The organism is Streptomyces indicus, assembly GCF_900100315.1.
In the GTDB taxonomy this organism is placed as follows: Bacteria; Actinomycetota; Actinomycetes; order Streptomycetales; family Streptomycetaceae; genus Streptomyces; species Streptomyces indicus.
Genome location: NZ_FNFF01000009.1, coordinates 57,672 through 113,825 on the forward strand (window position 1 = coordinate 57,672; position 56,154 = coordinate 113,825).

The 56,154-nt window shown below is 73.1% G+C and carries 52 protein-coding genes (2 of these 52 running past the window's edge); 30 read left to right on the forward strand and 22 right to left on the reverse strand.

The annotated features are described in order from the left end of the window. On the reverse strand, positions 1–1,205 hold the 5' portion of the coding sequence (locus BLT97_RS22060) for an RNA polymerase sigma factor (RefSeq protein ID WP_093613233.1). Its footprint begins 91 nt before the window's first position; only the first 1,205 of its 1,296 coding nucleotides appear in the window; its start codon is at positions 1,203–1,205; its stop codon lies beyond the left edge, outside the window. A gap of 136 nt (positions 1,206–1,341) precedes the next feature. Between BLT97_RS22060 and BLT97_RS22065 the strand changes: the two genes are divergently transcribed. Together BLT97_RS22065 and BLT97_RS22070 are read left to right on the forward strand one after the other, a co-directional pair. Continuing rightward, a complete protein-coding gene (locus tag BLT97_RS22065) occupies positions 1,342–2,025 on the forward strand; it encodes a hypothetical protein (protein WP_245769468.1) in 684 nt (227 codons plus the stop codon). Between the two features lie 53 nt (positions 2,026–2,078). Next, the gene (locus BLT97_RS22070; protein ID WP_093612850.1) at positions 2,079–3,080 is read left to right on the forward strand and encodes a nucleotidyl transferase AbiEii/AbiGii toxin family protein; all 1,002 of its coding nucleotides are present in this window, start codon (positions 2,079–2,081) and stop codon (positions 3,078–3,080) included. Between the two features lie 40 nt (positions 3,081–3,120). Here BLT97_RS22070 and dnaG read toward each other — a convergent pair whose 3' ends face one another. From dnaG to BLT97_RS22090, 4 genes are all read right to left on the reverse strand, one after another. Then, entirely contained in the window at positions 3,121–5,019 is a 1,899-nt protein-coding gene (gene dnaG, locus BLT97_RS22075) for a DNA primase (protein WP_093612852.1), read from the reverse strand. A 34-nt stretch (positions 5,020–5,053) separates the two neighbouring features. Then, positions 5,054–6,319 (reverse strand): NAD(P)/FAD-dependent oxidoreductase, encoded by a 1,266-nt coding sequence (locus tag BLT97_RS22080; protein WP_093612854.1) that lies wholly within the window; start codon positions 6,317–6,319, stop codon positions 5,054–5,056. A 355-nt stretch (positions 6,320–6,674) separates the two neighbouring features. Beyond that, positions 6,675–7,994, reverse strand: a complete 1,320-nt coding sequence (locus BLT97_RS22085) for a deoxyguanosinetriphosphate triphosphohydrolase (RefSeq protein ID WP_093612856.1) — start codon at positions 7,992–7,994, stop codon at positions 6,675–6,677. A gap of 301 nt (positions 7,995–8,295) precedes the next feature. Continuing rightward, the gene (locus BLT97_RS22090; protein ID WP_093613237.1) at positions 8,296–9,126 is read right to left on the reverse strand and encodes a sirohydrochlorin chelatase; all 831 of its coding nucleotides are present in this window, start codon (positions 9,124–9,126) and stop codon (positions 8,296–8,298) included. Positions 9,127–9,457: 331 nt separating this feature from the next. Between BLT97_RS22090 and BLT97_RS22095 the strand changes: the two genes are divergently transcribed. The 4 genes from BLT97_RS22095 (at position 9,458) to BLT97_RS22110 (ending at position 15,213) form a co-directional block, all read left to right on the forward strand. After that, positions 9,458–10,567, forward strand: a complete 1,110-nt coding sequence (locus BLT97_RS22095; RefSeq protein ID WP_093612858.1) for a hypothetical protein — start codon at positions 9,458–9,460, stop codon at positions 10,565–10,567. Positions 10,568–11,154: 587 nt separating this feature from the next. Beyond that, positions 11,155–11,766 carry a SanA/YdcF family protein gene (locus BLT97_RS22100; protein ID WP_245769498.1) on the forward strand — a complete coding sequence of 204 codons (612 nt, stop codon included), beginning with the start codon at positions 11,155–11,157 and terminating at the stop codon, positions 11,764–11,766. A gap of 195 nt (positions 11,767–11,961) precedes the next feature. Then, complete coding sequence (locus BLT97_RS22105; RefSeq protein ID WP_093612860.1) at positions 11,962–12,729, forward strand: glucose 1-dehydrogenase; 768 nt, start codon at positions 11,962–11,964, stop codon at positions 12,727–12,729. A gap of 189 nt (positions 12,730–12,918) precedes the next feature. Continuing rightward, positions 12,919–15,213, forward strand: coding sequence for a molybdopterin oxidoreductase family protein (locus BLT97_RS22110; RefSeq protein WP_093612862.1), 2,295 nt, complete (start codon positions 12,919–12,921; stop codon positions 15,211–15,213). Here BLT97_RS22110 and BLT97_RS22115 read toward each other — a convergent pair. Together BLT97_RS22115 and cutA are read right to left on the reverse strand one after the other, a co-directional pair. Next, positions 15,113–15,628 carry a gamma-glutamylcyclotransferase family protein gene (locus BLT97_RS22115; protein ID WP_093612864.1) on the reverse strand — a complete coding sequence of 172 codons (516 nt, stop codon included), beginning with the start codon at positions 15,626–15,628 and terminating at the stop codon, positions 15,113–15,115. The genes BLT97_RS22110 and BLT97_RS22115 overlap by 101 nt on opposite strands. Continuing rightward, complete coding sequence (cutA, locus tag BLT97_RS22120; RefSeq protein ID WP_093613241.1) at positions 15,625–15,936, reverse strand: divalent-cation tolerance protein CutA; 312 nt, start codon at positions 15,934–15,936, stop codon at positions 15,625–15,627. Before cutA ends, BLT97_RS22115 begins: the two co-directional genes overlap by 4 nt. Positions 15,937–16,250: 314 nt before the next feature. Between cutA and BLT97_RS22125 the strand changes: the two genes are divergently transcribed. Together BLT97_RS22125 and BLT97_RS22130 are read left to right on the forward strand one after the other, a co-directional pair. Beyond that, positions 16,251–16,967, forward strand: coding sequence for a hypothetical protein (locus tag BLT97_RS22125; RefSeq protein WP_093612866.1), 717 nt, complete (start codon positions 16,251–16,253; stop codon positions 16,965–16,967). Continuing rightward, positions 16,964–18,325 (forward strand): sensor histidine kinase, encoded by a 1,362-nt coding sequence (locus BLT97_RS22130; RefSeq protein ID WP_245769469.1) that lies wholly within the window; start codon positions 16,964–16,966, stop codon positions 18,323–18,325. The genes BLT97_RS22125 and BLT97_RS22130 overlap by 4 nt, the downstream gene beginning before the upstream one ends. Positions 18,326–18,374: 49 nt before the next feature. Here the strand turns inward: BLT97_RS22130 and BLT97_RS22135 are convergent, their stop codons facing one another. Further along, positions 18,375–18,980: an NADPH-dependent FMN reductase gene (locus BLT97_RS22135; protein WP_093613245.1), complete on the reverse strand. Its 606-nt coding sequence runs from the start codon at positions 18,978–18,980 to the stop codon at positions 18,375–18,377. A 53-nt stretch (positions 18,981–19,033) separates the two neighbouring features. Here BLT97_RS22135 and soxR point away from each other — a divergent pair, with 53 nt between their 5' ends. The 4 genes from soxR to BLT97_RS22155 all read left to right on the forward strand — a co-directional run bounded on the left by soxR (position 19,034) and on the right by BLT97_RS22155 (position 22,082). Next, complete coding sequence (gene soxR, locus BLT97_RS22140) at positions 19,034–19,543, forward strand: redox-sensitive transcriptional activator SoxR (RefSeq protein WP_093612868.1); 510 nt, start codon at positions 19,034–19,036, stop codon at positions 19,541–19,543. Between the two features lie 24 nt (positions 19,544–19,567). Then, positions 19,568–20,350 (forward strand): aminotransferase class IV, encoded by a 783-nt coding sequence (locus BLT97_RS22145; protein ID WP_093612870.1) that lies wholly within the window; start codon positions 19,568–19,570, stop codon positions 20,348–20,350. A 259-nt stretch (positions 20,351–20,609) separates the two neighbouring features. After that, positions 20,610–21,134, forward strand: coding sequence for a hypothetical protein (locus BLT97_RS22150; protein WP_093612872.1), 525 nt, complete (start codon positions 20,610–20,612; stop codon positions 21,132–21,134). A gap of 321 nt (positions 21,135–21,455) precedes the next feature. After that, a complete protein-coding gene (locus BLT97_RS22155; protein WP_093613247.1) occupies positions 21,456–22,082 on the forward strand; it encodes a class F sortase in 627 nt (208 codons plus the stop codon). A gap of 27 nt (positions 22,083–22,109) precedes the next feature. On the opposite strand, the gene BLT97_RS22160 is transcribed toward BLT97_RS22155, so the two are convergent. After that, a complete protein-coding gene (locus tag BLT97_RS22160) occupies positions 22,110–22,892 on the reverse strand; it encodes a sulfite exporter TauE/SafE family protein (protein ID WP_093612874.1) in 783 nt (260 codons plus the stop codon). 275 nt (positions 22,893–23,167) lie between these two features. On the opposite strand from BLT97_RS22160, the gene BLT97_RS22165 reads away from it, so the two are divergent. The 4 genes from BLT97_RS22165 (at position 23,168) to BLT97_RS22180 (ending at position 27,300) form a co-directional block, all read left to right on the forward strand. Continuing rightward, positions 23,168–24,163 (forward strand): D-alanyl-D-alanine carboxypeptidase family protein, encoded by a 996-nt coding sequence (locus BLT97_RS22165; RefSeq protein WP_245769470.1) that lies wholly within the window; start codon positions 23,168–23,170, stop codon positions 24,161–24,163. Then, positions 24,160–25,140 (forward strand): endonuclease/exonuclease/phosphatase family protein, encoded by a 981-nt coding sequence (locus BLT97_RS22170; RefSeq protein WP_093612876.1) that lies wholly within the window; start codon positions 24,160–24,162, stop codon positions 25,138–25,140. Before BLT97_RS22165 ends, BLT97_RS22170 begins: the two co-directional genes overlap by 4 nt. A 122-nt stretch (positions 25,141–25,262) precedes the next feature. Next, complete coding sequence (gene cseB, locus BLT97_RS22175) at positions 25,263–26,009, forward strand: two-component system response regulator CseB (RefSeq protein ID WP_245769472.1); 747 nt, start codon at positions 25,263–25,265, stop codon at positions 26,007–26,009. Between the two features lie 10 nt (positions 26,010–26,019). Beyond that, entirely contained in the window at positions 26,020–27,300 is a 1,281-nt protein-coding gene (locus BLT97_RS22180) for a sensor histidine kinase (protein ID WP_093612878.1), read from the forward strand. Between the two features lie 9 nt (positions 27,301–27,309). Here BLT97_RS22180 and BLT97_RS22185 read toward each other — a convergent pair whose 3' ends face one another. The 3 genes from BLT97_RS22185 to BLT97_RS22195 all read right to left on the reverse strand — a co-directional run bounded on the left by BLT97_RS22185 (position 27,310) and on the right by BLT97_RS22195 (position 29,546). Continuing rightward, complete coding sequence (locus BLT97_RS22185) at positions 27,310–27,504, reverse strand: hypothetical protein (protein WP_143041367.1); 195 nt, start codon at positions 27,502–27,504, stop codon at positions 27,310–27,312. Between the two features lie 76 nt (positions 27,505–27,580). Continuing rightward, positions 27,581–29,170: a ferredoxin reductase family protein gene (locus BLT97_RS22190; protein ID WP_245769499.1), complete on the reverse strand. Its 1,590-nt coding sequence runs from the start codon at positions 29,168–29,170 to the stop codon at positions 27,581–27,583. Continuing rightward, positions 29,148–29,546: a DUF4190 domain-containing protein gene (locus BLT97_RS22195; protein WP_093612884.1), complete on the reverse strand. Its 399-nt coding sequence runs from the start codon at positions 29,544–29,546 to the stop codon at positions 29,148–29,150. Before BLT97_RS22195 ends, BLT97_RS22190 begins: the two co-directional genes overlap by 23 nt. 113 nt (positions 29,547–29,659) lie before the next feature. Here BLT97_RS22195 and BLT97_RS22200 point away from each other — a divergent pair, with 113 nt between their 5' ends. From BLT97_RS22200 to BLT97_RS22235, 8 genes are all read left to right on the forward strand, one after another. Further along, the gene (locus tag BLT97_RS22200; protein ID WP_093612886.1) at positions 29,660–29,989 is read left to right on the forward strand and encodes an antibiotic biosynthesis monooxygenase; all 330 of its coding nucleotides are present in this window, start codon (positions 29,660–29,662) and stop codon (positions 29,987–29,989) included. A gap of 188 nt (positions 29,990–30,177) precedes the next feature. Next, positions 30,178–31,377, forward strand: coding sequence for an NAD(P)/FAD-dependent oxidoreductase (locus tag BLT97_RS22205; protein WP_093612888.1), 1,200 nt, complete (start codon positions 30,178–30,180; stop codon positions 31,375–31,377). Positions 31,378–31,525: 148 nt separating this feature from the next. Further along, positions 31,526–34,015, forward strand: a complete 2,490-nt coding sequence (nirB, locus tag BLT97_RS22210) for a nitrite reductase large subunit NirB (protein WP_245769500.1) — start codon at positions 31,526–31,528, stop codon at positions 34,013–34,015. After that, entirely contained in the window at positions 34,012–34,365 is a 354-nt protein-coding gene (nirD, locus tag BLT97_RS22215) for a nitrite reductase small subunit NirD (RefSeq protein ID WP_093612890.1), read from the forward strand. Before nirB ends, nirD begins: the two co-directional genes overlap by 4 nt. A gap of 102 nt (positions 34,366–34,467) precedes the next feature. After that, positions 34,468–35,055, forward strand: a complete 588-nt coding sequence (locus tag BLT97_RS22220; RefSeq protein WP_093612892.1) for a TetR/AcrR family transcriptional regulator — start codon at positions 34,468–34,470, stop codon at positions 35,053–35,055. 89 nt (positions 35,056–35,144) lie between these two features. After that, complete coding sequence (locus BLT97_RS22225; RefSeq protein ID WP_093612894.1) at positions 35,145–36,542, forward strand: MFS transporter; 1,398 nt, start codon at positions 35,145–35,147, stop codon at positions 36,540–36,542. Positions 36,543–36,651: 109 nt separating this feature from the next. Next, positions 36,652–37,431 carry an SDR family NAD(P)-dependent oxidoreductase gene (locus tag BLT97_RS22230; RefSeq protein ID WP_093612896.1) on the forward strand — a complete coding sequence of 260 codons (780 nt, stop codon included), beginning with the start codon at positions 36,652–36,654 and terminating at the stop codon, positions 37,429–37,431. 125 nt (positions 37,432–37,556) lie between these two features. Next, positions 37,557–38,477, forward strand: a complete 921-nt coding sequence (locus BLT97_RS22235) for an oxidoreductase (protein ID WP_093612898.1) — start codon at positions 37,557–37,559, stop codon at positions 38,475–38,477. Positions 38,478–38,512: 35 nt separating this feature from the next. Here BLT97_RS22235 and BLT97_RS22240 read toward each other — a convergent pair whose 3' ends face one another. Continuing rightward, positions 38,513–38,986, reverse strand: coding sequence for a group III truncated hemoglobin (locus BLT97_RS22240; protein WP_093612900.1), 474 nt, complete (start codon positions 38,984–38,986; stop codon positions 38,513–38,515). Between the two features lie 137 nt (positions 38,987–39,123). Next, positions 39,124–39,765, reverse strand: coding sequence for a hypothetical protein (locus tag BLT97_RS22245; protein WP_218137319.1), 642 nt, complete (start codon positions 39,763–39,765; stop codon positions 39,124–39,126). Between the two features lie 183 nt (positions 39,766–39,948). Between BLT97_RS22245 and BLT97_RS22250 the strand changes: the two genes are divergently transcribed. Continuing rightward, entirely contained in the window at positions 39,949–41,103 is a 1,155-nt protein-coding gene (locus BLT97_RS22250) for an alkaline phosphatase PhoX (protein ID WP_093612902.1), read from the forward strand. 35 nt (positions 41,104–41,138) lie between these two features. Here BLT97_RS22250 and BLT97_RS22255 read toward each other — a convergent pair whose 3' ends face one another. The 3 genes from BLT97_RS22255 to dusB all read right to left on the reverse strand — a co-directional run bounded on the left by BLT97_RS22255 (position 41,139) and on the right by dusB (position 46,716). Continuing rightward, complete coding sequence (locus tag BLT97_RS22255) at positions 41,139–42,122, reverse strand: ArsR/SmtB family transcription factor (RefSeq protein WP_093612904.1); 984 nt, start codon at positions 42,120–42,122, stop codon at positions 41,139–41,141. A 305-nt stretch (positions 42,123–42,427) separates the two neighbouring features. After that, positions 42,428–45,139, reverse strand: coding sequence for a pyruvate, phosphate dikinase (ppdK, locus tag BLT97_RS22260; RefSeq protein WP_093612906.1), 2,712 nt, complete (start codon positions 45,137–45,139; stop codon positions 42,428–42,430). Between the two features lie 416 nt (positions 45,140–45,555). Further along, positions 45,556–46,716 (reverse strand): tRNA dihydrouridine synthase DusB, encoded by a 1,161-nt coding sequence (gene dusB, locus BLT97_RS22265; RefSeq protein ID WP_093612908.1) that lies wholly within the window; start codon positions 46,714–46,716, stop codon positions 45,556–45,558. 65 nt (positions 46,717–46,781) lie between these two features. Here dusB and BLT97_RS22270 point away from each other — a divergent pair, with 65 nt between their 5' ends. Further along, entirely contained in the window at positions 46,782–48,287 is a 1,506-nt protein-coding gene (locus BLT97_RS22270; RefSeq protein ID WP_425442746.1) for an MFS transporter, read from the forward strand. A 58-nt stretch (positions 48,288–48,345) separates the two neighbouring features. Here BLT97_RS22270 and BLT97_RS22275 read toward each other — a convergent pair whose 3' ends face one another. Beyond that, on the reverse strand, positions 48,346–49,368 hold the full coding sequence (locus BLT97_RS22275; RefSeq protein ID WP_245769473.1) for a helix-turn-helix transcriptional regulator: 1,023 nt from the start codon (positions 49,366–49,368) through the stop codon (positions 48,346–48,348). Positions 49,369–49,391: 23 nt separating this feature from the next. Here BLT97_RS22275 and BLT97_RS22280 point away from each other — a divergent pair, with 23 nt between their 5' ends. Next, entirely contained in the window at positions 49,392–50,906 is a 1,515-nt protein-coding gene (locus BLT97_RS22280; RefSeq protein ID WP_093612912.1) for an MFS transporter, read from the forward strand. 91 nt (positions 50,907–50,997) lie between these two features. Here the strand turns inward: BLT97_RS22280 and BLT97_RS22285 are convergent, their stop codons facing one another. Then, the gene (locus tag BLT97_RS22285; protein ID WP_093612914.1) at positions 50,998–51,207 is read right to left on the reverse strand and encodes a DUF6243 family protein; all 210 of its coding nucleotides are present in this window, start codon (positions 51,205–51,207) and stop codon (positions 50,998–51,000) included. A gap of 273 nt (positions 51,208–51,480) precedes the next feature. On the opposite strand from BLT97_RS22285, the gene BLT97_RS22290 reads away from it, so the two are divergent. Together BLT97_RS22290 and BLT97_RS22295 are read left to right on the forward strand one after the other, a co-directional pair. Continuing rightward, complete coding sequence (locus BLT97_RS22290; RefSeq protein ID WP_093612916.1) at positions 51,481–52,485, forward strand: aldo/keto reductase; 1,005 nt, start codon at positions 51,481–51,483, stop codon at positions 52,483–52,485. A 24-nt stretch (positions 52,486–52,509) separates the two neighbouring features. Next, positions 52,510–53,106, forward strand: a complete 597-nt coding sequence (locus BLT97_RS22295) for a TetR/AcrR family transcriptional regulator (protein WP_093612918.1) — start codon at positions 52,510–52,512, stop codon at positions 53,104–53,106. A 12-nt stretch (positions 53,107–53,118) separates the two neighbouring features. Here BLT97_RS22295 and BLT97_RS22300 read toward each other — a convergent pair whose 3' ends face one another. After that, positions 53,119–53,820 (reverse strand): haloacid dehalogenase type II, encoded by a 702-nt coding sequence (locus BLT97_RS22300; RefSeq protein WP_093612920.1) that lies wholly within the window; start codon positions 53,818–53,820, stop codon positions 53,119–53,121. Positions 53,821–54,338: 518 nt separating this feature from the next. Continuing rightward, entirely contained in the window at positions 54,339–55,271 is a 933-nt protein-coding gene (locus BLT97_RS22305) for a zinc-binding dehydrogenase (protein WP_093612922.1), read from the reverse strand. Positions 55,272–55,416: 145 nt separating this feature from the next. Between BLT97_RS22305 and BLT97_RS22310 the strand changes: the two genes are divergently transcribed. Next, complete coding sequence (locus BLT97_RS22310; protein ID WP_093612924.1) at positions 55,417–56,010, forward strand: TetR family transcriptional regulator; 594 nt, start codon at positions 55,417–55,419, stop codon at positions 56,008–56,010. Positions 56,011–56,048: 38 nt separating this feature from the next. On the opposite strand, the gene BLT97_RS22315 is transcribed toward BLT97_RS22310, so the two are convergent. After that, a protein-coding gene (locus BLT97_RS22315; RefSeq protein WP_093612926.1) for a hypothetical protein crosses the window boundary here: on the reverse strand, positions 56,049–56,154 show its 3' portion. 101 nt of this gene lie beyond the right edge of the window; the window shows 106 of its 207 coding nt (coding positions 102–207); its start codon lies beyond the right edge, outside the window — the gene reads right to left on this strand; the stop codon is at positions 56,049–56,051.

The window sequence follows — 56,154 nt, forward strand, 5'->3', positions numbered from 1 at the left end:
GTCACGCCGAAGATCCGGCCGATCTCCTCCAGGGTGCGCGGCCGGCCGTCCGCGAGCCCGTAGCGCAGCTGCACCACCTTGCGCTCGCGCTCGCCGAGCGTGGAGAGCACGGCCTCCAAGTGCTCGCGCAGCAGCAGGAATGCGGCCGATTCCACGGGCGAGGTCGCGTCCCCGTCCTCGATCAGGTCGCCGAGCGCCACATCGTCCTCTTCGCCCACGGGCGCGTGCAGCGACACGGGCTCCTGCGCGAGCCGCAGCACCTCGCTGACCCGCTCCTCGGGCAGGTCGAGATGCACGGCGACCTCTTCGGGCGTGGGCTCGTACCCGCGCTCCTGGAGCATCCGGCGCTGCACCCGTACGACGCGGTTGATGAGTTCGACGACATGCACGGGGACGCGGATGGTGCGCGCCTGGTCGGCGAGGGCGCGGGACATGGCCTGGCGGATCCACCAGGTCGCGTACGTGGAGAACTTGTAGCCGCGCGCGTAATCGAACTTCTCGACTGCCCTGATCAGGCCCAGGTTCCCCTCCTGGACGAGGTCGAGCATGGTCAGGCCGCGGCCCACGTAGCGCTTGGCGACCGAGACGACCAGGCGCAGGTTGGCCTCGATGAGGCGGCGCTTGGCCATCCGGCCCATGACGACCAGTTTGTCGAGGTCGAGGGCGAGTTGGGAATCGAGGTCGGGGGTGTTGGCGAGCTTCTCCTCGGCGAAGAGACCGGCTTCCACGCGCCGGGCGAGCTCCACCTCCTCGGCCGCCGTGAGCAGCGGGATCCTGCCGATCTCGCGTAAGTACTGCCGGAACAGGTCGGAGGAGGGGCCGCCGGTCTCCGCGCGCGCCGGACGCGGTTCGGGCGGCTCGGGCAGCTCGGCCGGTTCGGCCTCTTCGACGGACTCGGGATGCCGGGCGGGCAGGCTCTGCGCGGGCACGGCCGCGATGAGCTCGGCGGTGGGGTCCGCGCCCGCCTGTGCGCCGCTCTGTGCGGGGGACGTGGCGGACGGGGCTGCTTTGCTCAACGTCCGGGTCTGGGTCTGCACCGGGGCGACCTCCAGGGTGATCGCCGCCGCACGGGGGATTCGCGGCAGCGGTACGGCGGGGACTGGACCGGCGGCCGTGCCGCCGTGCGTCCCGTGATCTGTGAGCGGATCCGCGGGGGTTTCGGGCCCACGCCCGGTGGTCCTGCCGCGCTCCGAGGACTCAGGCACCGCACCCAGTGTGGAGTACGACACATCTCCGCCACGAGGGGCGTGCGGGGACTTTTTGAGTCCGGTCCGTGACCGACCGGTTACCCGCAGAACAAACTCGCATGCCGGTTCGGTCCGGCTCTGTCAGGATCGAACGATGTACGAGCACTCCCCCGCGGCCGCCGTGCCGGGACCCGTGTCCGGGCTCGCTCGCGGGTCCTCAACTGCCTTCTACGAGGCGCATGTCACCGCGCGGTGTGCCGGCGCGGAGGATGTCGCGCGCTTCGAGGCGTGGGCCGCGCGGGAGGGCTTGAAGGCCACCCACATCGTGCTCGCGCGCGGCCGTACGCCCTCGCAGCCGATGCTGACGCTGCGTGAATCCGGCAGCTTCGCCGGGCAGTTGGCCGCGGCGCGGGAGGTGGCGGGTCGGCTGCGGGAGGCCGGGTTCGATCCCGTACGCATCAAGGTGGAGTGCACGCCGTGGGCGCCCGAGGTGCCCCAACAGCCTTCCGCGCGCCAGCACTTCGAGCACCACGTGAAGCTGCTGCTCGACGGGGACTTCGACCGGGCGGGACTGACGGGGGTGGCCGAGGCGCACGGGGCGCATCTGTCGTGGAACGCGCGGCGGGTGCGCGAGGGCGGACGGCACGAGCGGTTCGTCACGCAGCGCTGCTTCGGAGTGCCGGCCGCGGAGGCGGGCCGCGCGCTCGAACAGCTGCTCGCGGATCTGACGGGTTATGACGTCCTGGCTGTGGAGCGCGAGTTCGTGCTGTACGACAGTGACCTGTCGGTGGACGACGGGTGGATCGGGGCGGGGCCTGAGGGCCGGCGCGGGACTTGAGGATCGGGGCGGGGCATGAGCATCGGGGCGGGGTATGAGCATCGGGGCCGGACATGAGTGAGGCATGGCGGAGGTTCAGCTGGGGCGATGTCCATCACGTGCCCAGCGAGGAGCTCACCGAGCAGCAGCGCATGGAGCTCGATCTGCCGCGCTCGCTGCGGCCCTCGGACAGCCGGGTGATCCAACAGGCCGTGTTCGAGCCCGCGTTCAAACATCTCGACCGCGCCTTCCGCGCCCTGGACCCCTCGTTCGTGGACGAGGAGGAGGCCATCGCGTGGCGGGCGGCACGGCAGCAGGCGCTGCACCTCGTGCTCGCCGCGGTCGCCGGGTCGCCGTGGGCCGGTTCGCTGGTGCTGCGCGGCAGCGTGCTGCTGCCCGTATGGCTGGGCGAGCAGGCGCGGGAGCCGGGTGACCTGGACTTCGTGGTGGTGCCCGAGGACTGGCGCCTCGAGCAGGGCCGTACCGAGGTGATGCTGGAGGGCATCGCGGAGGCCGCGCAGCGCCTGGCCGAGGAGCGGGGCGGCCCGCTCGACATCTCGGCGCGCGGCGCGATCACCGAGCAGATCTGGACCTACGACCGGGTGCCGGGCCTGCGGATGGTGCTGCCCTGGTCCGTGCCCGGGCGGCCCGGCGGCCAGGTCCAGCTGGACTTCGTCTTCAACGAGAAGCTGGCCCAGGCACCGGAGCCGGTGCAGCTTCCGGGCGGGGTGGTCGTGCAGGCGGCGACGCCCGCGCTGTCCCTCGCCTGGAAGGTGATGTGGCTGGTCAGCGACTCGTATCCGCAGGGCAAGGACCTGTACGACGCGGTGCTGCTCGCCGAGCGGTGTCCGCTGCCGTGGGCGCTGCTCGACGCGGCGTTCCGGCTCGCGGAGGCGGAGCCGTACCCGGTGCGGCAGGTGCAGATGGCGGACCTGGAGCAGATCAGGGCGTACGTGGAGTGGGAGGACTTCCAGCGGGAGTACCCGCAGCTGGGGACGGACCGCGACGCGTACGTGGACCGGCTGCTCGTCGCGCTGGCACCCACGTTCATGGAGGCGCCGGAGGCGCAGAGTTGAGGGCTGCGAGCCTGCCGCAGAGCCGAGCACTCTGCGGGGGTCAGAGCGCCGCCGCCCCGCGGTCCTGGAGCGCCCGGTTGTAGCGCTGGAGGATCATCAACTCCTCCTGTACGGCGGCCAGTTGACCGGGATCCGCGTGCTGTCCGAGGCGGGCGAGCGAGCCCTGGACGTCGCGGATACGGCGGTCCACGGCGCGGCGGCGGACCCAGACCAGCTGCTCCCCCGCGTAGTTCGCGTCGACGGTGCGGCGCAGGATCGCCTCGACGGCGAGCTCGGTGACCATGGCGCGGACCGAGTCGTCGGGTGCGGCTTCGCGCACCCGTACGAGATAGGCCTGCGGGTCCTGCATGCCGTACTCGGCGCCGCCCGCGTCCAGGATGGCCTGGCGCACGGCGGCATACGGCGGGGCGGTGAACTCGTCGACCCCGTAGGCGTCGAAGGCCGGGGAGACCAACTCGGGGCGCTGGAGGGCGAGTTTGAGCAGTTCACGCTCGGTCGCGTACGCCGGGTTGCGCAGGTTCAGCGGGGCGCCGGAGAGGGGGCGGGGCTGCGCCTCCTCGTACAGGGGCTGCGGGCGCCGCTCGTTCTGCTGCCGGCCGCCCTTGTCGCGGGCCCAGCGGGCGAGCTGCGCCACGCGCTTGACCACGAACTGGGTGTCGAGGATGCCGAGCATGCCCGCGAGCTGGACCGCGACCTCGTGCTGCGCGCCGGTGTTCTTGATCCGGGCGACGACGGGCCCGGCCTCGTCGAGTGCGGCGGCGCGGCCGGCCGGGGTCTCCAGGTCGTAGCGCGAGACGATCTGGCGCAGGGCGAACTCGAAGAGCGGGGTGCGCGGCTGGACCAGGTCCACCACCGCGTCGTCGCCCTTGGCCAGGCGCAGCTCGCAGGGGTCCATGCCGTCGGGGGCGATGGCGATGAAGGTCTCGGCGGCGAACTTCTGGTCGTCCTCGAAGGCGCGCAGGGCCGCCTTCTGGCCGGCCGCGTCGCCGTCGAAGGTGAAGATCACGCGGGCGCTTCCGTTGTCCATCAGAAGCCTGCGCAGGATCTTGATGTGGTCGCCGCCGAAGGCCGTGCCGCAGGTCGCGATGGCGGTGGTGACGCCCGCGAGGTGGCAGGCCATGACGTCCGTGTAGCCCTCGACCACGACGGCCCGGCTCGACTTCGCGATCTCCTTCTTGGCCAGGTCGATGCCGTAGAGGACCTGGGACTTCTTGTAGATCGCGGTCTCGGGGGTGTTCAGGTACTTCGGCCCGTTGTCGTCCTCGCGCAGCCGGCGCGCGCCGAAGCCGACGACCTCGCCGCCGATGTCGCGGATCGGCCACATGAGGCGGCCGCGGAAGCGGTCGATGGGGCCGCGCCGGCCGTCCTGCGAGAGGCCGGAGGTGATCAGCTCCTTGTCGGAGAAGCCTTTGCCGCGCAGATAGCGCGTGAGGTGGTCCCAGCCCGCCGGGCTGTAGCCCACCGAGAAGTGCTCGGCGGCGGCCTGGTCGAAGCCGCGCTCGGCGAGGAAGACCCGGCCGATCTCGGCCTCGGGGCTGGTGGCCAGCTGCTCCTGGTAGAACTGCGCGGCGATCTTGTGGGCCTCGATCAGGCGGATGCGCTCGCCGCGCTGATGGGACGGGTTGTACCCGCCCTCCTCGTACCGCAGCGTGATGCCCGCCTGGGCGGCCAGGCGCTCGACCGCCTCCGAGAAGGTGAGGTGGTCGATCTTCATCACGAACGTGATGGTGTCGCCGCCCTCCTGGCAGCCGAAGCAGTGGAAGAACCCCTTGCTCGGGCTGACCTGGAAGGACGGCGACTTCTCGTCGTGGAAGGGGCAGAGGCCCTTCAGGTTCCCGCCGCCCGCATTGCGCAGTTGCAGGTACTCGGACACCACGGCGTCGATCGGGACCGCGTCCCGTACCGCCTTCACGTCCTCGTCATTGATCCTGCCTGCCACGCATGAAGTCTACGGGTCAGCAGTGACAGTCCGGTCAGCCCTCCAGGAGTGATTCGAGCGGGGTCGTCGGGTCGGCCAGACGCTCCTGGTCCGGCCGGACACCGGTGCGGATGAGCTGCTGAATGTGTTCCGTGACGTCCCATACGTTCACATTCATCCCGGCCAGCACGCGGCCCTCCGACATCCAGAAGGCGATGAACTCCCGCTTCATCGCATCCCCGCGGATGAGGACCTGGTCGTACGAGCCCGGGGGCGCCCAGCCCGAGTACTCCAGGCCCATGTCGTACTGGTCGGAGAAGAAATAGGGGACGCGGTCGTACGACACCGGGCGGCCGAGCATCGCGCGGGCGGCGGCCGGGCCGCCGTTGAGGGCATTGGCCCAGTGCTCGACGCGCAGGCGGGTGTCCAGGAGCGGGTGCTGGGCTGCGGCCACATCGCCGGCCGCGAAGATGTCGGGGTCGGAGGTCCTGAGCGAGGCGTCGACCGCGATGCCGCCGCCGTGCTCGCGGTCCGCGAGGGCCAGGCCCGCCGCCTCGGCGAGCGAGGTGCGCGGGGCGGCACCGATCGCGGCGAGCACGGCGTGCGCCGGGTGCTCGTCGCCGTCGTCGGTGCGGGCGGCGAGGACCAGGCCGTCCTGGCCGACGATCTCGGTGAGCGTGGCGCCGAAGTGGAAGCGCACCCCGTGCTCGCTGTGCAGCTGCGCGAAGACGCCGCCGAGCTCCGGTCCGAGCACGCCATGCAGCGGGGTCGGCGCGGGCTCCACGATCGTGACCTCGGCGCCGATCCCGCGCGCGGCGGCGGCCACTTCGAGGCCGATCCAGCCGGCGCCCGCGATCACCAGATGCCCGTTGTCCCGGCCGAGCCGACCGAGGACGCCCTTGAGGCGCTCGGAGTGGGCGAGGCGGCGCAGGTGGTGGACGCCGGTGAGGTCGGTGCCGGGGATCTCCAGGCGGCGCGGCTCGGCGCCGGTGGCGAGCAGCAGCTTGTCGTAGCCGACCACGGTGCCGTCGCCCAGGCGCACCTCGTGCCGCTCGCGGTCGATGGCCACGACGGGCTGCCCGAGGTGGAGCTCGACATCGGCCTGCGCGTACCAGGCGGGCTCGTGCACGAAGACGCTGTCCCGCTCCTCCTTGCCGAGCAGGAACCCCTTGGACAGGGGCGGGCGCTCGTACGGCCGGTCGCGTTCGTCGCAGAGCAGTATCACGCGCCCGGTGAACCCTTCGGCGCGGAGGGTCTCGGCCGCCTTCGCTCCGGCGAGACCGCCTCCGACGATGACGAACGTCTGATCCGCGTCGACCACTTGGTGCCTCCTCGCTGTGCCGTGTTCACCACGGTCCTGTCTTCGGTCTCCCTCCCCGATCCCGGCGCGCTTACCCCCGCCGCCGGTGATCGGCTGCGCGGGGTGCGGCCGCGGGGCACGGGAGTGCCCGCGGGTGGCGCGTGGTGGGCGGGAGTCGGGGACAGGGCCTAGGGGAGCGTCCCGCACGGAGCGTGAGGGGGGAAGGGGGCAACGGGGGATGCAGCCCGATCAGGCCAGTATTCGGTGCGGACGCGTGACGCGATCGGCACCGCGGGTCGCGCTCGCGGGTGTCTTGCCCGGTGTGGCGGGCGGCCGGTGGTCAGGCGCGTGGTGCGGTGCGGCGGGCCGCCGGTGGTCAGGCGCGTGGCGCGGTGAGGCGGCGGTGCAGGGAGCGGGCCGAGGCGTCGGTGAGGCAGGCGATCTGGTCGACCACCACCCGCGCGCGGGCCCGGTCGTCGGCGGCCTCGTCGAACAGGGCGCGGAACTGCGGGTCCAGGCCTTCAGGGGCGCGGGCGGTGAGCGCGGCGGCCAGTTCGGCGATGACCACGCGCTGGTCCGCGCGCAGCCGCTCCTGCTCGTCGCGCTGCATGACGTAGCGGTCGGCGACGGCCTTCAGGACCGCGCACTCGTACCGGGTCTCCTCCGGTACGACGAGTTCGGCGCCGTAGAGCGTGAGCGGGCCCGGTCCGTAGCGGGCCCGTGTGGCGCCCTCGGCGGCCAGGCAGAAGCGGCCGATCAGCTGGCTGGTGGCGTCCTTGAGGCGGGCCTGGGCGACGGCGGATCCGTCGTAGCCGTGCGGCCACCACTCCTGGTCGAGCAGGCGGTCGAGTGCCGCCGCGAGCTCCTCGGGGTCGGTGCCCTCGGGGACGTAGCGGCCGAGGGCGACCTCGAAGACGGCCTGCCGTTCGGGCTCGGCGTGCAGGCAGTTGGGGTCGATGTGGCCGGCGTGCAACCCGTCCTCGACGTCGTGCACGGAGTACGCCACGTCGTCGGACCAGTCCATGACCTGCGCCTCGAAGCAAGTGCGGTGGCCGGGCGACTCCTTGCGGACCCACTCGAAGACGGGCCGGTCGTCGTCGTACACACCGAACTTCGGGGACTGCGGGTCGGTCGGGTGGGCGCCGCGCAGCCACGGGTACTTGGTGGCGGCGTCGAGTGCGGCGCGGGTGAGGTTGAGGCCGACGCTGACGAGTTCGCCTTCGGTGCCCGGGCTCTGGGAGCGGACGAAGCGTTTGGGTTCGAGCCGGGTCAGGAGCCTGAGCGACTGGGCGTTGCCCTCGAACCCGCCCCATTCCGCGGCGAATTCGTTGAGCGCCTGCTCGCCGTTGTGCCCGAAGGGCGGGTGGCCCATGTCATGCGACAGGCAGGCGGCCTCGACGAGATCGGGGTCGCAGCCGAGCGCGGCACCCAGCTCGCGGCCGACCTGGGCGCATTCGAGGGAGTGCGTCAGGCGGGTGCGCGGGCTGGCGTCCCAGGCCTGGCTGCGCGTGCCGGGCGTGACGACCTGCGTCTTGCCGGCCAGCCGCCGCAGCGCCGCCGAGTGCAGCACGCGGGCGCGGTCGCGCTGGAAGGCGGTGCGGCCGGGCCGCTTGTCGGGCTCGGGGGCCCAGCGCTCCAGCGCGGCGTCCTCGTAGCCGGGGGGCGTGGTGCGGGATTCGTGCTGCGTGCCTTCCATGGAGTGACAGTAGCTCGCGTGCGGGGCGGAGCGCGGGTCGGCGGAGGGTGGGGTGGGGGCTGTGGGGACGGGGCCGTGGCTCCGGTTACATGGGCATCAGGTGCGGCCGGCCGGAATGCGCGGGGCTTCGCCGTGGCGGCGCGGGGGGTGCGGGCTGCCGCCGGGTGGGGGCGGGTGGGGGCGGTTCCGCGTGTGGTCCGGGTCAGGTCCGGGTGCGATACGCGTGCGCCCCGGGAGCGATCCGCGTGCGGTTCTCCGTGTGGGTGCAGGTGGTGGGCTCGCGCGGGAGTCGTCTGGGCGCTCAGGCGGGGACCAGGCGCAGGTGGGCGGTGGTGGAGGTCGGCGTGCGCAGGGCCTCGTCGTAGCGGTGCAGGAGGAGGCGGGCCACCGCCGGGTGGGTGCCGAGCGGGGCCGAGGCGATCCAGGGGGCGGCCTTGGCGGCGGAGGCGGCGAACCGGCCGGGGGCCGTGAAGCAGGACGCGATCGCCACGCGGTGCCGGCCGCGGGCCGCCAGGGCACGGACGGCGGCGGGCACGGCGGGGGCCGCGGCACAGGCGTAGGCGGCGACGACGGGGACGCCGAGGCGCTCGGAGAGCAGGCCGGCGATCCTGCGGGTGCCGGCGGCCGACTCCGGGTCGCGTGATCCGGCGGCGGCCAGGACCACGGCGCCGGAGCGCCGCAGGTGCGCGGTCATCCGCCCCTCGCCCGGCCAGCCCGCCTCGATGAGCCGCTCGTACAGCGCCTCGATCAGGAGCGGGTGCTCGCCGAGCGGCTCGGCGATCCGGGTGCGCAGGGAGGTGGCGCGGGCCGCAGCCGGCAGATCGTGCTTGACGTGGAAACCGCGGGACAGCAGGAGCGGTACGAGGACGGCCTCGCCGACTCCCTCACGCGCCAGGCGGGCCAGCGTGTCGGGCAGCAGCGGGGCGTCGATCTCGATGTGGCCCAGGCGCACGGTCAGTTCGGGCCGCAGTTCGCGCATGCGCTCGCGCAGCGCCTTCACGGTGGCGAGCGTCTGCGGGTGGCGGCTGCCGTGCCCGACGAGGACGAGCGCGGGCGGCCGGTCGTCGTGCCGGCGGCCGTCGAGCCCCACATGGCTGAGCTGGCTGCCGAGTTGGGCGGTGATCCGGCCCATCAGCTGGGCGGCGTTGGCGAAGACGCTCTCGTCGGCGGCCGGCGCGCCCGGGACGCGTGCGCCGGGGGTGTGCGCGCCCGGGGCGTCCTCGGCCGCAGCGGGCAACGGCTGGTCGGGCCGGGGTGCGGAGGGTGCGCTCGATGCCGTCATGCGGCAAGCCTCCCGGGTGCAGATTGCCGTTCCGTTGCGCGGCGGTGACAGCTGATTTCGGCTCGTTCACCGCCCGGCCGCGGCGGGTGTCAGTGGCGTGCGTCATGCTGAGGGACGCGAGGGTGCACTGCGGCCTGTGGGGGGGCCGGATCCTGTGGTGTGGCGAAGACGGGGGTGGGGCGTGGGCGCATACATGCCTGCGGTGTTCGTGGCGCTGACCTGGGGTGTCCGGGTGTGCGCGGTGGGCACCTGGGTCGCGGTGCTGGTGGCCGGGCTGTGGACGATGGGCGTCCTCGCCGGTCCGCCGCCGTACGACGGTCCGTTGCTGTGGGGGTGGATCGCGGCCGGGTGCGCGCTGGGGCGGCCCGTTCTGCTGTGGATACGGCTCGGTGTGGAGTCGGAGTCGTGGCGGTGGGGCCCGGACGAGGACGAGACGGAGCCGCTGCCGGTGGGCGGCCGTGTGTCGCTGTCCAAGGGGGCCGGGCGCGGGGCCGGTTCGCCGGTCGAACGGGCGGGGCGGTCCGGCCGGAAGCGGCCGCGGCGGCCGTTCTCGTACGACGAGGAGCCGGCCGACTTCGCCGCGCCCGCCTGGGTCAAGCTCCGCCGCTGCCTGGCGTTGCTCCCGGTCGCGGTGGCCTCGGCGGCCGTGTTCGGGCTGCTCGGCGCTGACCTGGACGGGAGCAGTCTCGTCACGCGGTTGCAGCGGGCGGGCGCGCAGGCGGCGGTCGGCACCGTCGTGGAGCAGCCGCGCAAGGTGACGGAGAGCCGCGACGACGAGGGAACCCTCCAGGGCCACACCTCCGAGCTCAGGCTCCAAGTGCCGGGCGCCGAGCGGCCGTTGACGGCGCGCGGCGCCGCCACGGAGGGGAGGCCGGAGCGCGGCGACCGGTTCGAGCTGCTGTGGTCGCCCGCCGACCCGGGCCTCGGGGCCTATGTCTCCGAGGGCGACGACATGGCCGCGCGGGCCGACCCCGGCTGGGAGCTCTTCCCCGCCCGAGGGCCCGGCGAGTACGGCCTGTTCGTCCTGATCATCATGCTCATCACCGCGTGCGCCTTCGGACTCCCGCTCGCCCTGGCCCCGGACGCGGACGAGCTGCACGAGCAGGCCTGGGCCCCCTGGGCACAGACGGGGTACGGGGTAGTCGTGGCGGGCACCTTCCTGCTCCAGCGACCGCTGCTCCTCGGCACGGGCATGCCGGACAACGTGGCGCTGGCCGTCGCGACCGCACTCGGCTTCCTGATACCGCTGTTCCTCCAGATCACTTATGGGATACGCACGTTGCTGCGGTGAGGGGGCATGCCCAGAAGTGGGGTGAGTGGGCCCGCCCTCAGGGGAGGCACGTGGGCACGCCCGCAAGTGAGGTGAGCGGGCACGCCCCGGAAGTGGGGTGAGGGGGCCCGCCCGGAAGTGGGGTGAGGGGGCCCGCCCGTAAGTGGGGTGAGGGGGCCCGCCCGTAAGTGGGGTGAGGGGGCCCGCCCGCAAGTGGGGTGAGGGGGCCCGCCCGCAAGTGAGCACGCGGACATGCCCACAAGTGAGGCACGTGGGCATGCCCACAAACCGCGCCGAAGGGAACCATTCCGCGCGCCCGGACGTGGATCAAGCCGTATCCACGGCAACGGGCAACGGGGGTGGACGGCATGCGGATGCCGGGAAGCGGCCGCGCGGGCCGGACGGCGCGCGCCGCGACGACGGCGCGCCTGTCCGCTCTGCGTACGGGGTTCGGCACGCTGCGGTCGGGGCTCGGCGCGCTGCGGTCGGGGCTCGGCTCACTGTGGTCGGGGCTCGGCGCGCTGTGGTCGGGGCTCGGTGCGCTGCGGGCCCGGACGTCGGCAGCGCTGCGGACCCGGCGCGGCCGGCGCAGGGCCGTGCAGGCCCTGATGCTGGGCTGCGTGCTCGCGCTGCTGCCGTCGACCTGGACGCACGTGGTCGCGGCCGGTCGCGTCGGCGATGTGGCCGGGGCACCGAAAGCGCCGGTGGCCGTGGTGTTCGGCGCGGGGCTGTGGCGCGGTGAGCCCTCCCCGTATCTGGCCCACCGCCTCGACGCCGCCGCCGAGTTGTACCGCGCGGGACGCGTCGAGGTCGTGCTCGTCACCGGGGACAACAGCCGGGTCGAGTACGACGAGCCGGATGCGATGCGCCGCTATCTGACCGAGCACGGCGTGCCGGACCGGCGGATCGTCAGCGACTACGCGGGCTTCGACACCTGGGACTCCTGCGTCCGCGCCAAGAAGATCTTCGGCGTGGACCGGGCCGTCCTGATCAGCCAGGGCTTCCACATCCGCAGGGCCGTCACCCTGTGCGAACGGGCGGGCGTGGACTCGTACGGCGTCGGCGTGGCCGAACCGCACGACGCGACCTGGTACTTCGGCGGCGTAAGGGAGCTGCTCGCCGCGGGCAAGGGCGCGACCGACGCGGCGCTCGGCCGCGATCCGCGCTTCCTCGGCCCGCGGGAGGACGGCGTCCGGCGCGCACTGGCGACCGCTCGCTGAGCCACGCGCCGACCTCACCCCCTCCGGTCCGGGCCCCTCTCCCACGTCCTCCCTCCCCGGGCGCTGACATCTCGCCCCGCTCCTGGGACACTGGCGCGGCCCGAGGCCATATGCCTAACAGTCATATGGCGAATCGATCGACGGCCGTACGGCGCGTCGATCGCCGAAACGCAAGACGGACCCCGAGGAGTGGACATGGCTGCGGAGTTGAGCGGCAAGGTCGTGATCGTCACGGGCGGTGCCCGGGGCCTGGGCGCCGCGATGGCCGAAGCGGTCGTGGCCGGCGGCGGCAAGGTCCTGATCACCGACGTACTGGAGAAGGAGGGTGCCGACACGGCGGCCGCGCTCGGGGAGTCCGCGCGCTTCCTGCGGCACGACGTGACCAACGAGGCCGACTGGCAGGCGGCGTTCGACCTCGCGGTGGCGGAGTTCGGGCGGGTCGACGGCCTGGTGAACAACGCCGGTGTCGCCACGGGCGAGTTGCTCGAGAACGAATCCGTCGAGCACTTCCGGCAGGTGATCGAGATCAACCTGGTGGGCGTGTTCATCGGTCTGCGCACGGCGATCCCCGTCCTGCGCGCGCACGGCGGCGGCTCGATCGTGAACATCTCCTCGGCCGCGGGCCTCACCGGCCTCGCCCTCACAGCGGGGTACGGAGCCTCGAAGTGGGGCGTGCGCGGCCTCACGAAGATCGGCGCGGTCGAGCTCGCCGAGTCCCGTATCCGCGTCAACTCCGTCCACCCCGGCATGACCTACACGCCGATGACGGCCGGCCTGGGCATCCAGCCGGGCGAGGGCGGCTACCCGGGCACCCCGATGGGCCGGGTCGGCGTACCGGAGGAGATCGCGTCGGCGGTGACCTTCCTGCTCTCGGACGCGGCGGCGTACATGACGGGAGCGGAGCTGGCGGTGGACGGCGGCTGGACGGCGGGACCGACGGTGCGGGCGCTGACGGGGCGGTGAGCCGAGGGAGCAGAAGCGACGGGGGCGGTGAGCCGAGGAGGCAGAAGCGGCGGGGCGGTGAGCCGAGGACACGGAACCGGCGGGCGGGTGGGTGCCTCACCACCGGGCACCCACCCCGCTGAGCCCGCCGTACCCGGCGTGTAACGAGGGCCGTCGCGGGGTGTAACACGGGGCCCGCACGCTGGGGGTATGCCGAACTCCGCACCGTCCGCCGGCCCCGTTCCGACCCACTGCCCGTACTGCGCGCTCCAGTGCGGCATGCGGCTGGCCGTGGCGGACGGCGGGGTGGAGGTGGTCGAGCGGGCCGACTTCCCGGTGAACCGCGGGGCCCTGTGCGGCAAGGGCCGCACCGCGCCCGCGCTGCTCGACCGCGCCGCACGCCTGACCGAACCGCTCGTGCGGGATCCGGAGAGCGGACGGCTCGTGCCCGCGGGCTGGGACGAGGCGCTCGGTCTGATCGCCGCGCGGCTCGCGGCGACGCGCGCGGCGCACGGGGCCGACGCCGTCGGCGTGTTCGGGGGCGGGGGACTGACCAACGAGAAGGCGTACGCGCTCGGGAAGTTCGCGCGCGTGGTCCTCGGGACCTCGCAGATCGACTACAACGGGCGGTTCTGCATGTCGTCGGCCGCGGCAGCCGGCCGCAAGGCGTTCGGGATCGACCGGGGGCTGCCGTTCCCGCTGGCGGACATCCCCCGTACGGGGTGTGTGATCCTCGTCGGCTCCAACCTCGCCGAGACCATGCCGCCCGCCCTGCGGTACTTCACCGAGCTGAAGGAGAACGGCGGCACGCTGATCGTCATCGATCCGCGCCGCACGAAGACCGCCGAGCAGGCCGATCTGCACCTGGCGCCCCGGCCCGGCACCGATCTCGCGCTGGCACTGGGGATGCTGCACCTGGTGGTGACCCAGGGGCGTACGGACGAGGAGTTCATCCGGGAGCGGACCACGGGCTGGGAGGCCGCGCGGGCCGCGGTCATGGCGCACTGGCCCGAGCTGGTGGAGCGGATCACCGGGGTGCCGGTGCCCCAACTGCGGCGCGCCGTCGAGCTGTTCTGCGCCCCCGAGCACGCGATGGTGCTCACCGCGCGCGGGCCCGAGCAGCAGGCCAAGGGCACGGACACCGTCGGCGCGTGGATCAACCTGTGCCTGGCGACCGGCCGCGCGGGCCGCCCGCTGTCCGGGTACGGCTGTCTGACCGGGCAGGGCAACGGGCAGGGCGGACGCGAACACGGCCAGAAGGCCGACCAGTTGCCGGGGTACCGGGATCTCGCCGATCCGGCGGCGCGGGCGCATGTGGCCGAGGTGTGGGGGGTGGCCCCCGAGTCGCTGCCGGGGCCGGGGCGCAGCGCGTACGAGCTGCTCGACGCGCTCGGCGGGGACATCAAGTCCCTGCTCCTGATGGCTTCCAACCCCGTCGTGTCCGCACCGCGCGCCGCGCACATCGAGGAGCGGCTGCGCTCCCTGGACTTCCTGGCCGTGGCCGATGTGGTGCTCTCGGAGACGGCGGCCCTCGCGGACGTGGTGCTCCCGGTGACGCAGTGGGCCGAGGAGACGGGCACGCTCACCAATCTGGAGGGCCGTGTCCTGCTGCGGCGGCAGGCGGTGACGGCGCCTTCAGGGGTACGGAGCGACCTCCACGTCCTGGGTGAACTGGCCGCCCGGCTGGGCGTGGAGAAGGGGTTCCCGACCGATCCCGAGGAGGTCTTCGAGGAGCTGCGGCGGGCGAGCGCGGGCGGCGCGGCGGACTACTCGGGGATCACGTACCGGCGGCTCGCGGAGGGGGACGGGGTGTTCTGGCCCTGTCCGGAAGGCGGGTCGGCAGCCCCGGCCGCTGGGGGTGACGGTGCCGTCTCGGGGGGCGGCACCGGCACCGGCTCGGGCTCCGGCACCGACTCGGGCTTCGGCTCCGGCTCCGGCTCCGGCTCCGACTCCAGCTCGGGCTCCGGCTCCGGCGCTCAACACCCAGGCACCCCCCGCCTGTTCCTCGACCGTTTCGCCACCCCCGACGGCCGCGCCCGCTTCGCCCCGGTGACGCACCGACCCACCGCCGAGGAGACCGACGCCGAGTATCCGGTGGTGCTCACGACGGGGCGGGTGCTCGCCCAGTACCAGTCGGGCGCGCAGACCCGCCGCGTACCGGAGCTGAACGCGGCGGCCCCCGGGCCCTTCGTCCAGCTGCATCCGCGGCTCGCGGACCGGATCGGGGTCGGTGAGGGCGACCCCGTGGCGGTGGTCTCGCGCCGGGGCAGGGCCGTGGCCCCGGCGCGGATCACCGCGGGCATCCGGGCGGACACCGTGTTCATGCCCTTCCACTGGCCCGGCGAGGGCCGGGCCAACTCCCTCACGCACCCGGCACTCGACCCGGCCTCCCGTATGCCGGAGTTCAAGGTGTGTGCGGTCCGCCTGGAGGCTGCGGCGCCGGCCGACGCGGGGCCCGGGGCCGCCCCGGGCTCCCGGTCCGGGCCGGGGCCCCGGCCCGCATGAGCCAGTCCCCGCCCGGCAGTTCGCGCCCGGAGGCCCGCAGCCGGGCCGCGACCGCGGGCGCCGCCACGTACACCCAGGCCTCGACCGGACCGGACGCGGCCTCGACCGCACGCGCCACGCGCTCGTAGTCGTTGTGCGGATCGCCGGGTACGTAGTCCTCCAGGCGGTCGAGGAGGGCGAGCAGCCGGGCGTAACCCTCGGGCTCGGGCGTGACGAGATCGCCGTGGACCGTGCGCGCTCCCCCGCCCGCCCCGGCCGACGTCTCCTCGACGGCGTACGGATAGCCCGGACCCTCGTACAGGACGGCACCCCGCCACAGCGCCGGCTCCGCGGCGGCCGTGCAACTCTCCAGGAAGCGACGGTAGTTGTACTCGCCGGGGCGCAGCGTCCCGTACACGAAGAACGGCAGGCTCACGCCGAGGTCTCCCGGCGCACCCAGTCCAGGTAGGCCGCACTGCCCGCCGCCACCGGCGTCGCGATGATCTCGGGGGTCTCGTAGTCGTGCGCCTCCTGGAGCCACTCCTGGAGCAGCGGATAGCGCTCGGCCGTCGTCTTGAACAGGATCTGCCACTCCTCGGAGGTCTCGATCCGCCCCTCCCAGCGGTACACCGAGGTGACCGGCGCGGAGATCTGCGCGCAGGCCGCAAGGCGCGCGTCCACCGCGCCGCGCGCGAGCAGCTGGGCCTTGAGCGCCGCGTCCGTCGTCGTCAGTACGGTCCACACACCGGAGCCCCCGGACGGGTCCGCCACGCCTTCGCCCTCGTCCCCCGCACGGTCCTGCACACCCTTGCCCACGTCCACGCCTTCCCTTCCGCGGCCGAGATGCCCTCGCCGCCCGGGACCAAAGTCCCGAATCGCTGCTATTCGTCACCAGTAGCGCCGACTGTTACATAACAGGCGGAATCCCGTGATGCACACCCCCTACCGTTCCATTGTGGTGGCCGACCCCTCGCCGAATCCCCGGCATCCCCCTGGTCGGCCACCCCCCCCTCTTCGTCGGCCACCTGCCCCTTTTCCGGACGCTCCTGGACTGCCCCATGAACCCCCGTTCCCGCCGTCTGCCCACGGCAGTCGCCGCAGCCGCGCTGGCCGCGGGCCTGCTCGCGGGCTGCGGTGACCGCAACGGGCTCGACGCCGGCACCCCGGCCCCCGCCGTCTCCGAACAGCCGCACCCCGAGGCGGTGTGGCCGGCGTGGTCGGAGTCGGTGCCCCACGCCCTCGGCGACGGCGCGGCCGTCCAGGAGGCGCCGCCCGCCCTGAAGGGCCTGTCCGTGCCCGCGGACGGTTTCGCCGGTGTCGCCGTACGGGACGTGCTGCGCGCGGACCCGGACATGCGCGGCTACGCACGGCTGCGCGACATCACCGGACCCGGCCGCGCCGGTGTCCGCCCGCCGCGTCTGGTCGATCTGACCGGGGACGGGCACGCCGAGCTGGTCCTCGCCGTCGACACCACCTCCGGCCGTACGGTCGTGGCGGTCTACCGGGCGCACGACGGCAAGGCGTACCGCATCCTCAAGTCGGGCGGACAGCGGGTGTGCATCGAGACGGTCGGCAACGACCTGCTGCTGCGCACGCCGAAGAGCGGCGGCGAGAACGCGGTCCGCTACCACTGGAACGGCGTGCTGCTCGCCGCCCTGAGCGACACCACGACGTACGCGCGCAACCAGGCCGCGTCCCCCTCGCACCACGCACGTCCCGGCAGCTGCCCGACGGACGGCACCGGCGAGGACAACTCCGAGGAGTCGGAGCGATGAGCGCGCGGACCGGAGCGGGGGTGCGCGCCCGGGTCGGGGCACGGCTCGGCGCGCGGGTCGGGGCACGGCTCGGCGCGCGGACGGGGACGCGGACCAACTCCCGTACCGGGATGCGGATGGGCGCCCGGCTCAACGCCCTCGGGCTGCGCTGGAAGATCGCCGCGCTGCTCGCCTCCGGCTGCGCCCTGGTGGCGCTCGCGATCGGCGGTCTCATCCACCATGCGCGCTACGAGCAGGTCGCCGACCAGGCGCGGGCCAACGCGACGGCCGAGCTGATCCGCGTACGGAAGGTGTACGTGGCCACCGGCAGCGTCGACCACGAGGACTCGGCGGCCGCGATCGACTCGCCCGACCTGCCCGCACCGCTGCGCACGGCGGCGCTCGCGCAGCGGCGGACGACGTATCTGGAGCTGGACGCCGAGCATCCGGTGGTCTGGGCGGCGCGCCCGATCGGCGAGAAGTCGGTGCTCTCGGTGCAGCTGCCGCTGGACGAGGCACGGCAGGAACTGGCCGATCTGGACAGCCAGTTGCTCGCCTGGGGCACGGTGGTCGTGGCGCTGGCCGCACTCGGCGGCGCCGCGGTGGCCAGCCGGGTCAGCCGCGACCTGCGCACGGCCGCGGCCACGGCGCGCCGGATCAGCGGGGGCGACCTGGACGCGCGGATCAACCACCCGCGCCCGCCCCGTACCAAGAACGAGGTGGCCGAACTGGCCTGCGCCGTGGACACAATGGCCGCGACGCTCCAGCAGCGCTTGGAGGCCGAGCAGCGGTTCACGGCGGATGTGGCCCACGAACTGCGCACCCCGCTGACCGGCCTGCACACGGCCGCCGAACTGCTGCCGCCGGGCCGCCCCACGGAGCTCGTGCGCGACCGCGTGTCGGCGCTGCGCGTCCTGACCGAGGACCTCCTCGAGGTGGCCCGGCTCGACGCGCGGATCGAGCAGCCCGACCTGGAGGTGCACCCGCTGGGCGCCCTGGTGGCGCAGATCCTCCGACGGGCCGGTCTGGCCGCCGAGTTCACGGGCGGTTCGGACACCCTCGTACGGACGGACGCGCGCCGCCTCGAACGCATCCTGGCGAACCTGATCGTGAACGCGCGGCGGCACGGCTCGGAGCCGGTGGAGGTGCACGTGGCGGACACGTCGGTGACGGTGCGCGACCACGGCCCCGGCTTCCCCGCGCACCTGCTCGCCGGGGGCCCGCAGCGCTTCCTGACCGGCGCGAAGGAGCGCGGCCAGGGCACGGGGCTCGGCCTGACCATCGCGCTCGGGCAGGCCGAAGTGATCGGCGCACGGGTGGAGTTGAGCAACGCGGACGGCGGCGGCGCACGCGCCACCGTCGTCCTGCCGGAGGGCTGATCCCCCGGCGCCGGTCCGCGGCCGCCTGATACGGCCGCGGCTCGCGTCCTCAGTACGGACGCAGCTCCTTCGCCTCCCGCAGGGCCAGCGCCCACCACGTCACGCGGTCGAGCAGGACCTTCGCGGCGGCGTCGCAGGCCGACGGGTCGCGGTGGGTGCCGTCCTCGGCGAAGTCGCCGAACGCGTTGTGGAAGGAGACCGTGTCGCGCACGGTGACGGCGTGCAACTCGGCGAAGACCGCACGGAGTTGCTCCACCGCGCGCAGTCCGCCCGAGACCCCGCCGTACGAGACGAAACCGACCGGCTTGGCCTGCCACTCGGTGAAGTGCCAGTCGATGAGGTTCTTGAGGCCGGCCGGGAACGAGTGGTTGTACTCGGGCGTGAGCACCACGAAGGCGTCGGCGGCGGCGAGTGCCGGTGTCACGGCCGCGAGGCGCTGCTGCACCTCGGCGGACGGCTGGTGGGACAGGGCGGTGGGCAGGTCGTGCTCGGCCAGGTCCACCACCTCGACCTCGAGGTCGGCGCGGGCGCGGGCGTGGGCGAGGAACCAGTCGGCGATCACGGTGCCGAAGCGGCCCTGCCGGTTGGAGCCCACGACCACGGCGAGCTTCACGGGGACGGACAGGACGGTGGGTGCGACAGCGGTAGTTGTCATGCGGAGCAGCCTCATACTTAAACCAAGGTTCAAGTCAAGCTAGCCTTGCAGGCATGACCGCTCTCGCCTGGAACGCCACCGAAGCCACCGTCGGAGAACTGGCCGAGCGCAGCGGAGTCGCCCCGTCCGCGCTGCGTTTCTACGAACGCGAAGGCCTGATCACCTCCCGCCGCACCGCGGGCAACCAGCGCCGCTACAGCCGCGACACCCTGCGCCGCGTGGCCTTCATCCGTACGTCGCAGAAGCTCGGCATCCCGCTCGCCACCATCCGCGAGGTGCTCGCCCTGCTGCCCGAGGACCGCACCCCGACCCGCGAGGACTGGGCGCGGATCTCGGAGTGCTGGCGCGACGACCTGGACCGGCGGATCCGAACGCTGCAACGGCTGCGGGACAACCTGACGGACTGCATCGGCTGCGGCTGCCTGTCGATCGACCGCTGCCGGCTGTCGAATCCGTACGACGAACTGGGCGCGCACGGGCCCGGACCGCGCCGCCTGATCGAGGACGACCCGGCCTGCACGCCCGAGGTGTGCGCGCCGGGAGCCACTGCTTCCCAGGACTGACCGGCGGCCCGTACCGTTCGGGTCATGACTGCCCCGCCCCTGCTCCGCGTGGAGATCGACGGCCGTCCCGCCGACGCCGAGTCCCTGCTGTACCCCGCCACCACCGCGTACGGGCACTTCACCGCGATGCAGGTGCGCGGCGGTGCGACGCGCGGGCTGGCGCTGCACCTGGAGCGGCTGCGGGCGGCGACGTGGGAGCTGTGGGAGCGGGAGCTCGACGGGGAGCGGGTGCGCGGACTGGTCCGGCACGCGCTCGGGGACACGGACGCGGATGCTTCCGTACGCGTCTACGTGCACTGCCCCGAGGACGAGCCCACCGTCATGGTCACGGTGCGCGGCCCGCAGGACATGGCCGCGCGGCCGCAGGCGCTGCAATCCGTCGCGTACCGGCGGCCCGCCGCGCACCTCAAGCACCTCGGCGGGTTCGGGCAGAACTACTACGGGCAGCGCGCACGGGCCGCCGGCTTCGACGACGTGCTCCTGGTCGAGGACGACGGCCGGGTGCTCGAAGGCGGCATCACGAACGTCGGCTTCCTCGACTCCGCGGGTGTGGTCTGGCCGGACGGGCCGTCCCTCGCCGGCATCACGATGCAGCTCGTCGAGGCGCGCCTGGCGGAGGCCGGGATCGCCTCGCGCCGCGGCCGCGTCATGCTCGACGGACTCGGCGCGTACCGCGCGGCGTTCGTCACCAACTCCCAGGGCCTCGCCCCGGTCCGGCGGATCGACGACACCGTGCTGCCCGTGGACGAGAAGCTGATGGCGCGGCTCGGCGAGGTCTACGCCGGTGTCCCCTGGGACCGCCTCTGACCCGGCCGCGGCGGAAGGCGGCGGGCGCCGTCACCCGTTCACAGGCGCGGCGGCCGATCGGTCCAAGCGGTTGCGCGCACGGCGATGACCTGCTGGAACTCGGCGCGCACGGGCCCGTATCCGCCGACACCCCACAGATCTGACGGGCCGTCGACAGGCGTACCGGGCCGGGTGCCACTTACCTCGTACGCGAGGGGCGCGACCGAGACGGCGGCACAGGGGGTGCCGCGGGCCGCGCGCTGCCGGAGGAACTACGCCCATGCGCATCGCCGCCACCCGTCTGCTCGCCGCATCCGCACTCGCCCTGTCGGCCACCGTGGCGGCCGGTCCGGCCGTCGCGGACAGCACCGGCACCGGGTCGCTCGAGCTCTACCCGACGAGCGTCACGCCCGGCACGACGGTCACGGCGAACACCCCGGCCTGCGGCACCAGCGGCACCGCGGCCGGTGACGCGAGCGCCGTGGGCGCGGGTTCGTTCAAGCTGGAGCCCACCACCCACGCACAGGATGCGGTGGGCACCTTCACCGTGCCGAACTCGGCCTCGCCCGGCACGTATGCGATCCGCGCGAAGTGCGCGGGCGGCGCGGAGATCTCGGGCGATCTGATCGTCACGCTCACCGCCGCCAAGCAGCAGGTCGCCCCGAAAGGGCATGTGAAGACGGGGGTCGGCGGCGCACTCGGCCCCGGTCCCGTGCAGACCGCGGCGGGTGTGGCGGCGCTCGCCGTGGCCGCCGCGGGCGGTACCTGGCTCCTGCATCGCCGGGCGAGAGGCGACGGGATCTGACGGACACCCTCCGCTGTCCACCGGTACCGCCGCCCCGACCCCTCCGCCGCCGCGACCGCACACGGCGGCGGAGGGGGACGGGGACGGTCCGACCGCTCCGCACCCCGGCCCCGACGACGCGGCCGCCGAACCCTGCGAGGGGGCACGATGTCGTACCGCATTCCCGGCTCAGGACCGGGTCCCGGCCCGGGCGCGGCCCCCGGCACTGCTTCGGATTCCGGCACCGCTTCGGGTCCCGGCCCGGGCTCGGGCGCAGACCGGGGTTTCGCGCGCCGAGCGGGCCGGGTCGTGCCGATCGGCCGAGCAGGGCGCATGCCCGCCCTGCGGCGCCCGTTGAACGCGGCGATAGCCGCGGTGAGCGTGCTCGCCCTCGGCTGCGGGGTGTGGCTGCTCCAAGGCGGCACCGCCGGCGGTCCGCCGCCCCAGCCCTCCGCCGCGCAGGCCGCCGACCGCGGCGGGCCGCCCGCACAGGAGGCGGCCGCCCCCGCACTGCCGCCGTCGCCGCCGACCCGGATAAGCATCCCGGCCATCAAGGTCGACGCGCCGCTGACCGGTCTGGGCCTGACGAAGGACGGCAGCCTCGAAGTGCCGCCCGCCGAGCGGCGCGACCTCGCCGGCTGGTACGAGTCCGGCACGACGCCCGGCGACCGCGGCACCGCGATCGTGGCCGGGCATGTGGACAACGCCGAGGGCCCCTCGGTCTTCTACGCGCTCGGCGCGCTCAAGAAGGGCCAGAGCGTCGAGATCCGCCGCACCGACGGCCGGACGGCCGTGTTCACCATCGACGCGGTCGAGGTCTACGACAGCCGGGCCTTCCCCGACGACAAGGTGTACGGCGCGGCGAAGCGCCCCGAGCTGCGGGTGATCACCTGCGGCGGCGGCTACTCGAAGAAGACCGGCTACCTGGGCAACGTGGTGGTCTTCGCCCACCTCACGGGTGTGCGCTGAGACGCTGGGCAGCGGCGGGGCCTCGTCCTACTTGAACCACTGCTCGTACGCCATGGTCCCCACGAGCGCGAACACGACCACGAGCAGCACGATCCGTACGAACCCGCTGCCCTTCTTGAGCGCGGTGTGGGCGCCGAGCGTGCCGCCGGCGAGGTTGAACACGGCCATCAGGGCAGCCAGTTGCCACAGCACCGCGCCCTGCCAGGCGAAGATGCCGAGGGCGCCGGCGTTGGTGCACACGTTCGCGATCTTCGCGGTGGCGGAGGCGCGCACCAGGTCGAGGCCGAGCACCGCGGTCAGGGCGAGCACGAGGAAGGTGCCGGTGCCCGGTCCGATGAGGCCGTCGTAGAAGCCGATGCCGAGACCGGCGATCCCGATGGCCGCCCAGATCTGCCGCCGCGTCGCGGGGCCGGTCGCGGGCGCGGAGCCGAAGGACGGCTTGAGGATCACGAACGCGGCGACGGCGAGCAGCACGACCATGACGACGGGCTTGAGCACCTCGGTGCTCATCCCGGCGGCCAGCGCCGCACCGCCCATCGAGCCCGCGAGCGCGGCGAGTCCGATCCGTACCGCCGTCTGTACGTCGATCGGCGTCTTGCGGACGTACGTGACCGCCGCACCCGTGGTGCCGACGATCGCCACCGCCTTGTTGGTGCCGAGCGCGGTGGTCGCGTGGGTGCCGGCGGGCAGCCCGACGAGCAGCGCCGGCAGCAGGAGCAGCCCGCCGCCCCCGACCACCGCGTCGATCCAGCCGGCCGCGGCCGCGGCGAGGCAGAGCAGGACGATGGCGGCGAGGGGTATGTCGGGCATGCGGGGACCCTAAGTCACCAGATAGGTGGTACGTCCAACGAATGGGCGGGAGTTGAGCGACTTCTGAGCTTGGGCGGCTGGTCGGGGGCGGTCCGGGGGCCCGAGGGCCGGGGGCCGGGGGCCGGGGTGCCGGGGCTTCAGCGGCCGATACACAGCTGCAACAGACCCGCAGGACTCCGGTAGCGCTCCCCTGACCGGCTTGCAGCGCGGCCCCAGGAGCCTGGCGGCGTACCCGGGACCACCGGCGTACGGGCCGGATCCAGGAGGCGGTTGCTGTGGACGGGAACGCGGGGAAGCTGCGTCGGGGTGTGATGTGGGGGCTGGCGGGCGCGCTCATCGTCGTGGGGACCGGCGGGTTCCTGGTGCTGCCGGAGGGCGGATCCGCCGGGGCCTCCCGGGACGGCGCCGTCGAGGGGATGCTCCGCGCGCCCGGCGGCGTCGCCGAGGGACTCGCCCTGCCGTGGCCCGACGAGGGGCAGGCGGCCGTGGCGGTGGAGCAGGTCGGGGTGCTCGGCACTTCGGGGCCGCGGAAGCCGGTGCCGATCGCGAGCGTCACGAAGGTGATGACCGCGTACGTGATCCTGCGCGACCATCCGCTGCGGGACGGCGAGGACGGGCCGCTGATCGAGGTGGACGCGCAGGCGGCTCGCGAGGCGCTGTCGCCGGACGAGTCCAGCGCACCGGTCACCGAGGGACAGCGGCTGTCCCAGCGCAAGCTCCTCGAACTGCTGCTGCTTCCCTCGGGCAACAACGTGGCCCGGTTGCTGGCCCGTTGGGATGCGGGCACGCAGGAGCAGTTCGTACGGAAGATGAACGCGGCCGCGGCCCGGCTGAAGATGAAGGACACCACGTACACGGGAGCGAGCGGCTTCGAGTCCACCACGCGCTCGACCGCGGCGGACCAGCTGATCCTCGCCCGTGCCGCGATGCGCGACCCGGCGCTGCGGGCGACGGTGCGGATGCGCAGCACCGAGCTCCCGGGCCGTGCCGCACCGGTGCCCAACAGCAACGAACTGCTCGACCGGCCCGGGGTGGTCGGCCTCAAGACCGGGTCCAGCACGCCGGCGGGCGGCAACCTCGTCTGGGCCCTCGAGGTGCCGGCGGGCCCGGACGGCGGACGCAAGCGGATGGTGTACGGCGTGGTCCTCGGCCAGCAGGCGGGGCAGCCGCCGGCCGCGGGGCTGCGGGCGGCGTTCGAGGCCGGCGGCCTGCTCGTGGACACGCTGCGGGAGAAGCTGCCCGCCGCGCTGGCGCACGCGGGCCGGTCATGAGCCGCAGCGTGCCACGGGGCATGGACCCTCGGGTCCGGGACGCGAACCCCCGTATGTGGCGGCGTGGGCGCGTGACCGCCGTCGCCTCCCTGCTCCTGGCCGTGCTGACCGCGTCGCTCCCGTACGCACCCCGCGGGTGGGGGAATCTGGGCAGCCTGGCGCAGACGCTCCTGCCCTGGACCGGGCTCGGCGTGCCGGTCCTGCTCGGATGCGCGCTGCTCCGCAGATCCGCGCTCGCGGCCGCCGCCCTCATGGTCCCGGCTCTGGTCTGGTGCGCGCTCTTCGCCGGTGACCTCGCCGACAAACGCGCGCCCGGCCCCGTGGACCTCACCGTGGTCAGCCACAACGTGAGCGAGACGAACACGGCGCCGGAGCGCACCGCACGGGCCCTGGCCGCATCGGGGGCCGACGTGGTGGCGCTGCAGGAGATGCCGAGGTCGGGCGAGGGATCCCGGTCCTACCGACGTGAACTGGCGGACCGCTACCCGTACGCGACGGTGATGGAGGGCGTCGGTCTGTGGAGCAGGTTCCCCCTGCGGGACGTGGCGCCCGTGGAGATCCTGCCCTGGCCGCGCGCCCTGCGCGCCACGGTCGGGACACCGCAGGGTCCCGTGGCCGTGTACGTGGCGCATCTGGCCTCCGTACGGGTCCTGCCCGGCGCCGGCTTCGCCACGCGGACCCGCGACGAGAGCGTGGCGGCCCTCGCGGCGGCCGTACGGGCCGAACGGCTGCCCCGCGTCGTCGTGGCGGGCGATCTCAACGGGGCGGTGGAGGACACCGCGCTGGAACCGCTGACGGGGCAGCTGCGCTCGGCGCAGGGCGAGGCGGGGGCCGGGTTCGGTCTCAGCTGGCCCGCCGCGTTCCCCGCGGTGCGCATCGATCACATCCTGGTCCGGGGCGTGACCGCCCGGTCCGCGTGGACCTTGCCCCGCACCGGCAGCGACCATCTCCCGGTCGCCGCCTCCTTGCGCCTGTGACCGCGCTGGTGACCGTGGCGGCGAGCGCGCCGGTGACCGCTCCGGTGACCGCCCGGGCACTGTCCGCACATGGGTACGATTCAAGCCTCGATCGCCGCAATTGCCCGAATGGAGGGAGGTCCTTGTCCGGCTCCCGCACCGCCGTCAGCGTGCTCGTCGTCGAGGACGACGCGGTGATCCGCCGCTCCGTGCAGCTGGCACTCGAACGCTACGGGTACGAGGTGACGGCGGCCGAGGACGGGCTCGGCGGGCTCGACGCCTACCGGGCCGGACAGCAGGACCTGCTCATCCTCGACGTGATGCTGCCGGGTCTGGACGGCATCGGACTGTGCCGGCGGATCCGCGAGGAGAGCCTCGTCCCCGTCCTGATGATGTCCGCGCGCGACGACGCCCTCGACGTCGTGGCGGGCCTGGAGGCGGGCGCCGACGACTACGTGGTCAAGCCGGTGGACATCGGGGTCATGGTCGCCCGTATCCGCTCGCTGCTGCGCCGCGCCACCGTGCGCGCGGATGCGGCCACGGACGAGGCGGACCGGACCGGAGCCGGCATCGCGAACGGCACTGCGAACGGCACCGCGGCACGACCGCTCGTCTTCGGCGATCTGTCCGTCGACCCGCTCGGCCTCACGGTGCACCGCGCCGGCACACCCGTCCCGCTCGCGCCCACGGAGTTGAAGCTCCTGCTGATGTTCGCGGAGCATCCAGGCATCGTCCTGGACCGGCGGCGGCTGTTGCGCGAGGTGTGGGACTACGGCTGGGAGGGCGACACCCGCGTCGTGGACGTGGCCGTGGTGCGGCTGCGCAAGAAGATCGGTGCCGAGCGCATCGAGACCGTGCGCGGCTTCGGCTACAAGCTCGTCAAGGCCTGAGGTGCCGGTCATGGGACGGCCCCGCCTGCGGGCCCTGCGCTGGAAGATCGCCGCGCTGACCGCGGCGGCCTGCTGTGCCGTGGCCGCGGTGGTCGGCGTGCTCGTACACGGGGCGACCGCCGAGCAGAACGAGAAGTACGGCCGCGACCGGGCCTTCACTCAACTGAGCGCCGCCCAGGCGGAGTTCGACCGCACGGGCAGCCGGCCGCCGGACGCCGAGCTGATGACGGCGGACGAGGTCCCGGAGCCGCTGGCCCGGTCCCTGGCAGAGCTGCGGACCCCGGGCGCGATCGCCACCTGGTACGACGTGCAGGAGCCCAACTGGTACTGGCTGTGGGCGGCGGTGCCCGTCGGGGACCACGTGCTCGCCGTCCGTACGGACATGAGCGCCGAGGTGCGCCGCCTCCAGCTCCTGGACCGCAGCATCGTCAAGGCCGTGCTCGCGGCACTCGTGGTGGTGGTGCCGCTGGCCGCGCTCGCCACCGAGCCGATGAACCGGCGGCTGCGCCACGGCGCCCGCACCGCCCGCTCGATCGCCGGCGGCAACCTCGGGGCGCGGATCGGGCGCCGCGGCCGTGCCCGGGACGAGATCACCGACATGTCGGCCGCCGTGGACGCGATGGCGGCGGCGCTGCAGCACCGCCTCGAGTCCGAGAAGCGGTTCACCGCGGATGTCGCCCATGAGCTGCGCACCCCGCTCATGGGTCTGGTCACCGCCGCCGGGCTGCTCGACGAGGAGGACGAGGCGGCCCGCCTCGTACGTGAGCGGGTGGCGACGCTGCGCGCCCTGACCGAGGACCTCCTGGAGGTCTCCCGCCTGGACGCCGGTGCCGAACGGGCCAGGCTCGACGAGGTGCCCCTGGGCGAGTTCGTCGAGGACGTGGTGCGGCGCGCCGAGGGGGCGGCGGACGTACGCGTCGAGGACGCGCGGACCGTGCGCACCGACCCGCGCCGCGTGGAGCGGGTGCTCGCCAACCTGATCGCCAACGCCCACCGGCACGGCGCGGCCCCGGTCCGGGTCACGGTGTCGGGCACCCGGATCGAGGTGCGCGACCACGGGCCCGGCTTTCCGGCCGAGGTGCTGGCCGAGGGGCCCCGGCGCTTCCGCACCGGCGCGGTGGAACGCGGGCACGGACACGGGCTCGGGCTCACGATCGCCTCGGGGCAGGCCTCGGTGCTCGGAGCCGCGCTCACGTTCCGCAACGCGGCGGACGGCGGAGCGGTGGCGTGCCTGGATCTCGGGCCCGCGGAGGCCGGCGGCGAACTGCCGGCGGACCGGCGGCACGTCTGACCCCCGCCCTCAGGGCGCGGCCTGCGGACGGTCCGGGGCCGTGGGCAGGCGGTCCGGTGCGGGCGGTGCGGCCGGGTCCACGGAGAGGGTGAGCAGGGTCGCCGCGAGCGCACTGACGCCGGCGAGCGAGGCGGCGAGCCGGCGGCGGGCCTGCCGGGTGGGGCCGGGGGCGGACTTGCGGTGGCGGGCCATGGGTGGGGGCATCCGTTCTCGTGTACGTGTGTGCGGGGGGGGGACGGGCCGGGCTGCTGGACGCAGGACCAGGCGAGGGAGCCGGGCCTCAGAAGACGAAGTTCTCCCCGTGGATGTGCTCTTCGGGGACCCCGGCCCGTACGAGGGCGACGGTCGCCGCCTCGGCCATCCCCGGCGGTCCGCACAGGTACACGTCGTGCTCGGCGAGATCGGGCACGAGGTTGCGCAGGGCCTGCGGGGCGAGCGGGTCGAAGGCGGCGTCCGAGGGGCCGAGCAGGTAGTGCAGCGCGGCCTGCCGGCTCGCCGCGATCTCCTCCAGTTCCTCCCTGAGCACCAACTGGGCGGCGCTGCCCGCCCGGTAGAGCAGCGTCAGGTCGCCCGGGCCGCCGGGCAGCGTCTCGAAGAGGGCCCGCATGGGCGTGATCCCCACGCCGCCCGCGAGCAGCAGCACCTTGCGGCGGGTGCGGCGGTGCGCGGTGAGCGCTCCGAAGGGGCCGGTGGCCAGCACCCTCGTCCCCGGACGCAGCCGCCGCATCCGGCGCGTGTGGTTCCCGGCCGCCTTCACCGTGATCCGCAGGGTGTCCTCGCGTACGGGCGCCGACAGGGAGAACGGCAGCGCGGTGTGCCACAGCCTGCGCTGCAGGAACCGCCACCGGAAGAACTGCCCGGGCTCGGCCCGCAGTTCGTCGAGCCCGGCGCCCGCGACGAACACGGAGACGACCTCGGGTCCTTCCCTGCGCACCTCGACCACGCGCAGCGCGTGCCGCAGCGCCTGCCGTACCGGGACGACGAGCCGATACCAGACGAGCAGCGCGGCGACGAGGGTGTGCAGCAGCGTCCACACCCACACGGCCACCGCGCTGCCGGCTATCTCGGGGCCGGCGAGCTGGTGGGCGAAGGCGAGGGCGGCGGCCGCGTACGTCAGCAGATGCAGGGCCCGCCAGGTCTCGTGCGGCACCCGGCGCCGTACCGCGCGCGTCGAGGTGGCGCCGACGGCGATCAGCAGTCCCGTGCCGACGGTGGCCGCGGCGATCGCGGGATACCCGAGCAGCTCGCCGCCGGCCGTGAGGAGATCCGTGCCGCGGTGCACGGCGTACCCGCACAGCGCGAGCAGCGTGTGCCCGACGCACAGCCCGAGCACCCAGCGCCCGCCCCACGCATGCCACCGCGCCAGCCGGTCGGCTCCGACGCCGTGCTCGACGGCGGGCACCCGCGCCATGAGGAACAGCATGACGAGCACCCCGTACCCGGCGAGCAGCCCTGTGAGATGCGCGCCGGTCGCAAACAGCGCGTCGAGCCGCGCGGACGGCCGCACCTGCACGGCCCACAGCCCGGTGACGGCGACACCCCCCGCGAGCAGAGCCCCTTGCAGCCGCCGCGGCGCCAGCCGCAACGCCTCGACCGGCTCGGGAACGGCCCGCCCCCGCCGTACCTCATCGGCCTCGGTATGCCCGAGCAACACCCGCATCCAGTGCGCGACCGCCTCACGAACACGCCGCCCGCGCGCCACCCCGCCGACCGCCGCACCGCCACCGGCCTGCGGCCCGCGCAACGGCTCCCCCGCCCGCCCGCTCCCGGCGGCCCCCTCCATCTGCTCCACATACGCGGCAAACGCGGGATACCGGGAAAGCCCGTCCCCCACACCCTCGCGCCGCTCACTCCCGACTGCTGCGTCCATGCTCACGGCGCATGAACATAGGCGCTCTTGAACTGCGGAAACAGCTGGTCAGAGCGGTATCGGTGATCCTTAAGGTTGCTTTGAGGATGGGCTCAAGGACGGTTAAGAACCGGGCGGAAGAACGACCTTCACGCCCCGCCGGCAGCGCCGATGGAGCCCACGACATGGCAAGCCCGTTGCCGCCTTCCCCGTTGAACTGCATCTGCGTCTTGCCCTTCACGGCAGAGATCACCGCGAGCGGACCGGTCACGATGCCGATGAACGGCACCACCAGCGACACGATGCCGAGGATCATCGAGGCCGTGGCCAGACTGTCGGTCTTGGGCTTGACCGGCTGCGCGTAGTACGGCGGGTACTGAGGCGCGTACGCAGTCATGTGCTGCGGCGGCACCTGCTGCTGTGCGTGCTGGGGGGCTGTGAGGGGCAGTGCCGCCGGATCGGCGTGCCGTACCGCTGCGCGGCACCCGGCCCCCGTCCTACCCTCCCCCAATGATCTGTCGACTGTGGCGCGGCTGGACGACTCCCGGGAATGCGGATGCGTACGAGCGGATCGTGCGGGGGGAGGTGATTCCCGGGATCGAGGCGCGGGGGATTCCCGGGTTTCGGGCGATCGATCTGATCCGGCGGGAACGGGAGAGCGAGGGGGACGTGGAGTTCGTGACGCTCATGTGGTTCGACAGCCTCGACTCCGTGAAGGACTTCATGGGCGAGGACTACGAGCAGGCCCACGTGCCGGCCGCGGCCCAAGCCGTGCTCGCCGACTTCGACCGCCGCTCGGCCCACTTCGAGGTGCTCGACCGGCGGACGCAGCCCGGCTGACCCCGCGGACCCGGCAGCAGCAGCCCGGCTGACCCAGGCCTCCGTCGAGCGAGCGACGCCCTCCCGGCCCCACCCCGCCGAGCACCCCGCCTCCTCACACTCCCCCGCCCACCCCGCTGAGCACCCCGTTCCCAACGGGAAACCGGGGCGATCCGGGTGGGCAACACCCCGGTCGCACGCTGGGCGGCATGGGAGAGCGCATCGTGGTGATCGGGGCCGGGACCGCCGGGGCTCGGGTGGCCGTGCGGCTGCGGGCGGCGGGGCGGGAGGTCGCGCTCGTCGGGGCCGAGGCGCACGCGCCGTACAACCGTGTGCTGCTCGCCGATGTGCTCGCGGGGCGGTATCCGGCCGAGGTGACCGCGCTGCCCGATCCCGGGCCCGTGGTGCACGACCGGGTGGTCCGGATCGAGCGCGAGGCGCGGCAGGTCCACCTCGCCGCGGAAGGGCCGGTGCCGTACGAGCGGCTCGTGCTCGCCACCGGGTCCAACCCCGTGCTCCCCGCCCTGCGCGGACTCGCGCGCGGGCTGCCCGAGAATGTGCACGCGTTCCGGACCATGGACGACTGCCTGGCCCTGGACAAGGCCGTGCAGCCGGGGGCCCGCGCGGTGGTCATCGGCGGCGGGCTGCTCGGTGTGCTGTGTGCGCGGGCGCTCGCCGAGCGCGGGGCGCAGGTCGTGCTCGCCCAGCAGGGTGAGTATTTGATGGAGCGTCAGCTCGATTCCGAGGCCGCGGAGTTGGTGCGGGAGCACGTGCGGCTGCGCGGGGTCGAGGTGCACACCGAGTGCCGCGTGCGCGAGGTCAGGACGCGTGACGGCCGGGCGACCGGGGTCGCGCTGGCCGACGGATACGTGCTCGGGGCCGATCTCGTCGTGCTCGCCTGCGGGGTGCGGCCGAGCACCCAGCTCGCGCGGGAGGCCGGGCTGGAAGTCCGCGGCGGGATCGTGGTCGACGATCAGCTGCGGACCAGCGATCCGGCCATTCACGCGATCGGCGACTGCGCCGAGCATCGCGGCCGGACCTACGGACTTGCCACACCCGCCCTCGAACAGGCCGACGCCCTCGCCGACTTGATCGGCCTGGGGGCCGGCGCCTACGAGGGCACGCGGGCGCTCACCCGGCTGACCCTCAGCGACGAGGGCCGGCTCCCCCTGGACCTCGCCACCTTCGGCGATCTGTCGGTCCGCGCCGGGGACGACGTGATCCGGCTGACCGACGCCACCCGCCGCACCTACCGCAAGGTCGTCGTCCGCGACGACCGGCTCGTCGGCGGGGTGCTGCTCGGCGAACTCGGCGCGGTCGGCGCCCTGGCCGACGCCTGGAAGGCGAGCGAGCCGCTCCCCCAGGACGCTCCGCTGCACCATCTGCTCACCCACGACGGAGGCTTCTGAGATGCCCGACGCGACGCCCGAAGCGATGCCCGCCACCACGACCGGGGCGAGGTCCGCCGGCACGGCCGGGGCCACGTCCGCCGGCACGGCCGGGGCGACGTCCAGCACGCCCGGTACGCGCCCCACCCTGCTGCTCGTCGGGCACGGCATGGTCGGACAGCGGTTCCTCGAGGCGCTCGTCGAGCGCGGTGTGACCGACAGCCACCACGTGGTCGTGCTCTGCGAGGAGCCGCGGCCCGCGTACGACCGGGTGCATCTGACCTCGTACTTCGAGGGGAAGGGTGCCGATGAACTGTCGCTCACCCCGGGCGGGTTCATGGACACGCACGGGATCGAGCTGCGCCTCGGCGAGCGCGCCGAGCGCATCGACCGCGAGGCGCGGACCGTCACGGGCGGCTCCGGCCGCGTCTACGCGTACGACACGCTCGTGCTCGCGACCGGCTCCTACCCCTTCGTGCCGCCCGTGCCGGGCAAGGACGCCGAGGGCTGCTTCGTCTACCGGACCATCGAGGACCTGGAGGCGATCGAGGCGTACGCGAAGGGGGCCGGGCGCGGCGCGGTGGTCGGCGGCGGGCTGCTCGGCCTGGAGGCGGCGGGTGCCCTGAAGGGGCTCGGACTGGCCACGCGCATCGTGGAGTTCGCGCCGCGCCTGATGCCTGCCCAGGTGGACGAGGGCGGTGGCGCGGCGTTGCTCCGGACCATCGAGCGGATGGGTCTGACGGTGCACACCGGGGCCGGGACCGAGGCGGTCGTGACCGATGAGGACGGCCGGGTGAGCGGCATGCGGCTGACCGACGGGAGTGAACTGCCCACGGATCTCGTGGTGTTCAGCGCCGGGGTACGGCCGCGCGACCAGCTCGCACGCGAGGCGGGGCTGAAAGTCGGCGAGCGCGGCGGCATCTCGGTGGACGAGGAGTGCCGCACCAGCGACCCGGCCGTCTTCGCGATCGGCGAGTGCGCGCAGACGGTGGACGGCAAGGTGTACGGCCTGGTCGCGCCCGGCTATGCGATGGCGGAGGCGGCGGCGGACGCGATCGCCGGGTTCCCCGGGTCGTTCACCGGCGCCGACATGTCGACCAAGCTGAAGCTGCTCGGCGTGGACGTCGCCTCGTTCGGGGACGCCCACGGGACGGCCGAGGGCTGCCTCGACGTGGTCTACGCGGACTCGCGCTCGGGCACGTACAAGAAGCTGGTGATGGACCCGGAGGGCGTACTGCTCGGCGGGGTGCTCGTCGGTGACGCCGAGGCGTACGGGATGCTGCGGCCGCTGACCGGCAGCGTGCCGCCGGTCGCGCCCGAGCAGCTGGTGCTCCCGGCCGGCGCGGGCGGCCCGGTGAAACTGGGCCCGGACGCGCTGCCCGACGACGCGATCATCTGCTCCTGCCACAACGTCACCAAGGGCCAGATCTGCGCCTGCGGCACGCTGCCCGAGGTCAAGCAGTGCACCAAGGCTGGTACGGGCTGCGGCAGTTGTGTGAAGACGATCCTTCAGCTGCTGCCGCAGACCGGCGACAAGGGACTGTGCGGCTGCTTCTCGTACACCCGCGCCGAGCTGTACGAGATCGTGAAGGTCAAGCGGATCACCTCGTACGCGCGTCTCCTGGACGAGCACGGACGCGAGGAGGCGCGCGGCGGCGAGGGCTGCGAGATCTGCAAGCCGACCTTCGCCTCGGTGCTCGCCTCGCTCGCCCCCGCGATCGGCGCGGACGGCTACGTCCTCGAAGGCGAGCAGGCCGCGCTCCAGGACACCAACGACCACTTCCTCGCCAACATGCAGCGCAACGGCTCGTACTCGATCGTGCCGCGCATCCCCGGCGGCGAGATCACCCCCGAGAAGCTGATCGTGATCGGCGAGGTGGCCCGCGACTTCGGGCTCTACACGAAGATCACGGGCGGCCAGCGCATCGACCTCTTCGGCGCGCGCTCCGATCAACTCCCGGCGATCTGGACGCGGTTGGTGGCCGCCGGCTTCGAGTCGGGACACGCGTACGGGAAGGCGCTGCGCACCGTGAAGTCCTGCGTCGGACAGACCTGGTGCCGGTACGGGGTGCAGGACTCGGTCCGTATGGCCATCGACCTGGAGCTGCGCTACCGGGGGCTCAGGGCCCCGCACAAGCTGAAGTCGGCGGTCTCCGGGTGCGCCCGCGAGTGCGCCGAGGCCCAGTCGAAGGACTTCGGCGTGATCGCCACCGCGAGCGGCTGGAACCTGTACGTCGGCGGCAACGGCGGCATGACCCCGCGCCACGCGGACCTCCTCGCCCAGGACCTCACCGACGCCGAACTCATCCGGCTCATCGACCGGTTCCTGATGTTCTACATCCGCACCGCCGACCGCCTGGAGCGCACGGCGAGCTGGCTGGAGCGCCTGGAAGGCGGCCTCGACCACCTGCGCGAGGTGATCGTGGAGGACTCGCTCGGGATCTGCGAGGAGCTGGAGTCCCTGATGGCCGCGCACGTGGCGGGCTACCGCGACGAGTGGGCCGAGACCCTCCAGGACCCCGAGCGCCTGGCCCGCTTCGAGTCCTTCGTGAACGCGCCCGGCACCCCCGACCCGACCGTCCGCTTCGTCGCCGAACGCGACCAGATGAAGCCCGACCTCGCCGTCCTGATCCCCGAAGGAGCGCTGACCACCCGATGATCCGCCACGGCCGGCAGGCCACTCTCCAACTCCGCCTCGGCGACGACTGGTTCACCGTGTGCGACGCGGCCCGGCTCCAGCCCGGCCGGGGCGCGGCCGCCCTGCTCCCCGACGGCCGGCAGGCGGCCCTGTTCCTGGACCGGGACGGACGGGCGTACGCGATCGACAACCGGGACCCGTTCACCGGGGCCTCGGTCCTCTCGCGCGGCCTGCTCGGCTCGGCCTCGGGCCGCACGTTCGTGGCCTCGCCCCTGCTGAAGCAGCGCTTCGATCTGGAGTCGGGGGTCTGCCTGGACGACGAGGGCGTGACGGTACGGGCCTATGAGGTGCGGGTGGGGAACGGGGAGTAGCCCCCTGACCGGCGGCCGCTCCTGACCGGCGGTCGCTCCTTACTGGCCGCTCTTGACCGACCGTTCTTGACCGACCGTTCCAGTTGAGCCTAGAGTCGCGGCATGGCCCGCACCAAGGAGTTCGATCCCGACGCAGCGCTGCAGGCCGCCATGGAGCTGTTCTGGCGGCGCGGCTACGAGGCGACCTCGATGGCCGACCTCACCCAGCACCTGGGGATCGGGCGGGCCAGCCTGTACGCCACCTTCGGGAACAAGCACGAGCTGTACCTGAAGGCCCTGGACCGCTACCGCGAGACGCGCGACCCGGTCCTCGTCGAGGAGCTGTCGCAGCCGGGCCCGGTCCTGCCGGCCGTGCGCGCGCTGGTGCAGCGGTTCGCCGACGAGTCCACGGCCGAGTCCACCCGCCTCGCCGGCTGCCTGGTCACCAACACCGCGGCCGAACTCGCCCCGCACGACCGGGACGCGGCCCGCAGGGTCGAGCGCAGCTGGGAACACCTGGAGACGCCGCTGCACTCCGCGCTCGTCCGGGCGCGGGCCCAGGGCGAACTGCCCGCGAGCACCGAGCCGTTGGCCCTCGCCCGCATGCTGGTCGTCCTGATGCAGGGCATGCGTGTGGCCGGCAAGGCCTCCAGCGATCCGGGGCGCGTACGGGACGCGGCCGAACAGGCGCTGAAGCTGCTGGACGGCTGAATCCGGCCCGTACAGGAAAAGGGGTGCCTTCGACGGCACCCCTTCCTTACGCCGTCATACTGAACCGATCGGTCAAGAAAGAGGGGATCATGACCGCGCTCCACCCCGTGTCCACCGGGTCCGGGCCCCGGCCACGCGAACGCACCACGCCGACCGCCCCGGCGTTCGCCCTGCTCGGCACCGTCCAGGTCACGCTGATCTTCACGCTCGCCGCGATCTCCGTACCGCTCCCCCGCATCGGCCGTGAATTCGCCCTCGCGCAGAGCGACTTGATCCTGCTGAGCGCCGCGTACGGGCTGACCCTCGCGAGCCTGCTCCTGTTCGGCGGACGGCTCGCCGACCGGTACGGCGGGCGGCCCGTGTTCACTGCCGGTCTCGTGCTCTTCGCGGCCGCCTCGGTGGTCGTACCGCTGGCGCCGGGCTACGCGGTCCTGCTCGGCGCGCGCTTCGGCCAGGGCGCGGGCGCCGCCCTGGTCGCGCCGGCGGCGATGGCGGTGCTGCGGACGGTGTTCCCCGAACCCGCCGCCTACGGGCGGGCGATGGCCACCTGGGGCGGGCTCAACATGCTCGGCGCCACCGCGGGCAACCTCCTGGCCGGGGTCGCGACGGCCCTGTGGTCCTGGCGCGCGGCCCTCGCGGTGCCGGTGCTCGTCGCGGCCGCGGCGCTCGCCCTCGCACCGCGCGTGCTGCCCGCCACCACACCCTCGCCGTCGCGGTCCGGCTCCCGGCGCCCCGGGCTCGACCTGCCGGGCGCGCTGCTCGTCACCGCCGGTGTGACGCTGGCCAGTTACGGCCTGGTCATGTCCGACCCGTACGGCTGGACCGCCCCCGGCGTCCTGGTCCCGCTGCTCGCCGGCGCCCTCCTGCTCGCGGCCTTCCTCGCGGTGGAGCTGAAGGTCCGCGACCCGCTGCTGCCGCCGCGGTTCCTGCGCGACGGCCGCCGGGCGGCCGGTCTCCTCGCGGTCGCGGTGACGGCCGCCGGCGCCTCGGTCACCTTCGTCGCGCTCTCCCTCCAGCTCCAGGAGTCCCGAGGCTGGTCGGCGCTGGAGACCTCGGCGGTCTTCGTCCCGTTCGCGGCGGCGCAGCTGGCCGCGGGACGCGCGGCGGGACCGATGGTCGCGCGGATCGGCGCCGCCCGGACCACGGCGACCGGACTGGCCGTCGCCGCGGTGGGCCTCGCCCTGATCGCCCTGACCGGACTGAACGAGCAACTCCCGTACGCCTACGGCCTGTTGCCCGGCACGCTCCTGCTGCCCGCGGGTGCCGCCGTGGCCTTCGCAGGCGCCGCGGTGCTCGCCACCGACCGGGTGCCCGCCGCACAGGCCGGGCTCGCGGGCGGGGTGTTCAACACGGCGATGGAGCTGGGGGCCTCGGTCGTGTTCGCGGCCACGCTCTCGCTCGGCGGGGACGTGGGCTCGTTCGGTGTCCTCGCGGCCGGCTTCACCGCGCTCGCGCTCGTCAACTTCCTTGCGATGAAACGCCGTTGAAGGCCGGAGCGCCTGCCTGTCCGCGACGCCGCCCGACCAGCTCACCGCCACCACCCTCCCAACTCACCTCACCACCACCCCCTCCCAACTCACCAAGGAGTCACCCGACATGACCAGCAGCACCAGCAGCACCCGCTTCACCGGCAAGTCCGTCCTCGTCACCGGCGCCGGATCCGGCATCGGCCGCGCCACCGCACTGGCCTTCGCCGCCGAGGGCGCGCGGGTGGTCGTCGCCGGGCGCGGCCGCGCACCGCTCGACGAGACCGTCGCCCTGATCGAGGCGGCGGGCGGTACCGCCTCGGCCGTCACCGCGGACGTGAGCAAGGCCGAGTCGGTACGGGCCCTGGTGGCCGAGGCCGTGGCACGCCACGGCCGCCTCGACGTCGCCGTGAACAATGCCGGCGTCTTCCGCGGCGGCGGCCCCGTGGCCGAGCTCTCCGCCGACGACTGGCAGACGCTGCTCGACATCAACGTGACCGGTGTCCTGCACGCCCTCCAGGCCGAGATCGCGGTGATGCGCGGGCAGGAGGGCGGCGGCACGATCGTCAACATCTCGTCCAACCTCGGCGCCCACACCCGTATCCCCGGCGTCGCGGGCTATCTCACCTCCAAGGCCGCGGTCTCGGCCCTCACCCGCGCGGCCGCACTCGACCACATCGGCGACGGCGTGCGGATCAACGCGGTGAGCCCGGGCGCCTCGGACACCACGATGTCGCTGCTGCCCGGCGAGTCCGAGGCCGAGCGCGCGGTCCGCATGAAGTCCTCGAACCCGCTGGGCCGGGTGTCGCGCCTGACGGAGGTCGCGGCCGCGGTGCTGTACCTGGCCTCCGATGACGCGGCGTCCGTGGTGGGCACGGATCTCGTGATCGACGGCGGCGCGGCGGCCTGAGAGCGGGGCGGCCGGCCCCACAGTCGAGGGACACGCACAGCGAGCGCGGCGGCCGGGCTTACCGACTGGTAAGTCCGGCCTTACCCTGGCGGTCGACCGAAGCGTCCCCTTCCGGAAGGACCGTCATGACCGCCTGGACCGCGCGCGACATCCCCGACCAGAGCGGCCGCACCGCGGTCGTCACCGGCGCCAACAGCGGCATCGGTCTGGCGGCCGCCCGCGAACTGGCGCGGCGGGGCGCCCGCGTGGTGCTCGCCTGCCGCAGCGAGGCGCGCGGCAAGGAGGCCGAGGCGCGGATCGCCGCCGAAGTGCCGGACGCGGACGTGGAGTTCAGAGCGCTCGACCTGGCGGATCTCTCGTCGGTACGGGAGTTCGCCGGCGCCTTCGCGGACGGGAGGCTCGATCTGCTGGTCAACAACGCGGGCGTGATGGCGCTCCCGTACGCGAAGACGGTGGACGGGTTCGAGACGCAGTTCGGCGTCAACCACCTCGGGCACTTCGTGCTCACCGGTCTGCTGCTGCCCCGGCTGCTCGCGGCGCCGGGCGAGGCGCGGGTCGTGACGGTGTCGAGCGGGATGCACTTCCTGTCGAACATCGACATCGCCGACCTCAACTCCGAGCGGAAGTACCGCCGTTGGATCGCCTACGGCCGGTCCAAGACGGCGAACCTGCTCTTCACGCACGAGCTGGCCCGGCGCCTCGACAGGGCCGGTTCCGGGGTGGTCGCGGCGGCCGCGCACCCCGGGTTCGCGCGCACCAACCTCCAGACGGCCGGGGTCCGCATGGAGGGCCGGCGGATCGCGGAACGCATCGCGGGCACCGGCACGCAGCTGCTCGCCCAGTCCGCGGAGGCCGGTGCACTGCCCACGCTGTACGCGGCCACGGCGCCGGGGGTGCGCCCGGACTCCTTCACCGGCCCGCGGTTCCAGGGCTGGCGGGGTGCGCCGGTGAAGTCCGTCCGCGCGAAGTGGACGCTGAACGACGCGGCGGGCGAACGGCTGTGGGCGGCTTCGGAGCAGCTGACCGGGGTGACGTACCCCGTGTGAGACACGGGTCCTGTGGTGCGGGCGGGGCCTGAGGTTCAGGCGGCGGCGCGGAGTTCGACGGCGGCGAGCGGGATGAAGCCGAGGTTCTGCCGGCCGGAGGTGTCGGGGGCGCCGTCGGACAGGCGCTTGAGCATCGCGAGCGCGATCCGCTCGCCCTGGGCCTTGGCGCGCTCGGCGTTGGGGCCCGCGTGCAGACCGTCGATGGTGGCGTGCCACAGCTGGACCCAGCGGCCGAAGTGCGCGGCGGTCATCGGCTCCACCGAGTGCAGGGCGGCGTGCGGGGCGAAGGCGTTGCGCTGGTAGTCCGCGGTGCGGAAGAGCGCGCGCTCCCAGAAGTCGGTGATCCGGGGCAGGTGGACGTCCAGGCTGGTGCCGGCGATCTCGGTGAAGAAGGGGCCGATGAGCGGATCGGCGAAGGCGGCCGTGTAGAAGCGGCGCAGCACGAGGTCGAGGTCGGCGCGGCCGGCTATGTCGGCGTGGTCGCGGGCAGCGGAGTGCACGGAGTCCATCCCTCCATGGTGCTCCCGGGGGAGCTGCGGGGCCCAGGGCCATTGGTCCCGGACCGGCCGGGCCACCGTACCGCGGGCACACGCGCTGCCGCCCGCGAACGCCCGCACCGAGCCTCAGCCCGCACTGAGCCCCCGCCTCACCCCGCCTCGAGCACCCGCTTCAGCTCGCTCAGCCGCTCCCGCCAGTACTCCTTGTACGCCGCCACCGCGTCCGCGTCCGCCAGCTTGTGGTGGCCCACGCCGACCTGGGTCTTCGCGGGGCCCTTCACCGTGAGGAAGACCGAGATGCGGCTGGTGCCGCCGTCCCAGTCGGCGGTCAGGGACTTGCCGGGCCGGTGGGTACGGAGGGAGAAGTCGGCGTCCGGGAGCCAGCGGCGGCGCAGGGTCTCTTCCACGAAGGCGTCGGTGACCTGCTCGGCGGGTGCGTTCACCGTCTTGCTCGCCGAGGCCTCCCACGTCCCGTCGCAGGACTGGCCGACCTCGCGCAGGCCGCGCTCCTGCTCGTAGCCGACGGTGATCGACTGGGCGTGCCAGCCGTTCACTCCGTGCTCCTCGCGCAGATGGCGGGCGATCTCGGTGTGGCCGCGCTCCTGCGCGCCCCACCGGTCGAGCACGGTGAACCAGCCGAGCCAGTCCTTGCCGGTGGACTCGCTCAACGCGGCGGCCGACAGCTTCTCGGTGATCTTCTTGCCGGTGCTTCCCGTGCTTCCGGCGCTCCCCGTGCCTCCGGCGTTCCCCGTGCCTCCGGTACGCCCGGTGCCTCTTCCTCCGGTGCTCATGCGTCCGACGCTAGGCGCGGCCCCAGGCCCCGGCAAACCCGCCACCGGCCCGCCCCCGGCAAACCCACCCCGACCCTTCGCCGCTTGTTCATGCACAGACAACTCGGCGCCTCTAGGTTCACGAACCGCGCGACCCCGCCCCCGTACGGGCGGCGGGCCGGTCCCCCACACCCTGGAGTGAGAGTGGAACGTCGGACTTTCCTGCGCGGCGCCGTCATCGGCGGCTCGGCCGCCGCCTTCGGCGGCACCCTGTGGCGCGGTGCGGCCTTCGCCGACCCCGCCCAGCCCGGCACGGGCCCCTACGGTGCGCTCGGCTCCGCGGACGCCAACGGCATCCGGCTGCCCGCCGGTTTCACCAGCCGGGTGATCGCCCGCTCCGGCCAGAAGGTCGCCGGCACCGCGTACACCTGGCACAACGCCCCGGACGGCGGCGCCTGTTACGCGGACGGCAACGGCTGGATCTACGTCTCCAACTCGGAGATCAGCCCGGGCGGCGGCGCCGGCGCCGTGAAGTTCTCCGCGACGGGCGCGATCACCGGCGCGTACCGGATCCTGTCCAACACGCGGACCAACTGCGCGGGCGGCAAGACTCCGTGGAACACCTGGCTGTCCTGCGAGGAGGTCGACCGCGGGTACGTGTACGAGACCGACCCGTGGGGCGTGAAGGCGGCCGTGCGGCGCGACGCCATGGGGCGGTTCAAGCACGAGGCGGCCGCCGCCGACCCCGTGCGCAAGGTGATCTACCTGACCGAGGACGTGACCGACGGCTGCTTCTACCGCTTCACGCCCACCACTTGGGGCGATCTGTCGACGGGCAAGCTTGAGGTCCTGAAGATGGGCTCGGGCACCAGCGGCCCGGTCACCTGGGCGCAGGTGCCCGATCCGAGCGGCGCCTCCACCGCCACCCGCAACCAGGTCTCCGGCGCCAAGCGCTTCACCGGCGGCGAGGGCTGCTACTACGCGGACGACACCTGCTGGTTCACGACCAAGGGCGACAACCGCGTCTGGCAGTACAACGCGGCCGCGCAGACCCTCGAACTCGCCTACGACGACTCGCTGGTGAGCGGCCCGCCGCTGACCGGCGTGGACAACGTGACGGGCGCGGCCTCGGGCGATCTGTTCATTGCGGAGGACGGCGGCAACATGGAGATCTGTCTGATCACCCCGGACGACGTGGTCACGCCGTTCCTGCGGATCGAGGGCCAGTCGGGCTCGGAGATCACCGGACCGGCCTTCTCGCCGGACGGCAGGCGCCTGTACTTCTCCAGCCAGCGCGGTACGAGCGGGAGTTCCTCGGGCGGGATCACGTACGAGGTGACCGGGCCGTTCCGCAGCTAGGGCGCTACGCCACTGCCGGCACCGCCGAGGCGGGCTCAGCCCTCCAGGAGGCGCCGTCCCAGCGGCGTGAGCGTGTGCAGCACGCTGCTGCCGTCCCTGACCGTCGACACGAGTCCCGCCTCGCGCAGCACCGAGGCGTGCTGGCTGGCGGAGGCGGGTGAGACGCCCACCCTGCGGGCGAGTTCGCCGGTGGTGCAGCCGCCGTCGATGCAGGCGAGCACGGCGGAACGCGTCCGGCCGAGCAACCGGTCGAGGGGCCCGCGCCCCTCGGCCGGCCGCGCCGTGCCGGTCCCGGCGCGGCGCACCGGATAGACGAGCACCGGTTCGAGCCCCTCGTCCACGAGCGTGACCGGCCGCCGGGCGCAGAAGTACGAGGGGACCAGGAGCAGTCCGCGCCCGTCGAGGTGGATGTCGTGCTCCATCGGATAGTCCGTCTCCAGGACCGGCGGATTCCACCGCAGTGCGGGCCGCAGCCCCGCGAGCATCCCCTCCGTACCGCCGTCGAGCAGCCCGCGCAGCGCGACCGCGCGGTCGGCGTCGACCTGCGCGTGCACCCGGTCCGCGTATGGAGCGACCGTGGCCTGGTGGTAGTCGCGCAGGCTGGTGGTGAGCAGCCCGAGGGTGTGCCGGTCGCCCTCGGCGAGCGGCTTCAGCCAGTTCGGTACGCCGCCGGGGAAGCCGCCCATCCGGTCCAGCTCGTCAGCGAGTTGGGCTCTCGGTGTGGCGGCCAGCGCCTCCAGACCTTCGTCGATCGAGCCGTGCAGGGCGCTCGGTGTGAGGAAGTCCGGGAAGTTGCCGCGCCTGGGGACCAGCGTGCCGAGCACTCCGACCGCCCGCCGCCCGCGCTCCGGGTCGGCGGCGAGCCGGTGCCGCGCGCCGGCCCGCCAGCCGTCCAGCTCGGCCGGGGCCCAGCGGTCCCGCAGCCGGTGCAGGCTGAGCACCGTCTCCCACAGCAGATGCGCACGGTCCGCGATCCGTACGCGCGCGAGATCCGCCGGCGTGAAATGAATCCGCAGCACCCGGTCCCCCGATCCCCTGATGCCCCTTTCGGACTGAGCCGAAAGGGCTCGCGGGTCCAACGTAACCGCCCCGAGGATGGAGCGGGCACGGTTGTACGAGCCGGTCCCCCGGGGGGAGGGCCGGCCGACGGCATGCCGGACACCGGGGCATACCGGGCACCGGGCACCGGGCATGCCGAAAGGGGCGCCCCCGCACAGGGCGCCCCTCTCGTGTGGAGGCCGGGGCCGGCGGCGAACCGGTGAGGGTGGTGTCAGGGCATGACCCGCCGCGGGCCCCGGTGGTTCAGGACCGGCTCACGACCGCCTCAGCGGCTGTCGCTGCCGGTCGACGCGGCCGCCGCGCGGCCCGCTTCCAGGCGCGCGACCGGGATGCGGAACGGCGAGCAGGACACGTAGTCCAGACCGACCTCGTGGAAGAAGTGCACCGACTCCGGGTCGCCGCCGTGCTCGCCGCAGACGCCCAGCTTGAGGTCGGGGCGGGTGGCACGGCCCTGCTTGACGGCGTGCTTCACGAGCGAGCCGACGCCGTCCTTGTCGATGGTCTCGAACGGCGAGACACCGAAGATGCCCTTCTCCAAGTACGCGGTGAAGAAGCTCGCCTCCACGTCGTCGCGCGAGAAGCCCCAGACGGTCTGCGTCAGGTCGTTCGTACCGAAGGAGAAGAACTGCGCGGCCTCGGCGATCTGACCGGCCGTGAGCGCGGCCCGCGGCAGCTCGATCATCGTGCCGATGGTGAGCTTGAGGTCGGTGCCGGTGGCGGCCTCGACCTCGGCGATCACCTGGTCCGCCTCGTCCTTGACGATCTCCAGCTCCTGGACGGTGCCGACGAGCGGGATCATGATCTCGGCGCGCGGGTCGCCCTTGGCGGCCTTGCGCTCGGCGGCGGCCTCGGCGATGGCGCGGACCTGCATGGTGAACAGGCCGGGGATCACGAGGCCGAGACGGACACCGCGCAGACCCAGCATCGGGTTCTGCTCGTGCAGCTTGTGCACGGCCTGGAGCAGGCGCAGGTCGTTCTCGTTGGCGTCCTTGCGGGACTCGGCGAGCGCGACGCGTACGGACAGCTCGGTGATGTCGGGCAGGAACTCGTGCAGCGGCGGGTCGAGCAGACGCACCGTCACCGGAAGGCCGTCCATCGCCTCGAAGAGCTCGACGAAGTCCTTCTTCTGGAGCGGCAGCAGCTCCTTGAGCGCTTCCTCGCGCTCGTCCTCGGTGTCGGCGAGGATCAGCTTCTCGACCATCTCGCGGCGCTCACCGAGGAACATGTGCTCGGTGCGGCACAGGCCGATGCCCTGCGCGCCGAAGCGGCGGGCGCGCAGCGCGTCCTCGGCGTTGTCGGCGTTGGCGCGTACGCGCAGGCGGCGCTTGCCGTCGGCGAAGGACATGATGCGGTGCACGGCGGCGACCAGCTCGCCGGCCTCCTCGGCGCCGGCGTGCATCCGGCCCTCGAAGTACTCGACCACGGGCGAGGGCACGACCGGGACCTCACCGAGGTACACCTTGCCGGTGGAACCGTCGATGGAGACGACGTCGCCCTCCTCGATCACCACACCGCCCGGCGCCGTCATCCGCCGCCGCTTGGTGTCGACTTCAAGCTCCTCGGCGCCGCAGACACAGGTCTTGCCCATGCCGCGGGCGACGACGGCGGCGTGCGAGGTCTTGCCGCCGCGCGAGGTCAGGATGCCTTCGGCGGCGATCATGCCGTCGAGGTCGTCGGGGTTGGTCTCACGGCGGATCAGAATGACCTTCTCGCCGGAGCGCGACCACTTGATCGCGGTGTACGAGTCGAAGACGGCCTTGCCGACCGCGGCGCCCGGGGATGCGGCGATACCGCGGGCGATCTTCTCGACCTTCGCGTCCTCGTCGAAGCGCGGGAACATCAGCTGCGCGAGCTGGGCGCCGTTGACGCGCTGGAGCGCCTCGGCCTCGTCGATGAGGCCTTGGTCCACGAGCTGTGTGGCGATACGGAACGCGGCGGCCGCGGTGCGCTTGCCGACGCGGGTCTGGAGCATCCACAGCTGACCGCGCTCGATGGTGAACTCGATGTCGCACAGGTCCTTGTAGTGCGTCTCGAGCGTCTCCATGATCTGCATCAACTGGTCGTACGACTTCTTGTCGATGTTCTCGAGGTCCGCGAGCGGCACGGTGTTGCGGATACCGGCGACGACGTCCTCGCCCTGCGCGTTCTGCAGGTAGTCGCCGTACACGCCCTGGTGGCCGGAGGCGGGGTCGCGGGTGAAGGCCACACCCGTACCGGAGTCGGGGCCGAGGTTGCCGAAGACCATCGAGCAGACGTTGACCGCGGTGCCGAGGTCGCCCGGGATGCGCTCCTGGCGGCGGTACAGCTTGGCGCGGTCGCCGTTCCAAGAGTCGAAGACCGCGGTGATGGCGAGGTCCATCTGCTCGCGCGGGTCCTGCGGGAACTCGCGGCCCGCCTCGGACTTGACGATCTTCTTGAACTCCTTGACCAGCTTCTGGAGTTCGGCCGGGCCGAGGTCGGTGTCCACCGTGACCTTCTTGGCCTTCTTGGCGGCTTCGAGGGCGTCCTCGAAGAGCTCGCCGTCCACGCCCAGGACGGTCTTGCCGAACATCTGGATCAGGCGGCGGTAGGAGTCCCACGCGAAGCGCTCGTCGCCGGCCTGCTTGGCGAGGCCCTTCACCGAGGCGTCGGAGAGGCCGATGTTGAGGACCGTGTCCATCATGCCGGGCATGGAGAACTTGGCGCCCGAACGCACGGAGACGAGCAGCGGGTCGTCGGCCTGGCCGAGCTTCTTGCCCATCTTCTTTTCGAGGGCGTCGAGGTGCGCACTGACCTCTTCGCGCAGCTCAGCGGGCTCCGTGCCGCTCTCCAGGTAGACCTTGCAGGCCTCGGTGGTGATGGTGAAGCCCGGAGGGACCGGAAGGCCGAGGTTGGTCATCTCGGCGAGGTTGGCGCCCTTTCCGCCGAGGAGGTCCTTGAGGTCCTTGTTTCCCTCGGTGAAGTCGTAGACGAACTTCTGCTTCTTGTTTTCCGACACGGGTCTCGACTCCTCGAGGCTCGGTGGCTGCCCTGACGTCGAGGAATGTACCCAGATCGAAGGCGTCTAGGGAGATACACCTGAGCGCCCTTCGGCCGTAACCACCCGTCCGCCAGGAGATCGAAAGTGACTCTTCGGTAGGCGAAGTTTTCATCCCCCGAAGGGGCCTTGACCTCATCCGGAGATTCGGCGCTCACATGAGCGGGATACGGAGCACTTGATTTCAAGTCTTGAACGCAAAAAGGGTGGCACCCGGTGCCACCCTTCAGGCTCCAGACACCCTCAAGATCCGCTCATGTGAGCGCTGGCCTTCTCAGGGTGGCGAGAATCACGCGATTATCGATCATCAATCGGCAGGCTTGCCGAGCCATACCGGCAGGCTCCCCGTGACACCCCGAGGCATCCCGGGGGCCTTCTCAGCCCCCGGACGTGTCCAGCTCCGCCTCTTCGCTGACGCCCGCGCAGTCGTACGGGTCCTTGAGCCAGCCGTCCGGCAGCACGACCCGGTTGTTGCCCGACGTACGGCCGCGCGGGCCGTCCGCGCCCACGGGCCAGGACTGGTCCAGGTCGAGCTCGTCGAGGCCCGCGCGCAGCTCCGCGAGGGAGGAGGTGATCGCGAGCCGCTTGCGCATCTCGGAGCCCACCGCGAAGCCCTTGAGGTACCAGGCCACATGCTTGCGGAAGTCGATGACACCGCGTGCCTCGTCGCCGATCCACTCGCCGAGCAGGGTTGCGTGCCGGACCATCACCTCGGCAACCTCTCGAAGCGAAGGGGCGGCCGGCTGCTGTACCCCCTCCGGCCCGCCGGAGCTCTCGAAGCTGCTGACCAAGTCGCCGAACAGCCACGGCCGGCCCAGGCAGCCGCGGCCCACGACCACGCCGTCGCAGCCGGTCTCGCGCATCATGCGGACCGCGTCATCGGCGGACCAGATGTCGCCGTTGCCGAGCACGGGGATCTCCGGGACGTGCTCCTTGAGCCGGGCGATCGCGGACCAGTCGGCGGTGCCGCCGTAGTGCTGCGCCGCCGTGCGCCCGTGCAGTGCGATGGCGGTGACGCCCTCCTCGACCGCGATGCGGCCCGCGTCGAGATAGGTGATGTGGTCGTCGTCGATGCCCTTGCGCATCTTCATCGTGACCGGCAGATCGCCCGCGCCGCTCACGGCCTCGCGCAGGATCGCGCGCAGCAGGTTGCGCTTGTACGGCAGGGCCGAACCGCCGCCCTTGCGGGTCACCTTGGGGACCGGGCAGCCGAAGTTGAGGTCGATGTGGTCGGCCAGGTCCTCTTCCGCGATCATGCGGACGGCCTTGCCGACGGTGGCCGGGTCCACCCCGTACAGCTGGATGGACCGGGGCTTCTCGGTCTCGTCGAAGTGGATCAGCTGCATGGTCTTCTCGTTGCGCTCGACCAGGGCGCGGGTGGTGATCATCTCGCTGACGAAAAGGCCCTTGCCGCCGGAGAACTCACGGCAGAGGGTGCGGAACGGCGCGTTGGTGATCCCGGCCATGGGTGCGAGCACCACGGGCGGCTGGACGACGTGCGGGCCGATGGTGAGCGGGGAGAAAGACTGCTGCGGCATCCCGCCATTGTCGCGCACCGGGCCCGATGCCGGACAGGGTCTTTAGTTAGGCGTACTTTTGATGTATGTCCTCGTCCATGCCGCTGCCGAGCTCGCCCGCCGAGACCCCGGGCTCCCCCGCCCCGACCCTGACCCACCGCCGGCGTCTGCTGATCCTCGGGATCTGCTGCATGAGCCTGCTCATCGTCAGTCTCGACAACACCGTCCTGAACGTGGCCCTGCCGTCCATGCGCCGGGAGCTGCACGCGGACGTGGCGGGCATGCAGTGGACCATCGACGCGTACACCCTGGTCCTCGCCTCGCTCCTGATGCTCGCGGGCTCGACCGCGGACCGGATCGGCCGCCGCAAGGTGTTCATGACCGGGCTCGTGCTCTTCACGATCGGCTCGGTGCTCTGCTCCCTCGCACCGAACCTCGAATCGCTGATCGCCTTCCGGATGGTGCAGGCCGTGGGCGGCTCAATGCTCAACCCGGTGGCGATGTCGATCATCACCAACACCTTCACGGAGCCGAAGGAACGGGCCCGCGCGATCGGCGTCTGGGGCGCGGTCGTCGGCATCTCGATGGCGGCGGGTCCGCTGGTCGGCGGGCTGCTCGTGGACTCGGTGGGCTGGCGCTCGATCTTCTGGGTCAACCTGCCGGTGGGCCTCGCGGCCCTGCTCCTGACCCTGCGCTACGTGCCGGAGTCCCGTGCCCCGAAGCCGCGCCGCGCCGACCCGGTGGGCCAGGTCCTGGTGATCGCGCTGCTCGGCTCGGTCACGTACGCGATCATCGAGGCGCCCGCGAAGGGCTGGCTCTCGGCGGAGATCCTGGCGTTCTGCGCGGTGGCCCTGTTCGCGCTCGCCGGACTCGTCTTCTACGAGGGCAGGCGCGAGGAACCGCTCATCGATCTGCGCTTCTTCCGCAGCGCTCCCTTCAGCGGCGCGACCGTCATCGCGGTGAGCGCCTTCGCCGCGCTGTCCGGCTTCCTCTTCCTGTCCACGCTCTACCTCCAGGACGTCCGCGGATACGACGCCCTGCACGCCGGACTGTGGATGCTGCCCATGGCGGCGATGTGCTTCGTCTGCGCACCGCTCAGCGGGCGCCTGGTCGGCAGCCGGGGCCCGCGGATCTCGCTCCTCGTCGCGGGTGTCGCGATGACGGTGAGCGGGGTCCTGTTCGCGGCCTTCGAGGCCGAGACCTCGAACACCTCGCTCGTCATCGGCTATCTGGTCTTCGGCATCGGCTTCGGCTTCGTGAACGCCCCCATCACCAACACCGCCGTCTCCGGCATGCCCCGCGCCCAGGCGGGCGTGGCCGCCGCGGTGGCCTCGACCAGCCGTCAGGTGGGTGGCACGCTCGGGGTCGCGGTGATCGGCGCGGTCCTCGCGGCCGGCATGGCCTCCGCGGCCTCGGGCGGCACGGACTTCGTGGAGGCGAGCAAGCCCGCCTGGTGGATCATCGCGGGCTGCGGTCTGAGCGTCCTGGTGATCGGCGCGCTGACCAGCGGGCGATGGGCGCGCGGGACGGCGCTGCGGACGGCGGAGCGCCTGGAGCACATGGAGGTGGCGGAGGGCTCGGTCAAGGTCTGAGGCTCAGCCGGCGAGGCCGGGCGGAGCGGCGGCCGAGTCCGGCGAGGTGGTCCGACGCTCAGCCGGCAGCGGAAGGGGCGGGCGCGTACAGCTGCTCCAGGCGCGCACGCGACTGCTCGTCCGCCGGGTAGTACGTGACCATCCGCGCCCCGGAGTCGGGGGTCAGCCACAGGTTGGTGTGGTTGAGGCGCAGCTCCCCCACGTGCGTGTTGAGCACGCGCTTCGTCTTCGAGGCGACGCCCACCACCTCGTGCCGCTCCCACACCTCGCAGAACTCCTCGCTCCGCTTGAGCCGCGCGAGCAGCGCCTTCCAGGCGGGTTCGGCGAGGTGCTCGGCCATCGCGGCCCGCAGCTTGGCGGCCATGATCCGCTTGGTCTCGTCGAGATCGCCGAGCGAGGCGCGCCACTCGGGGTGGGTGTAGGTGAGCAGGACGCAGTTGCGGTCCTCGGGCGGCAGCGCGTCGAGGTCGCAGAAGAGCCGGGCATACGTGCGGTTGTACGCCAGGATGTCGTAGCGACTGTTCTGGATGCAGGCGGGCACGGGCTCCAACTGCTCGAGCAGGCCGAGCAGTTCATCGCTGAGGGTGGGGCAGCGCGTGCCCGGTGCGGGGTCGGCGCTGCCGGCCAGCGCGAACAGATGGTGGCGCTCGGTGGGGTCCATGAGCAGGGCGCGGGCCAGGGCGTCGAGCACCTGCGGGGAGACCTGGATGGGGCGGGCCTGTTCCAGCCACGTGTACCAGGTGACGCCGACCGCCGAGAGCGCGGCCACCTCCTCGCGGCGCAGCCCTGGGGTGCGGCGCCGGGCTCCGCGCGGCAGACCGACCTGTTCGGGCGTGATGCGTTCACGACGGCTGCGCAGGAAGTCGGCGAGCTCCTGACGGCGGGCCTCGGGCTCGGTCGCGATCGCCTCGCGTCGGGCCTCGGGCTCCGACGCGGGTTCCTGACGGCGGACGTCCGGCTCCACGGCAAGGTCCTGACGGCGGACAGCGGGCTCCTGATGGCGAACAGCGGCTTCCTGACGGCGGCCCGCGGGCTCCGTCGCCGGCCCCGCGGCGGCTGTGTGCTGTGCCATCGTCGTCATGCCCCCAGGGTGCCGGTCGGCGAATGCTGTTGCCAGGTAGTGCTTGTACCAGGATAAGGACACTCTGGTACCAGGCTCAGCCGCGGCGGATCTTTGAGTGCGTGACCACTGCGACCACCTCCCCCGCCACCACCCGCCCCACGGCCGTCGACCACGGACCCGTGCTCGGCGGCCTCGGTCTGTTCACCGTGCTGCTCGGCGCGGCACTCCCGCTCATCGACTTCTTCATCGTCAACGTCGCCCTGCCCACCATCGAGCACGACCTCAACGCGGGTCCCGCCCTGCTCGAACTGGTCGTCGCCGGCTACGGACTCGCGTATGCCGTCCTGCTCGTCGTGGGCGGACGGCTCGGCGACCAGTTCGGGCGGCGCCGCCTGTTCCTGACCGGCATGGCCGCCTTCGGCCTGACCTCGCTCGCCTGCGGTCTCGCGCCCGACGCGTGGACCCTGGTCGGCGCGCGGGTCGCGCAGGGCGCGGCGGCCGCGCTGATGCTGCCGCAGGTGCTCGCCACGATCCAGGCCGCGACCAGCGGCCGGCGCCGCGCCAAGGCGATGAGCCTGTACGGCGCGACCGCCGGGCTCTCCATGGTCGCGGGCCAGATCCTCGGCGGCGTCCTGGTCGCGGCCGACATCGCGGGCAGCGGCTGGCGCGCGGTCTTCCTCGTCAACGTGCCGGTCGCCGCGGCCGGTCTGCTGCTCGCGGCCCGCCTGGTCCCCGAGAGCCGCTCGGCGCGGGCCGCCCGCGTCGACGTGCCCGGCACCCTGCTGCTCACCCTGAGCCTGCTCACCCTGCTCGTGCCGCTGACCGAGGGCCGGGCTGCGGGCTGGCCGCTGTGGACCTGGCTCTCGCTGGCCGTGTTCCCGTTCGCGGCCGCGGCGTTCTTCCTGGTGGAGCGGCGTGCGGACCGGTCGGGGCGGACCCCGCTCGTGCCGCCGGGCCTGCTCGCCCTGACCTCGCTGCGGCGCGGTCTCTCGCTGATCGTGCCCTTCTCGATCGGCTTCGGCGGCTTCATGTTCGTGATCGCCATCGTGCTCCAGCAGGGCCTGAGGATGGGTCCGGTCACGGCCGGGCTCGCCCTGGTCCCGATGGCGCTCGCCTTCTTCGTCGCCTCGCTGATCGGACCGCGGCTCGTCTCCCGCCACGGCACCCGCGTGGTCACGGCCGGCGGCCTGATCCAGGGGGCCGGTGTCGCGCTGATCGCGCTGGCGGCCTGGCGCGACTGGCCGGACCTCGGGGTGCTCGGGCTCGCGCCGGGTGTCGCGCTCGCCGGCTTCGGCCAGGGGCTCCAACTGCCCGTACTTCTGCGCCTGGTGCTCGGCGACGTGCCGGCCGACCGCGCCGGCGTGGGCAGCGGTGTCGTCGTCACCACGCAGCAGTCGGCGCTCGCACTCGGCGTGGCCACGCTCGGGGCGCTCTTCCTCTCCGTGGCGGACGCGGCGGGCCTGCGGGACGCGCTGCTCGTGACGCTGCTCGCCCAGCTGGGCCTGGTCGCGGTGACCCTGCTGCTGAGTCTGCGGCTGCCCCGGCAGATGGGCTGAGCCTCGCCGCCGGCGGAGAGGGCGAGGCCCCCGCCCACGACAACGGCCCGCAACTCCTTCGAAGTTGCGGGCCGTCGCTCATGCGCCTGGGTCAGCTGTTGTCGGTGCCTTCCTGCGGCGCGTCATCGGTCTGCGCCGCGCCCTGCGACCGCTCCTGCATCTTCCGTACGAGCTCCTGCTTGAGCTCCTCGGCCGACTTGCGGTCGTTCGCACGCGAGGTGGCGAGTCCGGCGTCGTTCTTACGGGACAGCTTCTTGCGCTGTCCGCCCACGCCGAGAAGGTTGTTCCGGCTCTTGGCCACGGGTGATTCCCATCAGGTGAGAGGTGGATGTGTCCGAGGGACGGGTCCGTGCCCGCCGGCTCTCACTCGTAGATCGGGAGATGGAAGTACATGGGGGCGACGGTAGCGGAGGGTGCGTGGCCCGCGCACCGGATTTTCGGGTGCGCCGACGGCCGGTCACCAGTACGGAAGCACGCACCTCCACGCGCATGACAGCTGACAGATATTGAAATCTGTCAGCTGTCATGCGAGAGTGGATGCACCCACCTCCTCAGAACGTCCAAGGAGCCCCTCATGCGCACCACCACCCTCGGCGCCACCGGCCCGCAGACCTCCGCCCTCGGCCTCGGCTGCATGGGCATGTCCGCGCTCTACGGGGACGCCGACCGCGCCGAGTCCATTGCCACGATCCACGCCGCGCTCGAAGCGGGCATCACGCTGCTCGACACCGGCGACTTCTACGGCATGGGCCACAACGAGCTGCTGATCAACGAGGCCCTGCGCACCGCCCCCGCCGCCCACCGCGAACAGGCGCTCACCAGCGTCAAGTTCGGCGCCCTGCGCACGGTCGAGGGCGGCTTCACCGGGTACGACGGCCGGCCGGCCGCGGTGAAGAACTTCGCCGCGTACTCCCTCCAGCGCCTGGGCACCGACCACATCGACATCTACCGGATCGCCCGCGTCGACCCCGACGTGCCGATCGAGGAGACGGTCGGCGCCATCGCCGAGCTGGTCGAGGCGGGGCACGTACGGCACATCGGCCTCTCCGAGGTCGGCGCCGAGAACCTGCGCCGCGCCGCGGCGGTCGCCCCCATCTCGGACCTCCAGATCGAGTACTCGCTGATCTCGCGCGGCATCGAGGCGGAGATCCTGCCGACCGCCCGCGAGTTGGGCATCGGCATCACCGCGTACGGAGTCCTGTCCCGCGGTCTGATCTCCGGCCACTTCACCCGCGACCGCAAGCTCGCCGCGAACGACTTCCGCGGCATGAGCCCCCGCTTCCAGGGCGAGAACCTGGACCGCAACCTCGATCTGGTCGAGGCCCTGCGGAAGATCGCCGAGCAGAAGGGCGTCACGGTCGCGCAGACCGCCATCGCCTGGGTGGCGGCCCAGGGCGAGGACATCGTCCCGCTCATCGGCGCCCGCACCCGCGCCCGTCTGACCGAGTCCCTCGGCGCGCTCGACGTGACCCTGGACGAAGCCGACCTCGCCGCGATCGAGCAGGCCGTCCCCGCGGACGCGGCTGCCGGCGAGCGCTACCCGGCGGCGCAGATGGCACACCTCGACAGCGAGCGCTGACCGGCCCACGGGTACGGTTCGACCATGGCCACCGAAACGCTGACCGCCGAGCGCATCCTCGCCGCGACCGAGGACGTGCTGCGGCAGTACGGCCCCACGAAGGCGACCGTCGTCGACGTGGCCCGTGCGCTCGGCGTCAGCCACGGCAGCGTGTACCGCCACTTCCGTACGAAGGCTGCGCTGCGCGAGGCCGTCACGAAGCGGTGGCTGGACCGCACCACGGACGAGCTGCTGCGCATCGTCGAGGACACCTCCGCCAGGGCCGAGGACCGGCTGCGCCGCTGGAACATCCACCTGTTCGAGGCCAAGCGCGCCAAGGCGGGTGCCGACCCGCAGCTCTTCGCCACGTACGAGGTGCTGCTGCGCGAGAACAGCGCGACGGTCGACGAGCACATCGCCGACCTCGTCGGCCAGCTGACCGCGATCCTCGAAGCCGGCCTGGACGGCGGAGAGTTCACCCTCGGCTCCGTCGAGCCCGCGCGCGGGGCCCGCGCGGTGTTCGACGCCACGGTCCGCTTCCACGACCCCGTGTACGCGGCCCAGTGGACGCTCCCCGGCATCGAGCAGGACCTGGACGCCGTACTCGACCTGCTGCTCTGCGGGTTGCGCGTCCGGGGCTGAACCGGGCGCGGCTCACGCCGACTTGCGCTCGCGCTCCAACTGCTCCGCGAGATCGGCCAGATCGCTCGCGTACAGATCGAACCGGTCCGTGTCCTTCGGCGGATCGCCGACCGGCCGGGCGACGTAGGCCGTACGCATCCCGAGGCGCTGCGCCCCGCGCAGGTCCCAGGCGTGCGCGGCGACCATCATCAGGCGCTCGGGCGGCAGGCCCGAGGCGGTGACGGCGAGCCGGTAGACCTCCGGATCGGGCTTGTACGCACCCGCCTGCTCGGCGGACAGGACCTGGTGCCAGCGCAGTCCGGCGTACGCGTTGAGCGCGAGCAGCGCGCCACGGCTCGCGTTGGACAGGCCGAGCAGCGGAAAGCGCTCGGCGAGCAGGGCGAGCCCGCTCACACTGTCGGGCCAGGGCGGCAGCCGGCGGCCCGCGGTGGCGAGTCGCTCGACGGCCGCCGGGTCCTCGGCCCCGGCGGCCGCGGCCACCGCCTCGGCGGCCTCGCGGTCGACGAAGTCCGTTGCGGCATAGGGCCGTTCACCCGCCGCCATGCGCTGCTGCTCGCGCTCGACGTGCTGCTGCCACAGCATGAGCAGTTGCTCGACCCGTCCTTCGTCGAGGGCGGGACCGAGCGCGCGGATCGCCGAGCGCAGCCCCGCGGGTTCGTCGACGAGCGTGCCGAGTACGTCGAAGACGAGGGCGTCGGTCGGTGCGTGCGGCATACGGGATTCTCCTGTGGGCCGGAAGCAGGGTCCGCCACCGAACCTACCCGGACCTCGGCCCGCAATCCGGGGCCGACCGGCGCGGCCATGGGGACGACGCGACCGGAACAGCCGGAACGTCGCCGGAGCAGCCCGAACGGCCGGAGGGCCGGAGGGGCCGGATGCGCCTCGGCCGGGGATCCGGGCCGCCGCGTGCCGGACGCCCGGGCCGCAGGGCGCGGGTCGCCGGTCGCGGGGCACGAGTCGCCGGTCGCGGGTCACGACAGCCCGTACACCGCAGCCGGGTTCCCACCTCCCAGGCCAGTAGCGCTCGTTCGCGCACCCCTCAGCCCACGTCCAGGACCGCCTTGCCCCGCAGCCGGCGGGTCGCGGGTCGCCGCTCGCGGGCCACGGGTCGCGGGTCACCGCTTGCGGGCCGCGGGTCACGGGTCGCGAGTCGCCGGTCGCGGGCCGCGACAGCGCGTACACCGCAGCCAGGCGCCCAACTCCCAGGCCGGTACGGCTCGTTCGCGCACCCCTCACCCCACGTCCAGGACCGCCTTGCCGCGCAGCCGGCGGTCGAGCAGGGCCCGTACCGCCTCGTCGTGGCGGGTCCAGGGCGTGCGGCGGCTGATGCCGGGGTCGAGGCGGCCCGCGGTGAGCTCGGCGGCGAGCCAGGTCAGGTCGGCCGAGAAGTCCGCGGCCGGTTCGCCGAAGAGGAAGAAGGTGCGGATCGTCCGGTCGTGCAGACCGTCGATCCCCCACAGCGCCTCGGGCGGCAGGACCGTGTCCTGCTCCGCCGAGCGCCCTACGCTGATCAGCGTGCCGTGCGGCTCCAACCGGGCGAAGGCGTCGACGAGTTGGGGCCCGCCGACGTTGTCCACCACCCCGTACACGGGCCGCTCCACGGAGGCCGGGTGCGCGTGCACTTCCGCCGCGCCCAGCCCGCGCAGCACCGCGGCCTGCGCGGGGTCGCGGCTGACGGCCACCACTTCCGCACCCGCCCGCGCCGCGAGCTGCACCGCGAAGCGGCCCACCCCGCCCGACGCCCCCGTGACCATCACCCGGCGGCCGAGCACCGAGCCCATCCGCCGCAGCACGTGCAGCGCGCTCAGCCCGGCCACCGGCAGGGTGCTGACGGCGCCGAGGTCCGCGTCCTCGGAGACGACTCCGAGGCGGGCGGCCGGCACCGCGCGCAGCTCCGCCCAGCCCTGCTCCCCGATCGTGACGACCCGGGTGCCCTCGGCCGGCCCCGATCCGTCCTGCGCCGCCTTCACCACGACGCCCGCCGCGTCCCAGCCGATCACGGTGCCGTCCGGGATCCAGGCTTCCGCGGCGCCGTGCACCTCGCCGAAGTTGAGCGATACGGCGCTCACCCGCACCAGGGCCTCGTCCGGCGCCGGCACCGGATCCGGCACCTCGGCCAGGGACAGGTGTCCTTCCGCGCCGTGATCGACCACAAGTGCCCGCATGTTGCCGCCTCCAAGGTTCCGCACCGCAGCGAATCGCGCCGGGACACGCCCGCGCCTCCGGGCCCGCCCCACCAAAGTGCCACAGTGTGGCACTTGCGCCATTAGAGCATACGCGCGCAGCGGGCGGTTCCCGTAGGCTGTGTGCATGACGACCGCGGCAACGCCCCTTTCCCTGCGTGAACGCAAGAAGCAGCGCACCCGGCAGGCGCTGGCCGAGACCGCGGTCACGCTGTTCGCCGAGCGCGGTTTCGACCACACGCCGCTGGACGCGCTGCTCGAAGAAGTCGAGGTGTCGCGGCGGACGTTCTTCCGCACCTACCGGTCGAAGGAGGACGTGACCCTCACGGCCGTCAAGGAGCTCTGGGCCACGTTCCTCGATGTGCTGGAGGAGCAGGAGCCGGCCGGGCGGCCCGCCGAGCGGTTCCGGGAGGCGATGCTGACGAGCCTGGGCCGCATGGACCCGGCGTGGTTCCCGAGGTTCGCGCTCACGCTGAAGCTCATCGAGGAGTCACCGTCCCTGCACGGCCACGCCCTGCTCCACTGCGCGGAGATCCAGGCGGGGGTGGCCCGCAGGCTCGACGCGCCGGACACGCTGGAGACACGGCTGCTGATCGAGTACTGCGTGGCCACGTGGCGCTGCGCGCTGGACGAGTGGCTGCCCGAGTGCGCGCCCGAGGAGCTGGCGCCGCAGGTGAGCCGCGCGTTCGCCGCGATGCACCAGACCCTCGGCCGGGCCTGAATCCAGAGCCACAAGGGCTCTTTCGCAAAGGACCCTCCCTACCCCTCCGAGGGATCCACCGTCGCCTGATGCTCCCCCGCCAGGTGCTCCTCGGCCTTGAGCCAGGGCAGGAACTGGGCGGTGCGGCGCCAGCCGCAGGTGCCG

Coding starts and splice junctions, on each gene's coding strand:
- BLT97_RS22270 (WP_425442746.1), top strand. CDS start 46,782: ATGTCCTCGTCCATGCCGCTGCCGAGCTCGCCCGCCGAGACCCCGGGC.
- BLT97_RS22130 (WP_245769469.1), top strand. CDS start 16,964: ATGAGCGCGCGGACCGGAGCGGGGGTGCGCGCCCGGGTCGGGGCACGG.
- BLT97_RS22240 (WP_093612900.1), bottom strand. CDS start 38,986: ATGGACTCCGTGCACTCCGCTGCCCGCGACCACGCCGACATAGCCGGC.
- BLT97_RS22145 (WP_093612870.1), top strand. CDS start 19,568: ATGACTGCCCCGCCCCTGCTCCGCGTGGAGATCGACGGCCGTCCCGCC.
- BLT97_RS22295 (WP_093612918.1), top strand. CDS start 52,510: ATGGCCACCGAAACGCTGACCGCCGAGCGCATCCTCGCCGCGACCGAG.
- BLT97_RS22125 (WP_093612866.1), top strand. CDS start 16,251: ATGAACCCCCGTTCCCGCCGTCTGCCCACGGCAGTCGCCGCAGCCGCG.
- BLT97_RS22275 (WP_245769473.1), bottom strand. CDS start 49,368: ATGACGACGATGGCACAGCACACAGCCGCCGCGGGGCCGGCGACGGAG.
- BLT97_RS22200 (WP_093612886.1), top strand. CDS start 29,660: ATGATCTGTCGACTGTGGCGCGGCTGGACGACTCCCGGGAATGCGGAT.
- BLT97_RS22180 (WP_093612878.1), top strand. CDS start 26,020: ATGGGACGGCCCCGCCTGCGGGCCCTGCGCTGGAAGATCGCCGCGCTG.
- BLT97_RS22150 (WP_093612872.1), top strand. CDS start 20,610: ATGCGCATCGCCGCCACCCGTCTGCTCGCCGCATCCGCACTCGCCCTG.
- BLT97_RS22220 (WP_093612892.1), top strand. CDS start 34,468: ATGGCCCGCACCAAGGAGTTCGATCCCGACGCAGCGCTGCAGGCCGCC.
- BLT97_RS22190 (WP_245769499.1), bottom strand. CDS start 29,170: ATGGACGCAGCAGTCGGGAGTGAGCGGCGCGAGGGTGTGGGGGACGGG.
- BLT97_RS22235 (WP_093612898.1), top strand. CDS start 37,557: ATGACCGCCTGGACCGCGCGCGACATCCCCGACCAGAGCGGCCGCACC.
- BLT97_RS22090 (WP_093613237.1), bottom strand. CDS start 9,126: ATGGGCCGGATCACCGCCCAACTCGGCAGCCAGCTCAGCCATGTGGGG.
- BLT97_RS22195 (WP_093612884.1), bottom strand. CDS start 29,546: ATGACTGCGTACGCGCCTCAGTACCCGCCGTACTACGCGCAGCCGGTC.
- dusB (WP_093612908.1), bottom strand. CDS start 46,716: ATGCCGCAGCAGTCTTTCTCCCCGCTCACCATCGGCCCGCACGTCGTC.
- BLT97_RS22185 (WP_143041367.1), bottom strand. CDS start 27,504: ATGCCCCCACCCATGGCCCGCCACCGCAAGTCCGCCCCCGGCCCCACC.
- BLT97_RS22135 (WP_093613245.1), bottom strand. CDS start 18,980: ATGACAACTACCGCTGTCGCACCCACCGTCCTGTCCGTCCCCGTGAAG.
- BLT97_RS22225 (WP_093612894.1), top strand. CDS start 35,145: ATGACCGCGCTCCACCCCGTGTCCACCGGGTCCGGGCCCCGGCCACGC.
- BLT97_RS22305 (WP_093612922.1), bottom strand. CDS start 55,271: ATGCGGGCACTTGTGGTCGATCACGGCGCGGAAGGACACCTGTCCCTG.
- BLT97_RS22065 (WP_245769468.1), top strand. CDS start 1,342: ATGTACGAGCACTCCCCCGCGGCCGCCGTGCCGGGACCCGTGTCCGGG.
- BLT97_RS22105 (WP_093612860.1), top strand. CDS start 11,962: ATGGCTGCGGAGTTGAGCGGCAAGGTCGTGATCGTCACGGGCGGTGCC.
- BLT97_RS22245 (WP_218137319.1), bottom strand. CDS start 39,765: ATGAGCACCGGAGGAAGAGGCACCGGGCGTACCGGAGGCACGGGGAAC.
- soxR (WP_093612868.1), top strand. CDS start 19,034: ATGACCGCTCTCGCCTGGAACGCCACCGAAGCCACCGTCGGAGAACTG.
- BLT97_RS22205 (WP_093612888.1), top strand. CDS start 30,178: ATGGGAGAGCGCATCGTGGTGATCGGGGCCGGGACCGCCGGGGCTCGG.
- BLT97_RS22300 (WP_093612920.1), bottom strand. CDS start 53,820: ATGCCGCACGCACCGACCGACGCCCTCGTCTTCGACGTACTCGGCACG.
- BLT97_RS22280 (WP_093612912.1), top strand. CDS start 49,392: ATGCTGTTGCCAGGTAGTGCTTGTACCAGGATAAGGACACTCTGGTAC.
- BLT97_RS22290 (WP_093612916.1), top strand. CDS start 51,481: ATGCGCACCACCACCCTCGGCGCCACCGGCCCGCAGACCTCCGCCCTC.
- BLT97_RS22160 (WP_093612874.1), bottom strand. CDS start 22,892: ATGCCCGACATACCCCTCGCCGCCATCGTCCTGCTCTGCCTCGCCGCG.
- BLT97_RS22100 (WP_245769498.1), top strand. CDS start 11,155: ATGCTGGGCTGCGTGCTCGCGCTGCTGCCGTCGACCTGGACGCACGTG.
- nirB (WP_245769500.1), top strand. CDS start 31,526: ATGGTCGGACAGCGGTTCCTCGAGGCGCTCGTCGAGCGCGGTGTGACC.
- BLT97_RS22230 (WP_093612896.1), top strand. CDS start 36,652: ATGACCAGCAGCACCAGCAGCACCCGCTTCACCGGCAAGTCCGTCCTC.
- BLT97_RS22110 (WP_093612862.1), top strand. CDS start 12,919: ATGCCGAACTCCGCACCGTCCGCCGGCCCCGTTCCGACCCACTGCCCG.
- BLT97_RS22085 (WP_093612856.1), bottom strand. CDS start 7,994: ATGGAAGGCACGCAGCACGAATCCCGCACCACGCCCCCCGGCTACGAG.
- BLT97_RS22310 (WP_093612924.1), top strand. CDS start 55,417: ATGACGACCGCGGCAACGCCCCTTTCCCTGCGTGAACGCAAGAAGCAG.
- BLT97_RS22070 (WP_093612850.1), top strand. CDS start 2,079: ATGAGTGAGGCATGGCGGAGGTTCAGCTGGGGCGATGTCCATCACGTG.
- BLT97_RS22170 (WP_093612876.1), top strand. CDS start 24,160: ATGAGCCGCAGCGTGCCACGGGGCATGGACCCTCGGGTCCGGGACGCG.
- nirD (WP_093612890.1), top strand. CDS start 34,012: ATGATCCGCCACGGCCGGCAGGCCACTCTCCAACTCCGCCTCGGCGAC.